This window comes from Mycolicibacterium sp. lyk4-40-TYG-92, from assembly GCF_030209435.1.
GTDB lineage: Bacteria > Actinomycetota > Actinomycetes > Mycobacteriales > Mycobacteriaceae > Mycobacterium.
This window is the reverse complement of the sequence record NZ_JARVRX010000010.1, coordinates 1-56724: the sequence shown is the minus strand read 5'-3', so window position 1 is coordinate 56724 and position 56724 is coordinate 1. Positions and strand designations below refer to the sequence as shown.

Sequence of the window (56724 nt, the reverse complement as noted above, 5' to 3'; positions counted from 1 at the left end):
GCCGACGAAGGTGCGGAACGAGGGACGGCCGCCGTGCACCTGCAGCTCGTAGAGGCACCCGACGACGTAGAAGAAGCCCATGGTGAAGAGGACGGCGGGTATCGCGTAGGCGAGCGCTGAGCCGGCGTCGGACACCAGCTCATTCGCGTAGTCGATCTCGTCCTGCGACATCGGCTGGCCTTTGCGCACCTTGGCCAGTACCGCTTTGTGGGCACCCACCTGTTCGCCCAACGGAGCGGGTGGGCGCCGCTCCAACCCGCGGACGTACACGAAGACACATCCGACGAAGGTCAGTGCCAGCAGCCCGGCCAGGATGGTCAGACCGCCCCACAGCTCCATGTCCGTCATGCGTCTCCTCCATGGCTTCGCGAGCCGGCACCCGATGAACTGACCGCGGGATCGCCGTCCTCCCACAGCAGCAGTTGCCGCACGGCCTGACGCGAGCCGTAGGGCTGCAGCATCTGGCTGGCAGGGCGCGGCCGCACCTTGAGCGGCCACCAGAACCAGCGTCCGAGCAGCGCCGCGATGGCCGGTGTCATGAACGACCGCACGATCAACGTGTCGAACAGCAGACCGAGGGCGATGGTCGTGCCGATCTGACCGAGCACCCGAAGGTCGGCGAACACGAAGGAAGCCATGGTCGCGGCGAACACCAGCCCCGCCGAGGTCACCACCGCGCCGGACCCGGCCATCGCCCGGATGATGCCGGTGTTGATGCCGGCGTGGATCTCCTCCTTGAACCGGGAGACCAGTAGCAGGTTGTAGTCCGACCCCACCGCCAACAGCAGAATGACGGCCAGCGCCAACACGATCCAGTACAGCTCGATGCCGAAGATGTCCTGCCAGATCAACACCGAGAGCCCGAACGAGGCGCCCAACGACAGGGCCACGGTACCGACGATGATGAAGGCAGCGACGATGCTTCTGGTGATGAACATCATCACCAGCAGGATCAGACTCAGCGCGGCGATGCCCGCGATCATGAGGTCGTATTTGGCGCCGTCCTGAATGTCCTTGTAGGTGGCCGCAGTTCCGGCGAGATAAATCTTCGACCCGCCCAACGGCGTGCCCTTGACGGCCTGTTGGGCGGCATGCCGGATGGCGGCGATGTGCGAAATGCCTTCCGGCGTCGCGGGATCGCCGTCGTGCGTGATGATCATCCGGGCGGCCTTGCCGTCCGGCGACATGAACAACTTCATGCCGCGCTGGAACTCGGGGTTGGTGAACGCCTCCGGCGGAAGATAGAAGGAGTCATCGGTTTTCGACGCGTCGTACGCCTGGCCCAGCGCGGTGGCGTTCTGCAGCGATGCGGCAGCCTGGTCGTTGAGACCTTTGTTCGTGGCGTAATTCGTCATCGTCAGTTCGCGGTTGGTCTCCTGGCTGGTGATCTGCGGCGGGATCAGCGCGAGCAACTTCGGCTGCAGCGCATCGAGTTTGGCGATGCTCCCCGCGACGTCGTTCAGCTGATCGGTCAGGTCGTCGATGCCGTCGAGGGCGTCGAATATGGACCGCAAGGCAGCGCAGACCGGGATGTCGTAGCAGTGCGGCTCCCAGTAGAAGTAATTGCGCAGCGGGCGGAAGAAGTCGTCGAAATTGGCGATCTTGTCGCGCAGATCCTGGGCGGTCGCGACCGTCTGCTGAAATGCCGTGGCCTGCTCGTGGGTGATACCGCTCGACTGCTGTTGCAGCGAATACTGTTGCCGCAGAATGTCGATGGACTTGTTGATCACCTCGACCTGCTTGAGCAGGTCAGCGCTGCGAGCCTGCTGGAACGGCAGGTTGTTGATCTGGCCGGCATTGCCGGCGCTGATCAGGAACGGTATCGACGAGTGGTCGAGCGGCGTCCCCAGCGGCCGGGTGATCGACTGCACCTGCGCGATGCCGTCGGTGTGGAAAACCGCTTTCGCGACGCGCTCGAGCAGGATCATGTCGGTGGAGTTCCGCAGATCGTGGTCGGCTTGGATCATCAGCAGTTCGGGATTGAGCCGGGCCTGGGAGAAGTGCCGTTCGGCGGCGGCGTAGCCGATGTTGGCGGGCGCGTTGGCAGGCATGTAGGGGCGGGTGTCGTAACTCGTCTTGTACCCAGGCAAGGCGATCAGTCCGATGAGAGCCACGGCGACGGTTACCGCCAGGATGGGGCCGGGCCAGCGCACGATGGCCGTACCGACTCGCCGCCAGCCTTGCGTCTGCAGCTGGCGCACCGGTTCGAAGAGGCCGAAGTGCCGGCCGATGCACAGAAGCGCGGGCGCGAGCGTCAACGCGGCGACCACGGCGACGAGAACGCCTGTGCCGGCCGGGATTCCGAGACTCTCGAAGTACGGCAACCGGGTGAACGTCAAGCAGAACACTGCGCCCGCGATGGTCAGACCCGAACCCAGGATGATGTGCGAGGTGCCGTGATACATCGTGTTGTAGGCAGAGATCCGGTCCTCCCCCGCATAGCGGGCCTCGTGGAAGCGGCCGAGGAGGAAGATCGCGTAGTCCGTGCCGGCGGCAATGACCAGGAGCGTCAGCAGGTTCGTCGAATATGTCGACAGCTCGATGATGCCCGCGTTGGCGAGCGAGGCGACGACGCCGCGGGACGCCGTCAGCTCCATCATCACCGTGAAGATCACCATGATCACCGTGGTGAACCGGCGGTAGAGCGAGAACAACATCACCATGATGACGCCGATGGTGATCAGCGTGGTCTTGAGCGTCCCGTGGCGGCCCACCTCGAACTGGTCCGTGATGAGCGGCGCCGCGCCGGTGAGATACACCTTCAAACCTGTTGGCGGCGGGGTGGTTTCGATGATCTTGCGGACGGAATCGACGGACTCGTTGGCCAGCGATTCACCCTGATTGCCGGCGAGATACACCTGCACCAGCGCGGCCTTGCCGTCGGCGCTCTGCGAACCGGCCGCCGTCAGCGGGTCACCCCAGAAGTTCTGTACGTGCTGGACGTGTTTGGTGTCGGCGGTGAGCTTGTCGATCAGGCCGTCGTAGTAGTGATGCGCAGCGGCGCCCAACGGCTGGTCGCCCTCGAGGACGATCATCGCCGAACTGTCGGAATCGAACTCGTGGAACACCTTGCCGATTTGCTTCGCCGCCTGCAGCGACGGTGCGTCCGTCGGGCTCAGTGACACGTTGTGCGATTCGGCCACAGTTTCCAGCTGCGGCACAAAGACATTCGTGACGACGGCCAGGGCCAACCAGAAGAATGCGATCAGCACCGAGTATCGGCGGATGAAGTCGGGAACCCGGTTGGCGCTCATCCTGATTTGTCCAGACAGTACGTGAAGGCGTGCACGGTGTTCACCGTTCTCTCGTCCTTGACGGCGTCGTCGATCGTGATGCGGCAGCCGATCGAGTCGCTGTCGCCCTGCGCCTGGAGGTTGACGAACACCGCGGGCTGGGTGGTGGTCGTGTCGTAGGTCCACGGCAACGTCACGGCGTCGGCGCGCTGCGGCTGGGCATTGACGTCCAGGTAGGTGACGGTGGCGACGGCGCCCGGCGGTCCGTAGACCTCCATCACCACATGCTTGGGGTTGAAGGGCACGATATCGTTCACCGCGCCGCTCGGGGTCGATGTGACGTCATGCGAGGCGAAGACGCCGTGCAGTCGGTACACCGCGAAACCGGCGACCACGACCACCACCGCGGCCACCACGTACATCCAGTGGCGACTCAGCTGGCGTCTGATCGAAAACCGCTGCATCCGTTACCCTTTCGCACCGGCATGCGTCGACTGCGCGGGACATCTCTCTCACGTGGCTAATCAAGAAGGTTGACGGTATGACATTAAACCCGGCGGGGCTATAATTCAACACGTAAAGAATTCTGTGAATCAGGGAGTCGAATGGCGCAGCGACCCACCCGCGGTGGCCGCCGTCCGGGACCCAACGGGACCCGTGAGGCGATCGAGCAGACCGCACGAAAGCTGTTCGCGGAGTTGGGGTACGAGCGGACGTCGCTGCGGCAGGTCGCATTGCAGGCCGGTGTCGACCCGGCGCTGGTCAGCCACTTCTACGGCAAGAAGTGGGACCTGTTCCTCGCGGTGGTCGAACTACCGGTCGAACCCGCTGTGGTCATCGGCCGGGTACTCGACGGCGACAAAGACGGGGCCGGCCTTCGACTGGCGACGTTCATTCTCAACGCCTTGGAGGATGAAGTCAGCAGGCGACCCATGATCGGCATGGTGCGCGCCGCAACCTCCGAACCCGAGGCGGCAAAGCTGGTCCGGGATTTTCTGGCGCGCAAGATCATTGCGCCCATCGCCGAGGGACTCGGCTCGGCCGATGCCGAGTACCGCGCCGCACTGGTCATGTCACAGGTCAACGGTTTCGCGCTGGCGCGCTACGTCTTCGGACTTGAACCACTGGTCCGCCGCTCGAACGAGCAACTCGCCACCGACCTCGGCATCACGCTGCAGCGATACCTGCTCGGTGATCTCGCTGTCAATTAGCGGATCCGGCGGTTTCGCGCCCAGATCGGTAGTTGGCGCGGTACCGGTGCGGTGGCATGCCCACTGTTCGGGCAAAGTGATAGCGCAACAGCGCATGCGACCCCAGCCCGGATTCTTCCGCCACGCGGGCCATCGGCAGCTCGGTTGTTTCCAGCAGGGTGCGAGCCAGGTCGATGCGAATCTGGAGCAGCAACTGCATCGGCGTGGTGTCGAACTGAATCCTGAACTGGCGGTTGAGACTACGTGCGCTCATGGACGCTTGCCGGGCGATCGTGTTGAGGTCCAGCGGTTCCTCGGCGTGCGACTTCATCCATTCGATCGTCGCCTGCAGTGGTTGTTCGGGGCGCGCCGGAGGGAGATGTTCGATGTGCGGCGCCTGACCTTCGTCACGCCATGCCGGAATGACAAGTCGGCGCGCTGTTTTCGCGGCGAGTTCGGCTCCGCCGTCCTGGCGGATCAGATGCAGGCACAGGTCCAGCCCCGACGCGATACCGCCCGCAGTCAGCACGTGACCTTCATCGATGAACAACGCCGAGTCATCGACCCGGACGTCCGGGTACCGGCGCGCGAGCTCACCGGACCAGCGCCAATGGGTGGTAGCGCGGCGCCCGGCCAGTAGGCCTGCGGCTGCGAGCGTGAACGCCCCGACGCACACCGAGGCAACCCGAGCTCCGCGGTCGACAGCAGCACACAACTGGTCGGCAACGACGGCATGGTTGTAGGTCAGAAAGTCGGCGGTGCCCGGCACGACGATGACATCCGCCTCCGCCAGTGCGTCCATTCCGTGCGAGGCAATGATTTTCACCTCGCCCATCTCGGACATCGTTGTGACAGTCCGAGTCAACGCACATATCCGAACGTCGTAACGCGGCGGGCCGCCCTCCTCGGCGAGGGCCACATTCGCCATCCCGAATACCTGTCCGGGGGTGAGCAGTTCAAAGCCCATGACGCGGGGCAGGCCGAGTACGGCAACAATCATCGACTCTGCCTTCCATCGTCCATGTGGCGAGATATTTGCACTATATGGCTATCCAGCCACTATCGCCAGCAGTTCGCACGCGCGACACTGGCTACTCATCCACCGACGGAGAGGACGCCGATGCCGTATCCGCAGCCAACCCAGGCCGAGACGTTCAGCCTGCCCGATTCCGATATCGCCATGGCCGCAACGGAACTCACTTTCCGAGTCACCCCGGCATTCATCTACAACCACAGCGTGCGCAGCTACCTGTTCGCCCGCGAGGTTGCCGCAGCCCAAGGCATCCACGCCGGAGTGGACTATGACGATGAACTGCTCTATCTCAGCTGCATCCTGCACGACCTGGGCGCGACCGACCACGCGAACGGCGACCAACGATTCGAGGTTGACGGCGCCGACGCGGCGGCGGCGTTCCTGCGCGCGCACGACATCGACGACGACCAGGTCACCACCGTATGGACTGCCATCGCCCTGCACACCAGTCCGGGGTTGGCGCATCGGTTCGGAACCGTGCCGGCGGTGGCTCAGCTGGGCATCGGCACCGACATCATCGGGTTGGGAAAAGGACTGCTGCCCGACGGGTTCGCCGACCGGGTGCACCAGGCATGGCCCCGCCACAACCTTGGCTTTCAGCTCGCCGAGGCCATCGCACACCAAGTTCACGACAACCCCGCGAAGGGCGACCCGCTCAGTTTTCCCGGCCACCTCCACCAGGTGATCTACCCCGAGACTCCAGCCATCACGTGGTTCGACGTCATCGAGGCCGCTGGCTGGGGCGACCAGGGCGGACGCGGACGGCAGCAATGACATCGACGACGGTGACGCCGATATCAGTCATAGCTCATGGCATGTCGAATGCCTTCCTGGTCAAGGGCGACAAGGTGGTACTGGTGGATACCGGAATTCCCGGCGCCGGACCGAAGATCGAAGCCGCGCTCGCCGAGGAGGGCGTCAGCCCCACCGACGTCTCGGCGATTGTGGTCACCCACGCACACATCGACCACATGGGAAACGCGTCGCACCTACGAAAGAGGCTGGGCGCGCCGATCATTGCCCATCGCGCCGATCTTCCCGCGTACTCGTCCGGCCGCGCCATCGTCGAACACATGCGGCCGACGGGACCCTTCGGGTGGCTGTTCGGCAAAGTGCCGATGGTTCGCGAGAGCACCGAGCCGTTCGAACCCGACGTCTTCGTCGAGTCAGCTCTGCCGCTGCATGACTACGGCGTTGATGCGCGAATCTTGTTCACACCCGGCCACACTCCCGGATCGCTTTCGGTGCTGACCGGCCCCGGCGAGCTGATTGCCGCAGACCTGATCGCCGGCCCGCTGCTGGGCGCAATCCACTCCTGGCCGGCCAACCCGCCGTTTCACTACGACCGAGTTCAGAATCTCGCCAGCCTCGAAGCCATACTCGCGCTCGACCCCACGATCGTGTACGTCGGCCACGGTGGCCCGCTGGACCCGTCGCGGGTGCGCCGTTGGGCCCAGCGGGAACGTCGCAAGCTTGCCCGCCACTCGCAGTCGGCGGTGCGACCGCGGTTGCCGTGATGCGAACTGTCAGACGTGGCTGTGCGCCGCGGTCCACGCCGGCAGGGGATCTGCGTAACGTAGCCACGCACTCGTGCCGGCCGCCATTTCGTCATCGGTGAGCAGCGCCGAGTCGAGAAGTGCTCGTACCGAGGTGGTTTCGAGGCGAATACCGATGAAGACGATCTCCTGACCCGGCTCGATATCGGTACTCGTCCAATACTGCGCGGGTTCGATGACGAGGTTGGGTCCGGCCTGCGACCAGATGGCGGCGATGTTCGGCCGGGTGGCGATCCAGCAGAAGCCCTTGCTCCGCAGCAGACCACGCACCTGGTCGAGAGCATCGGCGAGCCGCCGCGGATGGAACGGACGATCGGCGCGGAACGTCATGCTGCTGATGCCATATTCGTCGGTTTCCGGGGTGTGCCCATTGGCGATCTCCTCGTCCCACCCGGGCGCCTCCGCGGCAAGTTCCGGATCGAACAAGCCGGTGTTCAGAACGGTCGCCAGCGGCACGATCCCGTGCTCGGTGCGTTCGATCCGCGCGTGGGGGTTGAGGCGCCGCGCGACAGCCTCCACGGTAGCAACGGTTTTGGCGCTGACGAGGTCGGTCTTGTTGACGAGGATGACGTCGGCGAATTCGACCTGATCGACCAGCAGGTCGGCGATGTTGCGCCCGTCGCCGTCGGCCACCGCCAGGTTCCGCTCGGCGAGCGCCTCCCCGCGCGCCAACTCCGGCAGGAAGGTGCACGCATCGATGACGGTGACCATGGTGTCGAGGCGGGCCAGTTCGGACAGGACGAAGCCGTCCTCGAACTCCCAACTGAAGGTCGCCGCCACGGGCATCGGCTCCGAGATTCCGGTTGACTCGATCACGATCTGATCGAAACGCTTCTGCCGGGCCAGATCCGCGACCGCGGTGATGAGGTCTTCCCGCAGGGTGCAGCAGATGCAACCGTTGGTGAGTTCGACGAGCTTCTCTTCGGTCCGGTCGAGGTGACCCTGTCCCGCGATGAGCGCCGCGTCGATGTTGACCTCGCTCATGTCGTTGACGATCACCGCAACCCGGCGGCCCTCCCGGTTGGCGAGGATGTGGTTGAGCAGCGTGGTCTTGCCGGCTCCCAGGAAGCCCGAAAGCACGGTCACCGGAATGAGTTCAGCTGAGGTCGAGGACATGGCCTTAACGATAATCATTTTCATTAAGGATTGCGAGTCGATGCCGCGGAATAATCCGGACTATGGTCCGGTTGCGCAGTGGAGAGTCCGGACGAGCCGGTGCTCACACGAGAGACAAAGGACAGGCACATGACCACCGCAACCGCACCCCTCGGCGTCGGCACCTGGGCCATCGACACCGCCCACTCCACCGTGGAGTTCTCGGTACGCCACTTGATGGTCAGCAAGGTCCGCGGGAAGTTCGAGAACTTCAGTGGCACCATCACCGTCGACGCGGACGGCACCCCGTCGGTCACCGCCGAGATCGACGTGACGTCCCTGAACACCGGCAACGAGCAGCGCGACGGCCACGTGAAGTCGGCCGACTTCTTCGACGCCGAGAATCACCCCGTCGCGACCTTCGTTTCGACCGCAGTGCGGCCCAATGGATCGTCGTACCTTCTCGACGGCAACCTGACCATCAAGGGCAACACCCGCCCGGTCACCCTGAACCTGGAATGGGGCGGCGTGAGCCCCGGCATGGGCCAGGGCGAGGTCTCCGGCTACGAGGCGTCAGTTGTCATCAACCGCAAGGACTTCGGCGTCGACCTCGATCTGCCCATGGAGACCGGTGGCGCCGTCGTCGGCGACAAGGTCACCATCACCCTCGACATCGAGGCCGTCAAGCAGGCCTGACCTGAGGTGACGTCGGGCCGGGTTCCCCGCCACCTGTCGCCCGGCCCGGCGTCGTCCTCCCCGCCGGGCGTGCTCATTCCGGCCAGGCGTTGCCCTGAATGAGGTCAACCAGATTCGTCCGTTCGAATGACGGATCGAAGTGTGCGAGCACGTCGTCGTTCATCGTCCCGAACGTGGTGCCGGGGCGATCGGCCATGCCGTCGTTGAACGCCCGCAGGATGCGGTTCTTGAAGTCGGGACGCGGATGGGCGGCAACCACTTCGGCCCGCTGGTACTCGCTGATCTCTTCGAGACCCAGGCCGATGACATCGGTTTCGACACCCAGAATCACCACCGCGACCTCAGGCGGCAGGTGATGCGGGACCTCCGGTGTGGTGTGCAGCGCGATCGCCAGCCACACATTCGTCGCTTCCTGCTCGCTACGACCGAAGTCCAGCAACAGTTTTCGAGCGAGGTCAGCCCCGTCGATCTCGAACCGCTGATGCGTGGTGCCATACTCTTTCGTCAGGCCCAGATCGTGGAACATGCCGCCCACGTAGGCGAGTTCCGGATCGACATCGAGGCCTCGCGCGGCCGCCTTCAACGACCCCCACAGGAACACCCGGCGGGAGTGGTTGAACAAGGTGTCGTCGGTCGCCTTCCGGACGATCGACGTGGCCTCCCGGACCAATTCGGTGTCCGGAATAGTCACTCCTGCAATAACTTCGGTCATGATCGCCACCCTTCCATCGGACTAAATTGGATACATTCCATTTTGTCCGCGGATCGACGAGACCTACAGGGCACACAATGCCACGCATCCCACAGATCAGGACACGGTCAGACGTACTTCTCGTGCACGTAGCACCACCGCCAGTTCTCCCCCGGCTCGAAGGACTGCACGATCTCGTGCCCCGGCTTCTGCGCGTGCGCACTGGCATGCTTCATCGGCGAAGAGTCGCAGCAGCCGACGTGCCCGCACGTGAGACACAACCTCAGATGCACCCAGCGGGTGCCGGCCGCGATGCAGTCCTGGCAGCCCTTGGTTGTCTGCGGGGTGACCAGGCGGACGTTCTTCAAGTGCGAGTCGCCGAAGATGGATGCCACGGTGTCCACGGTAACCCCGCACGGCGGGATTACCGGGATGCGCCGGACCGAACGTCGGCCAGGAGCATCTCGGCCAATTTCGCGCTCGCCGGTCCGATCTGTGATTGCTCTGCCGACGCCAGATAAATCTGCCACACGATCGCGGGCCGGATCTCTATGGCGCGCAGGTCCGGAAAGTTCGCGGCTTCGCTGCCAGGCATGATGATGGTGCCCAACCCATGCTGAACCAGCCTGGCCGCGATCGAATACTCGAGCGCCACCTCGTGCGGGGTACGTGCCGACACGCCGGCGGCCGAAAATGCCGATTCCACAAGTCTTCTCAGCCCGAACTCGGGAGGGAAACCGATGAGGTCCTCGTCGCATAGCGACGTAAGGTCCACGTGGTGACGCCGCGCCAGGCGGTGGTCGGCCCGGCAGACGAAAACCATCGGCTCTTCGCACATCAACTGCATCTGGACCCGCGGCGGAAACCGGTCGGGTGCGGACACCAGCGCGAGGTCGAGTGCACCTTCTGCGATCGCGGAAAGGTAAGCGGCAGAGCCTGTTTGACTCTGCCGCAGTCTGATCTGGACAAAAGGATAGGTCCGGTGGAACTCCCCCAGCACCTTCGGCAGGTCCAAGGTGCCGAAGGAGATGAGCGAACCGAGATCGACGGTTCCGGACAACTCCCCACGGAAGTCACTGAGGGAATCCTTGGCCAACCGCGCCGTCTGGATGACGCGCCGCGCATGTTCGCGAAACAACTCACCGGCCGGCGTCATCTTGATCTGCTGCTTGGTCCGGTCGAACAGTTCGACGCCGAGCTCCTTCTCCAACTTCCCTATCGACATCGACAGTGCGGACTGCACGACATGGGCCTGCTCCGCCGCACGCGAGAAGTTCATCGCGCTTGCCACTGCGAGAAAGTGTTCGAGCTGACGCAGTTCCATGGGAACAACCTATCAATGATGCTGATCGAAAAGATCAACTCTCGTCATTGGACTTGATGGGTTTCGGTTGCTCTGATGGAGATGAACCGAAGGAAGGAAACGTCATGCAAGCCATGGCCGTGAGCGATCGTGATGCCGGCATCAAGGGCATGTCCCTGACGGAACTGCCGTACCCGCACGCCGCCGAGAACGACGTCGTCGTCCGGGTACATGCCGCCGGCTTCACGCCCGGGGAGCTGGACTGGCCCGGCACCTGGACCGACCGCGCGGGACGCGACCGGACTCCGAGCGTGCCCGGCCACGAGCTCTCAGGGGTTGTCGTTGAGTTGGGCTACGGCACAACCGGATTGACCGTAGGGCAGCGGGTATTCGGGCTCGCCGACTGGACGCGCAACGGATCGCTCGCGGAATACGCCGCCGTCGAGGCCCGCAACCTCGCGCCACTACCGGCCGACATCGACCACGTCGTCGCCGCCGCACTTCCCATCTCGGGATTGACGGCCTGGCAGGGACTGTTCACACACGGTCATCTCACCACCGGCCAGGTGGTCCTGATTCACGGCGCGGCGGGCGGCGTCGGCTCGATCGCGGTGCAGCTGGCCCACGGGGCGGGCGCCTTCGTCGTCGGAACCGGCCGAACCGCTGACCGCGATCAGGCACTCGCACTCGGCGCGGACGCCTTCGTCGACCTCGACACCGAAAAGCTGGAAGACACTGGTGAAGTCGACGTCGTGTTCGACGTGATCGGCGGCGACATCCTCGCTCGTTCGGCCGCGCTCGTGCGGGAGGGCGGAACCCTCGTGTCCATCGCGGCGCCGCCCGAGGTACTTCCCCGCAACGGCCGCGCGCTGTTCTTCGTCGTCGAACCCGACCGCTCGCAGCTGACCGAGCTCGCCACCCGCGTGCGCGACGGACGCCTCAAGCCCGTCGTCGGCGCCGTGCGGCCACTTGCCGAAGCAGTAGCAGCGTTCGCGCCGGACAAGCGCATCCCGGGAAAGACGATCATCCAGGTCGCCGAAGGGACGCAGCCGTGATCGGAAAACGCTACGCGACAGGACTTCTGGCCGTTGCGGTGTTCGCCGGGTGCGCTGGGGGTGCGTCGTCGACCGCAGATACCGGTTCGCCGCCTCCGGTCGAGACACTGACCCCACTTGTCGAGCAGGCGCTCCCCAACGTGCCGGGTAAGACGTTCACGTCAGCGGTGGTCGAGTTCCCACCCGGTGCGCGCGCCGCACCGCACCGGCACGGCGACGCGTTCATCTACGCCTACGTCCTCGACGGGACCGTGCGCAGCCAGGTCGACGACGCACCGGTACGCGCCTATCACCGCGGCGAGAATTGGGTGGAGCAGCCGGGCGCCCACCATGTCCTCACGGAGAACACGAGTCCGACGGAATCAGCCAGGCTCCTCGTCGTCTTCGTCTCGAACACCGGGGACGCACTGAAAGTCGACGACCCGCACGGGTAAGTTGTTCGCCTGGCGGCTCCACGCGAAAGCTGGTGGACTGGAGCTACTTCGGGGATGAACGGGGCGGACACGGTGACACAGCGCTATGACGTCGTCGTCGCCGGTGGTGGCCCGTCGGGCGCCGCGGCGGCATGGCAGGCGGCGCAGGTGGGCGCCAAGGTGCTGGTCGTGGACAAGGCAGAGTTTCCCCGCGAGAAGCCATGTGGCGACGGATTGACCGCCCGTGCCGTCAGCTACCTGCAGAAGATGGGCCTGGCCGACGAAGTCGCCACCTTCCACCGGGTCAACCGCGTCACGGTGTTCAGCCCGAGTCGCTGGGAGATGTCCTTCCCACGGCGCCCCGGCATGCCCGATCACGGACATACCGTCAGCCGTACGCATTTGGACACGGTGTTGCTCAGGCACGCCGAGAAGGCCGGCGCCGAAGTACGCGAGGGCGCCGAAGTGGCAGGACCCGATCTCGATGCCGACGGTCGGGTGGTCGGCGTGGTCCTCAAGACCGGGGAGAAGATTTCGGCGGACGCCGTCATCGCCGCCGACGGCGCGTACTCGCCTGTCAAGCGCGCACTGCACATCGATTCGGAGTACAACGGCTACTCGGCCATCGCGATCCGCGCGGAGATGCCCGCCAACCGGCCGGACACCGATTCGCTCGACATCTACCTGCAACTGCAGTTCCAGGGCGACCAGCTACCCGGCTACGGCTGGGTGTTCCCGATGGGCGGCGGCTTGCTCAACATCGGCGTGGGCTATGTCAACTGCTACCGGAATTGGCAGGCGATCAACGCCACCCACTTGCTCGGCGAATTTCTGGGGTCCCTGCCGCGGGACTGGGAGCTGCCGTCGATCGCGGAATTGAAGAGGAGCAGGAGCGTGCGGGCGTGGCGGCTGCCGATGGGTTTCACCGCGTGGCCGCCGTGGCGTCCGGGCGTGGTTTTCACCGGCGACGCGCTCGGCGCGGCCAAACCGGTTTCCGGCGCGGGCATTTCGAAGGCGCTCGAGGCCGGCCTGATCGCGGGCGAATGCGTCATCGCGGCACTGCAGAACGGTGGCCCCGGCGACTTCACCAACTACACCCAGCGCCTGGAGGCAGCCTGGGGCCGGGAGTACCGCATGGGCCGCTTCGGCCACAAGCTCGCTGGTATCCCGGCCATCCCGAACACCGGCATCAAGCTCCTCGACAAGGGACTCGTCCGCGACTGCGCACTCAGGGTGATGTACGGAAAAACGCACGGTCCCCTGCACACGTACTGACGTCCCCTACCGCGGTGTCCCGCCGCCGTCGACGATGACGACCTGTCCGGTGATGTAACTGCCTGCGCCCGAACACAACAGCAGCGCTGTGCCCACCATTTCGTCGGGGTTGGCCAGCCGCTTCAGCAGGGTGTTGGAGGCCATGCCGTCGATGATCGCTTGCGGGTTGTTGCGCACCATGTCGGTGTCGACCGGACCGGGCGCGATGGCGTTGACCCGGATGCCGTCGGCCGCATAGGCGGCGGCCATCGAGCGGGTGAACGACAGCAGCGCGGCCTTGCCCGCGGCGTACATCGAGACGAACGGCGCGAACTGGAAGGCGCCGACCGACGACATGTTCAGGACCGCGGCCGCCGGGCTGGTCTTCAAGTGCGGCAACGCTTTCTGGACCAGGAACACCGGGCCACGCAGGTTGGCGTCGTACGACTTGGCCCACGCCTCGGGCGTCATCTCCCCCAACGGCTGGGCGAGTGCGTTGGCGGCGTTGTTCACGAGAACGTCGATCCCGCCGAACTCCGCGACGGTGGCGTCCACCAGTCGGTCGAGGTCGTCGAGGTTGCCCATGTTCGTCGGCACACCGATCGCCTTGCCACCCAGACCCCGCAGGTGTTCGGCCGCGGCCTCGCACGCGTCGGGCTTACGGCTGGCGACCACCAGATTGGCACCGGCGAGCACGAATCCCTCGGCCATGGCGAGGCCGATACCGCGCGTCCCGCCGGTCACGATGACGGTGCGGTCGGTCATGTCGAACAGGCGGTCAAACGTGGTGCGGTCCATGGCTAGCAGTAGAACACAGGGGCTAATCGAGCTCGCGCGCGCTGACGAACTCCCGCTGCTCCCCGGTCACCGGGTCGGCAAAGGCCAGCCGCTGCGCCAACAACCGCAGCGGCGTCGAGAAATCGCCGGCAGGAACATCCAGCACCGTGGGGTACAACGGATCCCCGTCGATGGGGAGCCCGAGCGAGTTCATGTGCACCCGCAACTGGTGGGTCCGGCCGGTGGCGGGCGTCAGCTGGAACAAGCCGGAGCCCAACGGCTCGACCACCGTCACCGCGTTCACCTCGCCGGGCTCGATGACGGCCTGTAACGACCCGCGCCGCTTCACAATTCGATTCCGTAGTTCGACGGGCCCGTCCAACGTCCCGGCCGACGACCGCGCCAGATACGTCTTGGCCGCCCCGCCCGAGGCGAACATCGTCTGATACGCCCCACGGACCTCGCGCCGTGCGGTGAACACCAGGACGCCGGCCGTCAGCCGGTCCAGCCGATGTGCCGGTGACAGCTCCCACAACCCCAACTCCCGTCGCAGCCGCACCAGGGCCGTCTGCACCACGTGCCCGCCGCGGGGCGTGGTGGCCAGGAAGTGCGGCTTGTCGACCACGACGATGTTCTCGTCGCGGTACAGCACCGGCACGTCGAACGGAACGACGACCTCGTCGGGCAGGTCGCGGTACCAGTAGATGAAGGCACCGGCCGGCAGCTCCGTCACATCCGAGACGACCGACCCGTCAGCGCAAAGCACCTCGCCGGCAAGGACTTTCGCGGCGGCGTCGGCACCGAACCGGGACCGCAGCTCAGCCAGCACCGGCCCGCCGTGCACCCGTAGCCGGGCAGGCCCGATCCCCTCGTATCCGGGACGGACGGGCAGGCTCAATCGAGCGGCACCGGCTCGAGGATCTCGGACCGAGCCTCGGGAGCTGCCGCGCGCAACGCATCTGCCGATTCGTCGTCGGGCTGGGTCTGTGACAGCACCTCGGCTTCGACGCGGGCCAGGTACGTCGCAACCTCGCGGTCGATGTCCTCGGCGCTCCAACCCAGCACGGGCGCAACAACTTCCGCGACCTCGCGCGCGCAGTCGACGCCGCGGTGCTGGTACTCGATGGAGATCCGCATGCGGCGGGCCAGGATGTCCTCGAGGTGCAGGGCGCCCTCCGCGGCGGCCGCGTACCAGGCCTCGACCTTCAGGTACACCGGCGCCTCGGTGATGGGTTCCAGCAGTTCGGGCCGGTCGGCGGCCATGTCCAGCACCTCGCCGATCAGCGAGCCGTAGCGGTCCAGCAGGTGCCGCACCCGGTAGGGATGCAGACCGTAGTGCTGACCGACATGTTCGGTCTGGTTGATCAGCGCGAAGTAGCCGTCGGCGCCGAGCAGCGGCACCTTCTCGGTGATCGACGGCGCCACCCGGGTCGGCACGAACTCGCTGGCCGCGTCGATGGCGTCCTCACCCATGACCCGGTAGGTCGTGTACTTGCCACCGGCGATGGCCACCAGGCCCGGGGCCGGCACCGCGACCGCGTGCTCGCGGGACAGCTTGGACGTTTCCTCGCTCTCACCGGCCAGCAGCGGACGCAGGCCCGCGTAGACGCCGTCGATGTCGTCATGGTTGAGGGGCGTGGCCAGCACCTTGTTGACGTGCCCGAGGATGTAGTCGATGTCGGCCTTGGTCGCCGCCGGGTGCGCCAGGTCCAGGTTCCAGTCGGTGTCGGTGGTGCCGATGATCCAGTGTGTGCCCCACGGAATGACGAAAAGCACCGACTTCTCGGTGCGCAGGATGATCGCCACCTCGCTGACGATGCGGTCCCGCGGGACGACGATGTGCACGCCTTTGGAGGCGCGGACCCGGAACCGGCCGCGCTGCTTCGACAGGGCCTGAATCTCGTCGGTCCAGACCCCGGTCGCGTTGACCACCACGTGGCCGCAGACCTCGGTCACCGCACCGGTTTCCGAATCGCGGACCCGCACGCCGGTGACCCGGTCGCCTTCGCGGAGCAGTGCCACGACCTGCGTCGAGGTGCGGACGACGGCGCCGTAATGCGCCGCGGTGCGGGCGACGGTCATGGTGTGCCGGGCGTCGTCGACGACGGTGTCGTAGTAGCGGATCGCACCGATCAGCGAACTGCGCTTGAGCCCGGGGGCCAGGCGCAGCGCCCCGGCCTTGAGCAGGTGCTTCTGCGCGGGCACCGACTTCGCTCCACCCAGCTGGTCGTACAGGAAGATGCCTGCGGCGATGTAGGGGCGCTCCCAGACCCGCTTGGTCAGCGGGAACAGGAACGGCAACGGCTTCACGAGGTGCGGCGCCAGTGTCGTCAGCGACAGTTCGCGTTCGTACAGCGCCTCCCGGACGAGGCCGAACTCGAGCTGCTCGAGGTAGCGCAGGCCACCGTGGAACATCTTGCTGCTGCGGCTCGAGGTGCCGGAGGCGAAGTCACGCGCCTCGACCAGGGCGACCTTCAAACCGCGCGTCGCCGCGTCGAGCGCCGCACCGGCACCGACGACACCGCCGCCGATCACGATGACGTCGAACTGCTCGGCGCCCAGCCGGTTCCACGCGGTATCGCGCTGCGCGCGGTTCAGTAGGGTCTGCCCATTGCCCGGACCGGGAATCGGGTCACTCACGGCGGAACTCCTCGTGGTTACTCGTCGGTAGGCGTTGCGAACCCGAGCCTACGTGGTCGGCCCTGTTCGTGTGTCAGTCCAGATCGTCGTGCGCCATGAGCCGGCGGGCCGCCTCGACGATCGAACCCGAGAACGACGGATACACCGACAGCGTCTGGGCGAGGTCCGTCACCGAGATCCGGTTCTGCACCGCGAGCGCGATCGGCAGGATCAGCTCGGAGGCGATCGGCGCGACCACGACGCCGCCGATCACCACGCCCGTCGCCGGTCGACAGAAGATCTTGACAAAACCGCGCCGCACCAACGACATCTTCGCGCGCGCATTGGTGGTCAGCGGCAGCATCAGGGTGCGGGCCGGGACGGTGCCGGCATCGATCGCCGACTGCGGCACCCCGACCGCGGCAATCTCGGGGCGGGTGAACACCGCGGCCGCGACGGTCCGCAGCTTGATCGGCGAAACCCCTTCACCGAGAGCGTGATACATCGCGATGCGGCCCTGCATGGCGGCCACTGAGGCCAGCGGCAGCAGGCCTGTACAGTCGCCGGCCGCGTAGATGCCCGGCGCCTTGGTGCGCGACACGCGGTCGACCGTCAAGTAGTTGCCGGGACCGAGCTCGATGCCGGCCTTCTCCAGCCCCAGGCCCGAGGTGTTGGGTACCGACCCGATACTCATCAACGCGTGGCTGCCCTCCACGACGCGGCCGTCGGCGAGGCTCACCTTGATGCCGGTTTCGGTGCGGACCACCGAATCGGCGCGGGCGTTCTTGACCAACGTCACACCGCGCTCGGAGAACACCTCCTCGAGCACCGCGGCGGCGTCGGAGTCTTCATGCGGCAGGATCTGGTCGCGGCTGGCCACGACCGTGACCTTGACGCCGAGTTCGGTGTAGGCGTTGCAGAACTCGGCGCCGGTGACACCGGAGCCCACGATGACCAGGTGCTCGGGCAGGTCGTTCAGGTCGTACAGCTGACGCCAGTTCAGGATGCGTTCACCGTCGGGTTTCGCGTTGGGCAGCACCCGGGGGCTGGCGCCGGTGGCGATCAGCACGACGTCGGCCTTGAGAACGCCGGTTCGGCCGTCGGGCGTCGTGACCTTCACGCGGTGGTGCGCCATGCCGGGGATGCTGTCGACGAGCTCGCCACAGCCGGCCACCACGTTGACACCGGCGCGCAGCAACTGACCGCCGATGTCGACCGACTGGCTCCGAGCCAGCGTCTTGACCCGGTTGTTGATCTGCGGCAACGAGATCTTGGCGTCCTCGATCTTGATGTCGAAGCCCAGCCCGTCGGCCCTGCGCAACTCGGTGCGCACGCCGCTCGAAGCGATGAACGTCTTGGACGGCACGCAGTCCCAGAGCACGCAGGCACCACCGATACCGTCCCGGTCGACGACGGTGACCTCAGTTGCCTCAGGGCCGTAACCGGCGGCAACCAGGGCTGCCTCATACCCGGCGGGACCGCCGCCGATGATCACGATGCGGGTAGCCACGGCTACATCTAACCCTGAGTTGGGTGTTGGTCGCCGGACAACAAGCCGTAGGCTTGCCGAGTGCCGCTCTACGCCGCTTACGGATCGAACATGCATCCGGAGCAGATGCTTCAGCGGGCCCCTCATTCTCCGATGGCGGCCACGGGGTGGCTGCACGGCTGGCGACTGACGTTCGCCGGCGCCGACATCGGCTGGGAGGGCGCGCTGGCGACGCTGGTCGAGGATCCGCTGTCGAAGGTCTTCGTCGTGCTCTACGACATGACCCGCGAGGACGAGGAACGCCTGGACCGCTGGGAAGGCTCCGAACTCGGCATCCACAAGAAGATCCGCTGCCGGGTGCACCGGGTGTCCTCGGACACCTCGACCGACCCGGTGCTCGCCTGGATGTACGTCGTCGACGCCTGGGAGGGCGGGCTGCCCTCAGCCCGATACCTCGGAGTGATGGCCGAGGCGGCCGAGATCGCCGGTGCCCCCGCCGACTACGTCCACCACCTCCGCACCCGCCCCTCCCGCAACATCGGGCCCTAGTTTTTTTCCCGCGAGCGGCCGTGTTTGTACAGCGACACACCGTGTTTCGTGTGCAATTCGGGGCCCCTCACGCGGCGCGAGCGTGACCAAACCGCCCATTGATACGGGCGACGAGGTCATCCGGGCGGTAACGGACGTCCTCGAAGACCATCGAAATCGCGGTCCATCCCACATCCATCAGCGCCGAAGCTCGCTCCCTGTCGGCCAACATCGCGTCTGCTCCGCTGTGCCAATCCACACCGTCGTACTCGGCAGCCACGTGGTACCGCGGCCACGCGAAATCCAGCCGACGTAGCTTCCCGCGGCCATCGACGACCTCGTACTGCAGTTCGGGCATCGGCAAGCCGCCGTCGATCATCACGAGCCGCGCCTCGCTCTCCATCGGTGACTCTGCGCGCGGGTCTGCGATGGGCAACAACTCCCTCACGGCGACGATGCCGCGCCGTCCGGCCTGTTTGGTCACCGCCCGGGACAACTCCACTCGGTCGCAGGTACCTGAACGCAGTGCAGCATCGAGCGTTGCCAGCGCACGTGGCCGTCGCACCGAGCGCGCTACCTCGATCGCGGTCCACGCCGGCGCGGTCGCGGGCCGACCCTGGGCGATTGCCATCGGCGCACCGTCACGCCGGTGAATCACCAGCCCGTCGGCATGCCGCAGGTGAGAACCCTCGGGATTGAGCACATGGAGGTCCTCCGGCTCCTCGGTATCGAATCCGTAGAGCGCCGCCGCCGTACCCAGGCATACGGGCACCGGTTTGCCCGCTGCGAGATCGAGTCCTCGGAGACGAGTCCAGTCGTCGGGCTCACCACGCGAGTAGATACCTTGCCAAATACGTTCCAGCGCACCCGTTCTCAGGTGTGCCTCAAAGGTTCTGCGCGACAGCGTCTGCAGAATCTGAGCGCTGGTTGCGACCCCACCCTGGCGGTCGAGCAATGCTTCGAGGTCGGCGTTCATGACACCGATGGTCGGCGGCCACGGCAGGCGCCGAAAGGCGCTTCAGGCGATCTGTGGATCAATCACGAACTGTGGAATTTCGCGGAGCGTGAAGCGGCACATGGATCAGTGCACAGTTCACGGCCACTCGCCGGCCGCGAGCGGCCCCTGAATGCGCACGAAATACGGCGTGTTGGCGTACAAACACGGCCGCTCGCGGGAGGTGGTTCCTAGGCCGCGGGCTCGGCGGATTACGACGGGTCAGAAGGCGGCGGCCTGCTCGATGATGTTGACCAGCACCCGGACGCCGACGCCGAGGGCGCGTTCGTCGAGGTCGAAGTTTGGCTGGTGGAGGTCGAGTTGCGGGCCGACGCCAGGCCAGACGCCGAGGCGGGCCATGGCGCCCGGCACCTCTTCGAGATACCACGAGAAGTCTTCGCCACCACCGGATTGCTTGGTGTCGGCCAGGGCGTCCGGGCCCAGCGCCTCGATGGCGTGGGTCATGATCCGCGTCGACAGTTCTTCGTTGACCACCGGCGGAACACCGCGCCGGTACAGCACCGTGTGATCGACATTGAGGGGCGCCAGCAGCGACGAAACGATCTCGCGAACAATCGATTCCATCTCCACCCAGGCATCTCGGCTGGCGGTGCGGATGGTGCCGGCAAGGGTTCCCGCCTGCGGAATGGCGTTCGAGGCGAACCCGGCGTTGACCGCGCCCCACACCATGACGGTGCTGTGCCGCGGGTCCACGCGCCGCGACAAGATGCCGGGCACCCCCGTGATCAGCGAGCCGAGCGCATAGACCAGATCACCCGTCAGGTGCGGGCGGGACGTGTGCCCACCCGGCGAGTGCAGGGCGATCTCGATCTGATCGGCGGCCGAGGTGATGGGTCCCGGAATGGTGGCAACCTTGCCGACCTCGAGACGCGGATCACAGTGCAGCGCAAAGATTCTCGACACACCCGCCAGCGCACCCGCGGAGATCGCGTCCAGTGCGCCACCGGGCATCAGCTCCTCGGCGGCCTGGAAGACCAGACGCACGCCGACGGGCAGCGTCGGCGCGGACGCGAGCGCCAAACCGGTGCCCAGCAGCACCGCGGTGTGGCCGTCGTGCCCGCACGCATGCGCCACGTTGGGGACGGTCGAGGCGAACGGCAGGCCGGTGCGTTCGTCCATCGGCAGCGCGTCCATGTCGGCCCGCAGCGCGATCCGCGGCCGGTCCTCGGGACCGAAATCACAGGTCAGACCGGTGCCACCGGGCAGAATCTTCGGGTTCAACCCGGCCTCGGCCAGCCGCGTCGCGACAAACCTGGTGGTCTCGAACTCCTGCCGGCCCAACTCCGGGTTGGCGTGCAGATGCCGCCGCCACCCGACCAGGTCACCGTAGTTCGTGGCCAGCCAGCGCTCGGCGTGGTCCGAGAGGGTCATCCGCGCCCTGCCTTCACTTGTTGCTGAACCGCTGCCCGGTCCGCCATCTTCTGCAAAACCCGGGCCCGTTCGTCCGGCGCCTGCGCCAACGCAACCACCGTGCGCGCCAACATGATTGCGCCCTCGGTCACAGCCTTGTCCGCACTCGGCCCCGCCGCGGCGGCGGTGAACTCCGGCTGGTGGATCGACGCCCCGTTGGCCTCGATCCCGACCACCGGATGGATACCCGGCATCACCTGCGTGACGTTACCCATGTCGGTACTCCCCAGGGGCACAGACACTTCCAGATCCATCGGCAGCGGAGTACGGCCGAGGCGCTCCATCTCGGCACGGAACACCGTGGTCAACCACGGGTCCGGTGTCAGCGCGTCGTAGCGCGGTGACACCTCCGTCACCTCGTGCGTGCAGCCCGCCGCCAGTGCGCCGGCCGCGAAGCACGAGAACATCCGCACCTCAAGCTCGTCCAGCGACGCCGAGTCCGTGGCGCGCATGGTGTACAGCAATTCCGCATGCGCCGGAATGACATTCGGCGCCTGACCACCGTCGGTGACGATGCCGTGCATCATCTGACCGGGCGTCAACTGCTGACGCAGCAGCCCGATCGCCACCTGCGCGACCGTCACCGCATCGGCGGCATTGATGCCCAAGTACGGCGCGACGGCGGCGTGCGACTCGCGTCCGCGGTAGGCCACCGACACCTCGGACAGCGCCAGGGACCGCGCTCCCGCGATGTCCACCGGACCGGGGTGCAGCATCACCGACGCCGCGACGTCGTCGAACAGGCCGGCGTTCAACAGCAACGCTTTTCCGCCGCCGGCTTCCTCGGCGGGCGTGCCGATCAACGCCACGGTGATGCCGATCTCGTCGGCGACCTCGGCCAGCGCCAGTGCCGTACCGACCGCCGACGCGGCAATGATGTTGTGTCCGCACGCATGTCCGATGCCGGGCAGCGCGTCGTACTCGGCGCAGATGCCGATCACCAGGTCACCGCTGCCGTAGTCGGCGCGGAAGGCAGTGTCCAGGCCACCGGCGGCCGGGGTGACGTGGAAGCCGCGCTCGGCCACGAGCGCCTGGGTCTTGGCGCAGCTGCGATGCTCCGCGAAAGCCAGTTCCGGCTCGGCGTGGATCGAGTGCGACAGTTCGATCAGATCGGCGCGGTGACGCGCAACGGCATCGGTGACCGTCTGCAGTGCGTCTCCCGTCAGCATCATGGAAGTATCGCACCGGCCCGTTCGGCCCCGGCTGGCAACTGTCGGGGCGAGCGAAGCGACGGGGTGGACCTAAGGTGGACGCCGTGACCGATCCGCAGGCCACCCCTGACCTCGCCGCCGCTGCGGCCGCCGCCGCCATCCGTGACCGCACCGGAATCACCGACTTCGAGGTGGCTGTCGTCCTCGGTTCCGGCTGGGCCCCGGCGGCCGCTGTACTGGGCGAGCCGGTAGCCACCATCACCATGGGTGACCTGCCCGGATTCACGCCGCCGACGGCATCGGGCCACGGTGGCCAGGTGCTCGCGCTGCAGATCGGCGGCCGCAACGTTTTGGTGCTGCTGGGACGCATCCACGCCTATGAGGGCCATGACCTGCGGCACGTCGTGCACCCCGTGCGCACCGCCATCGCGGCCGGCGCGAACACCGTGGTGCTCACCAACGCCGCCGGCGGCCTGCGTGACGAGTACTCGGTGGGCCAGCCCGTACTGATCAGTGACCACCTGAACCTGACGGCCCGCTCACCCCTGGTCGGTGCGCAGTTCGTCGATCTGGTCGACGCCTATTCGCCGCGACTGCGGGCACTGGCCCGTGCGGTCGACCCCACGCTGGCCGAAGGCGTGTACGCCGGCCTGCCCGGCCCGCACTACGAGACACCGGCCGAGATCCGGATGCTGCGCACCCTCGGTGCCGATCTGGTCGGCATGTCGACGGTGCACGAGACCATCGCGGCCCGTGCCGGTGGCGCCCAGGTCCTCGGCATCTCGATGGTGACCAACCTGGCGGCCGGGATGACCGGCGAGCCGCTCAGCCACGCCGAGGTCCTGGAGGCGGGGCGCCAGTCCGCGACCCGGATGGGGACGCTGTTGGCCGAGGTGTTGGCGCGATTGTGAGACGGCGACACCAAGCTTTGACGGAGGCAACGCCCAGCGAAACCGATTCAGGCGTTTCGCGGCTTCTATGAGCCTTCGTAACAACCCAACTGATAGATGAGAGTTTCATCGACTGCAATCGGCTGATCCGCATACGCCGCCAGTGATCGAACCGCATCGAGGTTCGGAATATCGAAGTCAAAGGGCTCCACAGGAATCTCATCGTCGACGCGCAGGATTTCGCGAATCGCAGCCACCGTCAGACGGGTCAGATGCGTCTCCTGCACTAGTCGCTCCGTCGTGCGGTCAAAGCCCTGAAGCCACCACGTAAGCACTACGGCTCCACCTTCCTTCCGGGATCTGCCGGCTTTGTCTGCGCACCCGTGTCCGGATCGAATTCGCCTTGATGAACGCCACGTTTGTTGTAGACCTCAACCTTGCCGTGCTGGCTGTCCCACTCGTAGATAGTCCCGTCGTCATCTTTCCAACGTCGCCGCATACGTCCGCCCGACATCCCCGTCTTTCGGGTCGCAGTCTTTGCGTTTGGGAACGCCCTGAGTTCCTTGGGAGCAGGGTAGAAGCTCCCCCCGGGCCCACTCACCATCCCACCGCCCTCGGCGTTGTAGATGGAAGCGTTCGCCTGCAGCAGCGGCTGCAGGTCTCTGGTGACGCCTGCGATTGCTACGCCGGCACCCGCCACCCCGGCGGCAACGGCGCCGGTCGCCAATCCTGCCGCGGCATCTAACGCAATTAGTATCGGCCGAATCCGAGCCGCGGCGGCCGCCGCATCCACCGACGCCGCCGCAGCGGCTCCACCAACGGTGCCCTCTGGGCCGATCAGGCTACCGACAAGGCCACCAACAATCCCGGCTGCGATTGCCCAACCGATAGTGTCCCGAATGATGTGACGAATCTCGGTATGCGCATCATCAATTTTCTCTGCCCAATCCAGGCACGCCTTGCCAAGCTGTTCATATTCAGTGGCCAGTTTCTCGACATCATTTGCCACTAAATCCATCTGTGCCATGGCCTTGCCCAGATCGGGAGACGACTGGTCTTCTACTGACTGCCAAGCGGGTCCGGCAAGGTTGTTTGCAGCGCGCAGCCCCTTTGCGGCGTCATTCCAGGCATTCCCGAGCTTTCGGAGTTTATCGGGGTCGCCGTTGGGCCATAAGTGGCCCTCCAGCCAACGGCTGATAAAACCCCATCCGAATGGCGCATCCGTATCTCCGCCATAGGCGCCCTTGAATGTTCCTACAGTGTTCCAAGCAGCAAGCGCGGGTGCGCCCAAGGGCGGTTCGGGTGGTGATTTCGCCGCTCGTTCGGCATTGGCGTGATTGATGCCGCTGCACGCAAGCAAATCATGTAGCTTCGCGTAGGCATTGACGACGTCTCCGCCAGCTTTGACCGCGTCGAACGCCGCAGGGTCGTAACTCGTCGACCATGCCTGCCCTGCGTTGTCAGTTCCGGCAGATCCGCCGCCGTCATTCAACGCAACGACCAGCGTCTTCATCACTTCGGCCGCGGACCCGCGCGCTTTGTCATACAGCCCCGCGGCCTCGGACAGTACTTTTGGGTCGACGGATATGGGCGCCACTAGGCCGGCCCCCAGCGGTCAATCAACAACGCGCCACTCGTCACGGCCACATCGCTGAATTGTGGCCTACTGCGCCCGAATAGCTCCCGTGCGCAACTTCCGCTTTTGCCTTCAGCTCGCCCAGCGCGTGTCGCATGTGCTCTGCTGCAGCGGTCCAGCGCGCGTGATAATCCTGATGTGCGTCGGCAGCATCGCCACGCCACGTCGTCTTGAGCTGCGCGACGTGCCGGTCCACCTCACTCGATACCGCTTCTACTCGGCTATCGAACGCTGCTACACGATCAATGAAACGCAGCAACTTATCGAGATCAACGGTGTATCCGTTCACCACAGCGGCCCAACGTCGACCGACGAGATGTTTCGCCCGGAGTCGTGGTCTTGCTCGGCATAAGCGCGTGCCGCCGTCTGCAACAAGTCTGAAGATTCATGCAGCACGCGAACCACTTCGTCGGCGCCCGTCGTCCACTCGGACCATATCTTCCCGTAGGACGCCGACGCGTCACCTCGCCATTCGCCTGACAAGTGATCCCACTCACGTCCGATGGCGTCCAACTCAGCTCGCAACTCCGCAGCCTGCGTCGCTAAACCCATGGCCGCCTTAACCATGTCGTCCCAGCTTGTTTCCAGCGTGCCAGCCACGCGAACCCCCATTGTATTCGTCCTACACCCCAGTGCCCAGAATAGAGGCAGTGGCGCAGTGTGCCCCGCACCAAAACCCACTGCGAGCACAATGGCCACCGTGACCACCACACCCCTGACCTTCGGCACCGCCGGCCTCCGCGGCCCCATGCGTGAGGGCCTCGACGCCATGAACGTCACCACCGTCAGTAGGGCGACGTGGGCCGTCGCGCAGGTGCTCAAAGACCGTTGTCTGGGCGGGTCGGCGGTCGTCGTCGGTCGAGACGCGCGGCACCACTCCGATGAGTTCGCCACCGCGACAGCGGAAATCCTTGCCGCCGAGGGGTTTTCCGTCATTCTCCTTCCTCGCCCGGCGCCGACCCCGGCCGTGGCGTATGCGGTGCGCCAACTCAACGCCGCTGCCGGCGTACAGATCACCGCGTCACACAATCCGCCGGCCGACAACGGCTACAAGGTGTACTTCGACGGCGGCATCCAGATCGTCCCGCCCACCGACCGCGACATCGAAACGGCAATGCGCCATGCGCCGACGGATATCGCCCGGCAGCCCGTCACGCCCACCGACGAAACCCTCATCGAGCAGTACGCCCGCCAGGCCGGGTCACTCCGCAAGACCGAAGGCGACCTCCGGGTGGCCCTGACCGCCATGCACGGCGTCGGCGGCGCACTGGCGATCGACGTGTTGAACCGCGCCGGCATCACCGATGTCCACACGGTGGCAACACAATTCGAACCCGACCCCGACTTCCCCACCGTCGCGTTTCCCAACCCCGAGGAACCAGGCGCCACCGACCTGCTGCTTGCGCTTGCCGCCGAGAGCGACGCCGAGGTCGCCATCGCCCTCGATCCCGACGCGGACCGCTGCGCCGTCGGGATACGCACCGCAAGTGGTTGGCGCATGCTGTCGGGCAACGAAACCGGTTGGCTTCTCGGCGATTACCTGCTGTCGACCCTGAGCCCCGACGAAGCCCAGAAGACCGTCGTGGCCAGCTCGCTCGTCTCGTCGCAACTGCTCGCGACGATCGCCGCCAGTTACGGAGCTCACCACGTCGAGACCCTGACCGGCTTCAAATGGCTGGCCCGCGCCGACCAGGACATTCCGGGCGCCACGTTGCGGTATGCCTACGAAGAGGCCATCGGCCACTGTGTCGATCCCGATGCCGTGCGCGACAAAGACGGCATCAGCGCTGCGGTGGTGTTCTGCGATCTGGTTGTGGCACTGCGGAATCAAGGAATGACGGTCGAGGATCGCCTGAACTGGCTCGCCGCGAAATACGGCGTCCACCTCACCGGCGCGGTCTCGGTGCACACCGACGCGGACGCGGTGATGGCCCGGCTACGTGCCGACCCGCCGGCCCAGATCGCGGGTATCACTGTCAGGACCGACGATCTCGCCCAGCTGCGCGGGCAACGTCGCACCGACGCCCTGATCTTCACGGGCGACGGCGTGCGGATCGCGGTGCGCCCGTCGGGCACCGAGCCGAAAGTCAAGGGATACCTGGAGATCAGCAGCCCGCCTGCCGCGGATGTGGCTGCCAGCCGAGTTGCCGCCGAGGCGCAACTGGCGGAAATCCGCGCCGCCGCGGCCGGCCTCCTGGCCCCCGCCTGAGGGGTCTCTGACGCGTGCGCGCCGGAACTTGTCAGCATGCGCTGACATAGTCAACATATGCTGACGGCTCCAGATCGCAAGCCTTGCAGGAGAAGCCGATACGCCGGCAGAAACGACACGCCCACCATCACGTTCAGCGCGGACCGAACTGCCGATCCCCCGCGTCACCCAGGCCCGGCACGATGTACGCGTCGTCGTTCAGCCCGGCATCGATGGTGGCGGTGAACAACTTCAGCGACGGAACCGCCTTCTCCACCAACGCAATTCCCTCCGGGGCACACACCACGCACACCGCGGTGATGTCGTCGGCACCGCGGTCGACCAGCAGTTGCAGGGTGTACGCCAACGACCCACCGGTGGCCAGCATCGGGTCGAGCACCATCACCGGCCGGCCACTCAGATCCGCCGGCAGAGATTCCAGGTACGGCGTCGGTTGGTGCGTCGCCTCGTCGCGGGCCATGCCGACAAAGCCGACCTGAGCCTCGGGAATCAGCGCGTGGGCCTGGTCGACCATGCCGAGACCGGCCCGCAGCACCGGCACCAGCAGTGGCGGGTTCGACAGCCTTGAGCCGGCACACGCGGCGACCGGGGTCTGCACCGGCAGCTCTTCGCTCGCCAACGAGCGAGTGGCTTCGTAGACGAGCATCAGCGTCAGGTCGCGCAACGCTGCCCGAAACCCGGCATTGTCGGTGCGCTCGTCACGCAGCGTGGTCAGCCGCGCCGCGGCCAGTGGATGATCGACGACCCGGACGTCCATGGGCGCCAACATTAATGGAACCGAACGGGCACGACGGCCGTCTTATCCACATGATCCGAAATCTGACCGTGGACCCGTCAGCCCTGCACAGCCTGTCCGAGGACTACCGCGGCCGCAGCACCGAACTGGCCGCGCACGCCGCGGACCTGACCGCCATCGCCGGGCAGTTCAACGTATTCGGCCCCGTGGGCGAAGCCTTCGCCACAGCGCTCGCACGGGCGACGCACCATCAGGCCCAGGTGGCGTACCGCCTCAGCGCACATCTCGACACCGGCGCCACCACCGCCGTCGCCACGGCGAGCACCTTCGTCGACGCCGACCACGCCGTCGGCGGCCGGATCGGAACCTGGTGGTGACGGGCTCACTGACAGCTGCGCTGGCCGCGCCGATCCGAGACGTGCAGGCGCTCGTGGGCCCCGGATTCTCGGACGCTGATCCGGCCGAAGCCCTACGCGCGGTGCAGTCCGGGCTCGACGGCGTCGCGGCCGGCGCCGACAGCGCGTGGCAGCAGGCCCGCGGCCAGTGGACCGGCACGGCGGCGGGCGGTGCCGGCCAGTTCGCGAACGCGGCGGTTACCGCGATCGTGGCGATGGCTATGACAGCCGGGCAACTGAGCACGCACACCGAACGGGCCGCCGCCGCGGTGGCGCATGCCCGCGAACGCCTCCAAACGATCCTGCAGAACTTCGAGGCCCGGGCCACTGAACTGGAGGCCGCTCTCGAATCACCCGCCGACGCCGCCACGCTCATCGACGAAGCGAGCCGGGCCCTGGATGAGGCCATCGCCGTCGTCGATGAGCTGCACACTGAACTCGCCGCGCAGGCCGAGCAGATCACGGCAACGGCAAGTGCTCCTGCAACACCGAGCCAGGGATCACCTTGGGAGGCAAGCGGATCAGGTTCGGGTGCGGGCATGAGCCCCAGCCTGGGCACGTCCGGTGGTCAGGGCGCAAACTGGGCCGGCGGACTCGGCGCGCTCGCCACTCCCGCAGCCCACACCGCCCAGGCCGCGCTCAGCGTGCGCAACCACCGCCGACCACCCGACCCTGGGAAATTCGGCGCCGGCGAGGCCGTCACGCTTCCCGACGGCAGCACCGCCACCGCGCCGAACAAGGTCGCGGCCGACGCGGTACGGCACGCTCTCACCCAGCTCGGCGTGCCGTACGTATGGGGTGGCACGACGCCCGGCGTGGGGCTTGACTGCAGCGGACTGACCCAGTGGGCGTATCGCGAGGCCGGGCTCGACCTGCCGCGGCTGGCGCAGGAGCAGGACGTCGGCGCCGCCGTCGACCGTGGCTCGCTGCGTCCGGGCGACCTGGCGGTCTGGGATGGCCACGTGGCGATGATCGTGGGGAACGGCCTCATGGTGGAAGCGGGCGATCCCGTCCAGCTGTCCCCGATCCGAACCACCAACCTGAATCAGGGTTTCCACGGCTTCTTCCGCCCGACGGCATGACCGCTAGGCAATACGACGACACGATGGCCCGGGCCCGCGCGGCGCTCGCGGTACTGAAGCGCACCGCCGCGGAACTGTCGACGCCGGGCCACGACCCCGAAGCCGCCGGCGCCGTTCTGCACAACCTGCGCGACGATCTCCTCCAACACGGCCCGCCCACCACCCGACGACAAGATGCCCCCAGCGTGGCCCGACCCGCGCGTCGATAGGCTGTGCCGCATGGCTGCTGACATCGTGCCGGTTCGGCTCGGGTTGACCAATGGCGATCTGTACACCCTGTGGGCGCCGCTATGGCGTGACGCCGACGACGAGTGGGAAGCGTTCCTCGGCCACGAGGAAGACCTCTACGCGTTCGAATCCGTCGCGGACCTGGCCGCTTTCGTGCGGACCAACACCGACAACGACCTCGCCGACCACCCGAAGTGGAAGGCGCTCGGCGAGGCCAACGCCCACCGCCTGAACCCCGATGAGAGCCACCTGCACGACCTGGTCGGCGTGCCCGAGCTGGTCGCCGAGAAGCCCACCGAGGAGTCCGTGACTTCGCTGCGACGGACCCTCCAGGTCGTCGGCGCCCTCGGCTCGGTCTGCGACCTGATCGCGGTCGCGAAGTTCTTCAACGGCAACCCCGTGCTGTCGACGCTCGGCGGCGGCGCCGAGGCCTACTCGGGCCGGGCCGGCCGCAAGCGCTGGGCCGACATCGAAGCCGCCGTCGGCCGCAGCTGGGACCACGTGCTCGACGCCATCGATGCGCTCGTCACCACCCCCGAGGTCGACGCCAAGGCCGCCGAGAAGGCCCAGGCCGAGCTAGACGCGCCCGCACCCGAGCCCGAAGAAGACGAACTCGACGAGGTCGACGAGACCGACGTCGACGACGTCGTGATCGAGGACGAGGTGGACACCGACTCCGAGGAGGCCGCCCTCACCGCGCAGGCCGAGCGTCAACTGCTCGGCAGCGACGAGGACTTCTGGGAGCGCGTCGGCATCGACCCGATCCGGATCATGACCAACGGCGGCACTCTCTACACGCTGCGCTGCTACTACAACGACCAGCCGCGCTTCCTCGGCCGCAACGGCCGCATCAGCGTGTTCGGCTCGGAGCGCGCCCTGGCCCGCTACCTGGCCGACGAGCACGAGAGCGACCTGTCGAGCTTCGAGGCATACAGCGACATCCGCACCGCGGCCACCGACGGCTCGCTGCAGATTCGCGTCACCGAGGACAACGTCTACGTGCTCAGCGGTCTGTCCGACGACATCGCCGACGGCCCCGACGCCGTCGACCGCGAGCAGCTGGACCTGGCCGTCGAGTTCGTCCGTGACGTCTGCGACTACGCCGAGGACGGCACCGCCGACAAGTACCTGACGACCAGCCAGCCGCTCGGCAAGTTCGTCGGTCACGTGCTGGAGCCCGAGACCGTCGGCGCCCCGTCGAAGCCGTACGCCGAAGCCGTCGCCCAGTGGGAGACGCTCGAGCGCTTCGTCGAGTCGCGCCTGCGCCAGGAATAACCGCCTGGGAAAAGACGGGCGATGAGTTCCGGGTGCCCTGCCGGTCTGCACTGACATGACCCAGACCAGCGCCCAACCCGTCGTCCGAAGCCTCGCCGTCTCCGGAGCCACCCTGCATTACGAGGTGCGCGGCAACGGGCCGGTGGTCGCTGTCATCGGTTCGCCCATGACGGCCTCCGAGTTCGCCGCGGTGGCCGACGCCCTGGCCGTCGACCACACCGTCGTGACCTACGACCCTCGCGGGCTGGGCGCCAGCCCCATCGAGGACCCCGCGCAGGACTCCACGCCAGAACTGCGGGCCGACGACGTCGCCGCGATCCTCGACGACCTGGGCGCCGGCCCGGCCGACGTGTTCGGCTCCAGCGGCGGCGCGGTGACGGGCCTCGCGCTGGCCGCCAGATACCCGGGCTTGGTGCGGACACTGGTGGCGCATGAGCCGCCCCTGCTGGAGCTACTGCCCGCATCGGAAGCAGCCAAGCAGCGCGCCGCGACGCGGGACATCATCGACACCTTCCACAGCGACGGCCCGGGCGCGGCCATGGCGAAGTTCATGGCGACGGCGGGCTTCGACCAGTCCGATGGCGACGCTCCCGCGCCGCCGGGACCGCCGCCCGCATCCGCCGAGATGGCCAGGCAACTCGCCGACCTGTCCCGGTTCTTCAGTCATGAATTGCTCTGCACCACAACGTATGTGCCCGACCTCGACGCGCTGCGCGCGAGCCGGGTGATCGTCGGCATCGGCGCCGACTCCGAGCCCCTCATCACCCACGGCACCTCGCTGGCGCTGTGCCGGCTGCTGGGCGTCGAACCCGTCATCTTCCCCGGCGATCACGGCGGGTTCATGAGCGCACCCGGAGAATTTGCCGACGCGCTGCGGGCCGTCCTGTCCAACTGAGACCCCGTTCACCTGCGATAACCCGCCCCCGGTTCCAACACCTAAGAAATCGCGTTGCAAAATTAGTTAGCAAGGCGTAAGAATTTCCCAAGAATCCGCTGAGTAAGCGGAGCCGCCTGCCGGGGCAGGCGATGGCAGCAGCTTGATCGTCGGGGTTCGGTCAGCGGGTTGAGCGGAAGGTGGTCGGGTGCGGTCAGAGTCGACTGGGCGACAAACGAAGCAGAGGTCGATGGGCCTACTGAAGAAGGTCTGGATACCGCTTCTCCTGGTGCTCGTACTGGCGGTGTCGGGCCTGGTGGTGTCCCGCCTGCACGCGAAGTTCGGGTCGGAGAACCTCAACGCCCATGCCGGCGCGGGCATCGAGATCGTCCAGTTCAACCCCAAGGTCCTCGTGTACGAGGTCTACGGACCGCCCGGAAGCTCGGCCGAGATCAGCTATTTCGATCCCGACGCCAACGTGCACTCGGTCAGCGCCCCGCTGCCCTGGTCCGTCACGCTGTCCACCACACTGCCGACCGTCAGCGCGAACCTGATGGCGCGCAGCGACAGTGAGCGCAGCAGCGACCACATCGGCTGCCGCGTCACCGTCAACGGCACCGTCCGAGAAGAGCAATCCGCCGATGGCGTCAACGCCCAGACCTACTGCCTGGTGAAGTCCGCATGACCGAAACACTTGAGACACCGCACAACACGACCGAAAAGCGGCCGAAGTTCGCGCACGCGCTGCGCATCCTGTCGGTGCCGATCATCCTGTTCTGGGTTGCCATCGCCGTCCTGGTCAACGTGATCGCCCCGCCACTGGAAGTCGTCGGTGAACTGCACGCTGCACCGATGGCGCCCGAGGACGCGCCGTCGATGCACGCCATGAAGCTGATGGGCGCCAACTTCAAGGAGTTCAACTCCAACAGCACCATCATGGTTGTCGTCGAGGGCAAGGAACCGCTCGGCCCGGATGCCCACCGCTACTACGACGAGATCATCCGCAAGCTGCAGCAGGACCCCGAGCACATCCAGCACATCCAGGACTTCTGGGGCGACACGCTGACCGCGGCCGGCGCGCAGAGCGCCGACGGCAAGGCGTCGTACGTGATGCTCAACCTCGCCGGTGAGCAGGGCATGACGCTTGCCAACGAAGGCGTCGATGCCGTCCGCAAGGTCATCGAGGAGACCAAGGCGCCGCCGGGTGTGCAGGCGTACGTCGCCGGGCCCGCCGCGCTGACCGACGATCTGCACGTCATCGGCAACGCGAGCTTGGTGATGATCACCCTGATCACGCTGGCCGCGATCGCGGGCATGCTGCTGGTGGTCTACCGCTCGGTCCGGACCACGCTCGTCCAGCTGTTCCTGACGTTCCTGGCGCTGCTGACCGCGCGCGGCGTGGTGTCGGTGCTCGCCACCCACGACGTGTTCGGGCTGACGACATTCGCGGGCAACATCCTGACCATGCTGGCCATCGCCGCGGCCACCGACTACGGCATCTTCATCTTCGGCCGGTACCGCGAAGACCGCGGCATGGGCCTCGACCGGGACGACTCTTACTACGCGACGTTCAAGTCGGTTGCGCCCGTCATCGTGGGTTCCGGTCTGACGATCGCCGGCGCGACGTACTGCCTGAGCTTCTGCCGCCTCCCCTACTTCACCACCATGGGCGCCCCGGTCGCGATCGGCATGATCGTGGTGGTCGCGATCTCGGTCACGGTGGGGCCGGCCGTCCTGTACCTCGGTAGCCGGGTCGGGATGTACGAGTCCAAGCGACCGCCGCAGAGCCGCTTCTGGCGCCGCATCGGCACGTCTGTGGTGCGTTGGCCCGCACCGATTCTGGTGGCGAGCCTGTTCGTCGTCCTGATCGGGATCGTGGCCATCCCCGGCTACAAGCCCGCCTACAACGACCGCTACTACCTACCCGCGGACGCCAAGGTCAATGTCGGCTTCGCGGCCGCCGACCGGCACTTCACGCAGGCCCGCATGAATCCCGACATCCTGATGGTCGAGTCCGGCCACGACATGCGCAATCCCGCAGACATGCTGGTGCTGAACAAGATCGCGAGCAACGTGATGCACACTGAGGGCATCGCGATGGTGCAGAGCATCACCCGGCCGCTGGGGATCCCCATCCAGCACAGCTCGATTCCGTTCCAGACGAGCATCTCGGGCCAGACCAGCAACATGAACCTGCCGTTCCAGCGCAAGCAACTGGAAGACCAGCTCCGGATGATCGACGCGACCAACGTCTCGATCGACATCCTGGAAAAGCAGTACGCGCTCTCGCTCGAGCAGACCAGGCTGACCCAGGACTCCGACCGCAAGTCCCAGGAGTTGCTCAAGGTGACCGAGCAGATGCGCGACAACATCGCGAACTTCGACGACCAGTTCCGGCCCATGCGCAACTACTTCTATTGGGAGCCGCACTGCTTCGACATCCCGATGTGCGCCGCTATCAGGTCCGTGTTCGACTCCCTGGACGGCATCGACGAGTTGACCGACCGGACCAGCGACGTGCAGGTCAACACCGATAAACTGGCCGACCTGGCACCGAAACTGACGGCTCTGCTCCCCCAGACCATCGCGTCGATGAAGACCAGCCGGGACCTGTCGCTGGCGTCGTACAACTCGCAGAAGGCGCTCATCGACCAGATGCAGGCCATGAACGACACCGCACTGGCCATGGGTTCGGCATTCGACGGCGCCAAGAACGACGACCTGTTCTACCTGCCGCCCGAGGCGTTCACCAACCCGGACTTCGAGCGCGGGCTGAAGATGTTCATGTCGCCCGACGGCAAGTCCGCGCGCATGTTCATCACCCACCAGAGCGACCCGGCGACCGTCGACGGCATCGCCCGGGTGGAGTCCGAACGCAAGGCCGCGCAGGAGGCCTTGAAGATGTCGTCGCTGTCGGACGCCAAGATCTATCTCGGCGGCGTCGCGGCGACCTACAAGGACATGGCCGACGGTGCCCGCTACGACCTGATGATCGCCGTGGTCTCGTCACTGACGCTGATCTTCATGATCATGCTCATCCTGACGCGCAGCGCGGTCGCGGCCCTGACCATCGTCGGCACGGCGGGCAGCTCCATCGCCGCGTCGTTCGGCATCTCGGTGCTGCTGTGGCAGGACCTGTTCGGTGTCCAGGTGCAGTGGCTGGTCATGCTGATGTCGGTCATCATCCTGTTGGCGGTCGGCTCGGACTACAACCTGCTGCTGGTCTCCCGGTTCCAGGACGAGATCCACGCCGGGCTGAAGACCGGCATCATCCGGTCCATGGCCGGCACCGGCGGTGTCGTCACCTCCGCGGGCCTGGTGTTCGCGGCCACCATGGCCGGCATGATGGCGAGCAAGCTGATCGTGCTGGCGCAGATGGGTTCGACCATCGCGATCGGTCTGCTGATCGACACCTTCATCGTGCGGTCGCTGCTGATGCCGTCGATCGCGGTGCTGCTCGGCCGCTGGTTCTGGTGGCCGCAGGTCGTGCACCCGCGCGGCAGGTACAACACCGAGAAGTTCGTGCCGAAGGCGTTCCAGCAGCCACGGCAGGAGCCGGTGTCGGCGGGCGCCGCCGGGCGCTCCGGCTTCGTCGACGACGCCCCGACCGACAGCTATCCGACCAGCACGGCGTAGCGCGGTTTGATGATGTCGTCGATGATCGCCAGCCGCTCGTCGAACGGGATGAAGGCCGACTTCATGGCGTTGATGGTGAACCGCTGCAGGTCGGTCCAGCCGTAGCCGAACTCGTTCACCAGGTGCGCCATCTCCTGCGTCATGGTGGTGTCGCTCATCAGGCGGTTGTCGGTGTTGACGGTGACGCGGAACCGGAGCCGCGCCAGCTGGTCGAACGGGTGCGCGGCGATGCTGGCCGCGGCACCGGTCTGCACGTTGCTGCTCGGGCACATCTCCAGCGGAATTCGCTTGTCCCGCACGATGTTCGCCACCCGGCCGAGCCGGAAGGTGCCGTCGGGCCCCTCCTCGATGTCGTCGACGATGCGCACGCCGTGCCCCAGCCGATCGGCGCCGCAGAACGCGATGGCCTCGTGGATGGACGGCAGACCGAAGGCCTCGCCGGCATGAATGGTGAAGCGCGCGTTGTTGCCCCGCATGTACTCGAAGGCGTCGAGATGGCGGGTCGGGGGGTGCCCGGCCTCGGCGCCGGCGATGTCGAACCCGACCACACCGCGGTCGCGGAAGCGGATGGCCAACTCGGCGATCTCACGGGACCGGGCGGCATGCCGCATGGCGGTGACCAGACACCGGACCGTCGTCGTCTGCCCGGCCGCGGCCGCCGCCTTCTCCCCGTCGGCGAATCCGGCCAACACCGCGTCGACGACCTCGTCCAGCACCAGACCGCCGGCGATGTGCAGCTCGGGCGCGAACCGCACCTCGGCATAGACGACGTTGTCGGCGGCCAGATCCTGGACACATTCGTACGCGACGCGGTACAGCGCGTCGGTGGTCTGCATGACACCGACGGTGTGCGCGAACGGCTCCAGATACCGGACGAGCGATCCGCTGTGGGCCTGGGTGCGGAACCACATCGCGAGCTCGCCGACATCCATGGTGGGGAGGTCGCCGTAGCCGCTCTGTTCGGCCAACTCCACCACCGTGGCGGGCCGCAGGCCGCCGTCCAGGTGATCGTGCAACAGCGCTTTGGGTGCCTGCTTGATCTGATCCAGCGTCAGGGTGGTCATGGGTCCATCTTGCGCCGGATGGCGGCTTTTAGCCCGCCGGCTCGTCCGCCAGCAGCAGCCGTGTCCGGAACAGGTCGAGAACCTGATCCAGTGCGGCCCGGGTGGGCTGGCCCGGCTCGTCGATCAGGTGCTCGGTGACCACCGAGTGCGGTGGGAGCCGGGCATCCGGGTTGGCGTCCGCGTCCTCGAGTTCGACGGCGATGAAGGCATCGCCCAGCTGCTCGCGCAGGAAGTCGAAACGCTCCGCCGGCACCAGCTTGTCACCCTTGAACCGCATACCGAGGACGTTGAGCCCGCGGGCGCACCGGCCCTTGACGACCTCCAGGTCCGCCGGCGAGATGTCGATGTTGTGGCGCTGCTTGGCGGTCAGGCCCACCGGCATCGACGGCTGGGACAGCACCGGGGCGAGGATGACGTCGTCGGTGGCCATCGCCAGGGCGTAGCCGCCGGTGAAGCACATCCCGATGGCGCCGACGCCGGGGCCGCCACAGCGCTCGTGTTCGGCGCGGGCCAAGGCCCGTAACCAGTCGACGACCGGCGACGTCTTGCCGGTCGCGAGGATCGTGAATTCCTTGCTGATGCACGACGGGACGACGGACGCCATGCCCTTGAGCGCCGCCAGGTTACTGGCGTTGGGGTCCAGACCCGGGATGCCGAACAGGTGCGGCAGGACGGCGGTACAACCCAGGTCCGCGACCTTGCGGGCGAAGGCGAGAACCTTCGGCGTGATGCCGGGTATCTCGGCGATCACGATGACGGCCGGACCGGTCCCGCGGCGGAACACGGTGCGGGTCGTGCCATCGTGGGTGAACTCGGTGCGCTCGAAGTCGCGGAGGTCGTCGTCAGCCATGCGGACGACCCTAGCCGCGGGCGGGGTCACCGGCCAGCGTTGGTTTCGCGGCTATTCGATGCGGTCGAGCACCACGGGTCGCTGCGGCGGCGCCACGTCGTCCACCGACCATCCGCCGTCGAGTTCTGCCAGCGCCGACGGCAGCCGCTCGGGGGTCTCGGTGTACAGCGTGAACAGGGTCTCGCCGGCGGCGACGGGCTCGCCGCTGCGCCGGTGGAGGTACAGCCCCGCCCCGGCCTGCACGGGGTCTCCGGGTTGGGCCCGCCCCGCGCCGAGCCGCCAGACTGCCATGGCGACCGACATCGCATCGATGTCACCCATCACCCCGCTGCGCGACGCCACGACCGTCTCGGTGTGCGTCCCGATCGGCAGGGGCGCCGCGGGGTCGCCGCCCTGCGCGGCGATCAATTGCCGGAACCGGTCCATCGCGGTCCCGTCGGTCAGGGTCTGGGCGGGGTCGACGCCGTCGATGCCGGCCACGTCGAGCATCTCGCGCGCCAGCGCGACGGTCAGGTCGACGACGTCATCCGGGCCGCCGCCCGCCAGGACCTCCAGCGACTCGGCAACCTCGACCGCGTTGCCGACCGCGCGGCCCAGCGGCCGGTCCATGTCGGTGAGCAGCGCCCGCGTCGGGACGCCGTAGGCGACGCCGAGATCGACCATGGTGCGCGCCAGCTCACGTGACTCGGCCTCGGTCTTGAGGAACGCGCCGCGGCCGACCTTGACGTCCAGCACCAAGGAGTGGGCGCCCTCGGCCAGTTTCTTGCTCATGATCGAGCTGGCGATGAGCGGCAACGATTCCGTCGTGCCCGTGACGTCGCGCAGGGCGTAGATCTTGCGGTCGGCCGGCGCCAGGTCACCGGCCGCGAAGATCGCCGCACCGATATCGGAAAGCTGTTGACGGATACGGTCTTTCGATAGTTCGGCGGTGAAGCCGGGGATCGCCTCCAGCTTGTCCAAGGTGCCACCGGTGTGCCCGAGTCCGCGGCCGGCGGCCTGCGGGACGGCGCCGCCGCAGGCCAGGATCACGGGCACCAGCGGGATGGTGATCTTGTCGCCGACGCCGCCGGTGGAGTGCTTGTCCACCAGCGCGAGCGGCCTGCCGTCGCGCCGCAGGTCGGTGAAATCGAATCGCTCCCCCGAGTGGACCATGGCCGCGGTCCAGCGGGCGATCTCGGCCGGCGTCATGCCGCGCAGGAAGATGGCCATCAGCAACGCCGACATCTGCGCATCGGCTACGTGCCCCCGGGTATAGCCGTCGATCACCCAGTCGATCTCGGCGTCGGACAGCACGCCGCCGTCGCGTTTGGTGCGAATGACCGTCGGCGCATCGAGATGCGACCCGTGATGTAGTGCATCGAACGCCACACCGGAATGCTAGCCAAGTTACCCGCGAGTAACCGCCAAGCCACCCAGAAGCGTTGCCCCGCTTGGCGTTACCGGCGGTTCAGGTCATCCGGCCCGAAGGCATCCGGCAGCAGTTCGGCCAGCGGCCGCGGACCCGATGCATGGTCGATCAGCATGGCCGGCCCACCGTGCTCGAGCAGCACCTGTCGACAGCGGCCACACGGCATCAGCACCGCCCCCGAACCGTCCACGCACGCCAGCGCGAGCAGCCGTCCACCGCCGCTGGAATGTAGGGCGCAGACCACAGCACACTCCGCGCAGAGGCCAAGGCCATATGAGACATTTTCCACATTGCAGCCCACCACGATTCGGTCGTCGTCGACCAGCGCGGCAGCTCCCACCGGGAAGTTCGAGTACGGCGCATAGGCACCCCGGGAAGCATCTATCGCCTTGTCCCGCAACAGTTTCCAGTCAATTTCCGGCATCACAGACACCCCGTTCCCGGCACCCGGGTACCGCCTCGAGACGCGACCCGACCAACAAGTAAGTTAATGTAGGCAAACCTAATTTCCGGCGCGGGTTCACCATTCTCCCCACACGCTAGTTCTGACTGTGCGCAAATTGGGATTAGAGTCGCCCCGAGGTTTGGGCTCGGCACGCGAAAAAGTTGCTGCCGGGTCACGCGTCCACCGACGGCGTTGGAGGTCGAAATGAGTACAGCGGCAGCCGCGGAATCCGCCATACCCGCGCCGCGTTCATCCCAGAAGCGACGGAGCCTGTATCGCGGAGATCCGGGCATGTGGTCCTGGGTGCTTCACCGCATCACCGGCGCCACCATCTTCTTCTTCTTGCTGGTCCACGTTCTGGACACGGCGCTGGTCCGGGTCAGCCCCGAGGCCTACAACGAGGTGATCAACACCTACAAGACGCCGATCATCGGGCTCATGGAGATGGGCCTGGTCGCGGCGGTGCTCTACCACGCTCTCAACGGCGTGCGAGTCATTCTGATCGACTTCTGGCAGCAGGGCCCCAAGTACCAGCGGGTCATGCTGTGGACCATCCTGGCCATCTGGATCGCGGTCGTCATCGCCGCAGTTGGGGTAGAGGGCATGCACATGGTTGAGCACTACGGGTGGCTCAAGTGACCACGCACACCGATTCCGGCGCCGCCGAGGCGCGCCGCGGGGGCCGTCCGGCCCCGGTCATGGAGCGCGAGCACGACCGTCCCGCCGCCCTCGATCACCCCCGCGCCCCCCGGCGCGCCCGTGGCATCCCGTACTTCGAGAAGTACGCCTGGCTGTTCATGCGCTTCTCCGGCGCCGCCCTGGTGCTGCTCGCTCTCGGTCACCTGTTCATCGGGCTGATCTGGCAGAACGGCGTCTACCGCATCGACTTCAACTACGTCGCAGAGCGCTGGGCCTCGCCGTTCTGGCAGATCTGGGACATGGCGCTGCTGTGGCTGGCGCTGGTGCACGGCGCCAACGGCATGCGCACCATCATCGGTGACTACGCCCGCAAGAACACCACCAAGTTCTGGCTGAACTCGATTCTGCTGCTGGCCACCGGATTCACCCTGGTGCTGGGCAGCTACGTGTTGGTCACCTTCGACGCGAACATCAAGTAGGGACGCAGATGATTCAGGAACATCGCTACGACGTCGTCATCGTCGGTGCCGGTGGCGCAGGTATGCGCGCGGCTGTGGAAGCCGGCCCGCGCGTGCGCACCGCCGTGCTGACCAAGCTGTACCCGACGCGTTCGCACACCGGTGCCGCGCAGGGCGGCATGTGCGCCGCACTCGCCAACGTCGAGGACGACAACTGGGAGTGGCACACGTTCGACACCGTCAAGGGCGGCGACTACCTCGCTGACCAGGACGCCGTCGAGATCATGTGCAAGGAAGCCATCGACGCGGTGCTGGACCTCGAGAAGATGGGCATGCCGTTCAACCGGACGCCCGAGGGCCGCATCGACCAGCGTCGCTTCGGCGGTCACACCCGTGACCACGGCAAGGCCCCGGTCCGCCGCGCCTGCTACGCCGCCGACCGCACCGGCCACATGATCCTGCAGACGCTGTACCAAAACTGCGTCAAGCACGACGTCCAGTTCTTCAACGAGTTCTACGCCCTCGACGTGGTCCTCACCGAGACCCCCGGCGGCCCCGTCGCCACCGGCGTCATCGCCTACGAGCTGGCCACCGGCGACATCCACATCTTCCACGCCAAGGCGATCGTCTTCGCCACGGGCGGCTCGGGCCGGATGTACAAGACCACCTCCAACGCCCACACCCTCACCGGTGACGGCCTGGGCATCATCTTCCGCAAGGGACTTCCCTTGGAGGACATGGAGTTCCACCAGTTCCACCCGACAGGCCTGGCCGGCCTGGGCATCCTGATCTCGGAAGCCGTCCGTGGTGAAGGTGGCCGTCTGCTCAATGCCGAAGGCGAGCGCTTCATGGAGCGCTACGCCCCCACCATCGTCGACCTGGCGCCCCGCGACATCGTCGCCCGCTCGATGGTGCTCGAGGTCCTCGAGGGCCGCGGCGCCGGACCCAACAAGGACTACGTCTACATCGACGTGCGTCACCTCGGCGAAGAGGTGCTGGAGGCCAAGCTTCCCGACATCACCGAATTCGCCCGCACCTACCTGGGCGTCGACCCCGTCACCGAACTGGTGCCGGTGTACCCGACCTGCCACTACGTCATGGGCGGCATCCCGACCACGATCAACGGCCAGGTGCTGCGCGACAACGTCAACATCGTGCCGGGTCTGTACGCCGCCGGGGAATGCGCCTGCGTCTCGGTGCACGGCGCCAACCGCCTGGGCACCAACTCGCTGCTCGACATCAACGTGTTCGGCCGTCGTGCCGGCATCGCGGCCGCCGAGTACGCGCAGAACCACAACTACGTGGAGCTGCCGGACAACCCGGCCGACATGGTCGTGGGCTGGGTCGGCGACATCCTGTCCGAACACGGCAACGAGCGCGTCGCCGACATCCGCACCGCGCTGCAGCAGTCGATGGACAACAACGCCGCCGTGTTCCGCACCGAGGAGACCCTCAAGCAGGCGCTGACGGACATCCACGCGCTGAAGGAGCGGTACAGCCGAATCACGGTGCACGACAAGGGCAAGCGCTACAACAGCGACCTGCTCGAGGCCATCGAGCTGGGCTTCCTGCTCGAGCTCGCCGAGGTCACCGTCGTCGGTGCGCTCAACCGCAAGGAATCGCGCGGCGGCCACGCCCGCGAGGACTACCCGGACCGCGACGACACCAACTACATGCGCCACACCATGGCCTACAAGCAGGGCGCCGATCTGCTGTCCGACATCCGGCTGGACTACAAGCCCGTCGTCCAGACCCGGTACGAGCCGATGGAACGGAAGTACTGACATGACTGCTGTTCTCGACAAGCCCGAAGCCGGCGACCCGCCGCTGCCTCCGGTGCCGGACGGCGCCGTCATGGTCACGCTGAAGATCGCGCGGTTCAACCCGGAGAACCCGGACGCCGCCGGCTTCCAGAGCTTCCGCGTCCCGTGCCTGCCCAGCGACCGGTTGCTGAACCTGCTCCTGTACGTGAAGGGCTACCTGGACGGCACGCTGACGTTCCGCCGCTCCTGCGCCCATGGCGTGTGTGGGTCGGACGCCATGCGGATCAACGGTGTGAACCGGCTGGCCTGCAAGGTCCTCATGCGCGACCTGCTGCCGAAGAAGCCCGGCAAGGACCTCACCATCACCATCGAGCCCATCCGCGGCCTGCCCGTGGAGAAGGACCTCGTGGTGGACATGGAGCCGTTCTTCGACGCCTACCGCGCCGTGAAGCCGTTCCTCATCACGTCGGGCAACCCCCCGACCCGTGAGCGCATCCAGTCGCAGACCGACCGCGCCCGCTTCGACGACACCACCAAGTGCATCCTGTGCGCCTGCTGCACCACCTCGTGCCCGGTGTACTGGAGCGAGGGTTCGTACTTCGGCCCCGCCGCCATCGTCAACGCGCACCGGTTCATCTTCGACTCGCGCGACGAGGCCGCCGCCGAGCGACTGGACATCCTCAACGAGGTCGACGGTGTGTGGCGCTGCCGCACCACCTTCAACTGCACCGAGGCCTGCCCCCGCGGCATCCAGGTGACCAAGGCGATCCAGGAAGTCAAGCGCGCCTTGATGTTTGCCCGATAGGCGCCTTACCTTCGAGTGTTGGCTTGTGTTCGAGATTCGCTGAAATTCTCGAACACAAGCCAACTTTCGTTTCAGTAGGGCGCACCGGCTGCCCGCAGCTCGGCCCGCGTCCGCGCGATGATGATGTCGTGGCGGGTGCGCATGAGGTCAGCGCCGACGTGGACCAACCGCCAGCCCAATTCGCGGTACTCGGCATTCTGGTCGATGTCCCGGGTGCGCCGGCTGGGGGCACCTCCCGCTTGCGGGGGAGGGTCTTCCCAGTGCTGGATGCCGTCGTACTGCACACCTACTTTCCACTCCGGCCAGCCCATATCGATGCGGCCCACCTGGTATCTGCCGTCGAATACTTCGATCTGCGTGTGCGACGGCCGCATGCCGTGCTCGGTGAACAGCAGTCGTAGCCGCGTCTCTTGGGGCGATTCGCCGCCGTAATCGGCGAGATCAAGCACCTGCTCCAATTGCCTCAGTCCCCGGACCCCGGGATGCCGCTCGGCAAGTGCGCGCACCTCAGGGAGTTTCAATTGTGTGGCCTGGAGCAGCGCATCCACCCGAATGACCGCGGCCGTGAGTCCTTTCCGTCGGCCGAGGTCGAAAGCCGTCCTCGCTGGCGTCGTTGCGTTGATGCCGCGCACACGGCATATTTCGTCGTCGACGAGCGCATCGCTGTGAATCAGGATGCCAGGAGGCCGCGTCCTACTCCCTTGGTTGAGTTCAGCGGGTTGTGTCGAACCGATCCACAACGAGCCATGCAGCGCAGCGGCGGACAACCCAACTGCGGTTGCCCTGCGTCCGGACCACAGCCAGGCCGCGACAGCTTTGTCCACAGCGGTGAGTTCGTGACCGCGACGGACGTAGACGTTGCGATACAGCGCGTCATAACGAGTCCGCAGCTGATACCTGTTGACCGTGCCCGCAGCCAGGGCCTCGGTGCCGAGAAATGGCATGTGGATATGACGGCTGTGACACCAGCCCGGTTCCATCTGCATCGAGTGTCGGCTTGTGGTCGAGAAATGCGCGAAATGTCGCACACAACCCAACACTCGCAGATTTGTCGTCAGGTATTTACTGAGACTCCCGTTCCCGGTAAATTGGAGACATGACTAAGGCAATGGAGCCCGGTTACCAGAACCTGCTGGACGTGTTGTCCGAAGGCTCGGTGCGACGCCGGTTTGATCCGTACCTCGACATCGCCTGGGGTTCGCCGGACATGGCGATCGACCTGCAGGACCCGCGATGGGTGCTGTCCCCCACCATCGACCCGCTGGGTGCCACCGAGTGGTACCAGAGCCAGCCGCTGGAACGGCAGATCGAGATCGGCCGCTGGCGGACGCTCAACACCGTCAAGGTGGGCGCGGCATTCGAGAGCATCCTGATCCGCGGGCTGATGGCGTTCATCATGAAGCTGCCCAACAACTCCCCCGAGTTCCGGTACGCGCTCCACGAGATGACCGAAGAGTGCAACCACATCCAGATGTTCCAGGAGCTGGTCAACCGCTCCGGGACCGATGTCCCGGGCATGCGGAAGCTGTTCTTCAAGCTGTCGCCGTACATCGGCCTGGTCGGCCAGTACTCGCCGACGGCGTTCATGGCCGGCATCCTCGCCGGCGAAGAGCCCATCGACCACTTCCAGAAGGGCATGATCCGCGACGGCGCCAACCTGCCGCCGGCAGTGCTGCGCACCATGCAGATCCACATCGCCGAGGAAGCCCGCCACATCTCGTGGGCCAACGAATTCCTCAAGACTCACATGCCCGAGCGGTCGTGGCGCTTCAAGGCCTTCGCCACCGTGGCCTTCCCGCTGACGCTGCGCTGGCTGGCGCACGAGATCATGGGGTCGTCGAAATCGTTCGGCAAGCAGTTCGACATCCCGGAAGACGTCATGCGGCAGGCCTTCTGGCGCAGCCCGCAGTCGCGCAAGATCATGGCGAGCTTCTTCGACGAGACCCGCGCGCTCGCCGAGGAGATCGGTCTGATGAACCGTGTGGGCCGCTGGATGTGGAAACGCTGCGGCATCGCCGGTGAAGCGGCGCGCTACCGCAGTGCCCCCAACCGCGAGGCACAGTTGATCGCCTGATGCCCCACGTCATCACGCAGTCCTGCTGCAGCGACGCGTCCTGCGTCTACGCCTGTCCGGTCAACTGCATTCACCCCACGCCCGACGAGCCCGACTTCCACACCGCGGAGATGCTGTACATCGATCCGGTGGAGTGCGTCGACTGCGGCGCGTGCGTGACGGCCTGTCCCGTCGACGCCATCAAGCACGACGGTTCGCTGGAGCCGATGGAAAAGGTGTTCCTCGAGCTCAACGCCGATTTCTACAAGGAGCCCCGGCCCCGCGCGCTGCTGGCGCCGGTGGTTCCGCCGCTGCAGGTGCGGGCTCCCGGGGCCGTGCGCGTCGCCATCGTCGGATCCGGCCCGGCCGCCATGTACGCCGCCGACGAAGTGCTGACCATCCCGGCTGCGCGCGTCCGGATGTACGAGCGGCTCCCCCAGTCGGGTGGCCTCGCCCGCTTCGGCGTCGCACCCGATCACCGCCGTACCCGCGGCGTGTCCCGGCAGTTCGACACCATCTGCGCCGACCCGCGGCTCGAGCTGCTGACCGGCGTCGAGATCGGCACCGACATCACGCACCAGCAGTTGCTCGCCGAGCACGACGCCGTCATCTACGCGGTCGGCGCGTCCGCGGACCGTCCACTCGACGTACCCGGCGCCGATCTTCCGGGCGTCAGCTCGGCGACCCGGTTCGTGGCTTGGTACAACGGCCATCCCGACTTGGCCGGCGCGACCTTCGACCTGTCGCAGCCGCGCGCCGTCGTGGTCGGCAACGGCAACGTCGCGCTCGACGTCGCCCGGATCCTCACCACCGATCCCGACCGGCTGGCCGCCACCGACATCGCGCCGCACGCGCTGAAAGCCTTGCGGGAGAGCCAGATTGAAGAAGTCGTCGTGGTCGGGCGACGTGGGCTCGCGCAGTCGGCGTTCACGGTGCCGGAGCTGGTCGGCCTGACGTCGATGCCCGACGTCGACGTCGTCGTCTCCTCGCAGGATCTGGCGTCGCTGCCGAAAAGCGACCCGCGTGCCCGCATCCTCGCCGACCTCCCGCGGAGGCCGGGCAACCGCCGGATCGTGCTGGAGTACCTGCAGTCGCCGAGCGCCATTGCGCGCACCGCGGGCGGACTGGAAATCGAATTCGCCCGCAACGAACTGGTGGCGGCGACCGACGGCACGGCGAAGGTCAAGCCGACCGGCGACCTGCACACCGTCACTGCCGGGCTCGTGCTCGCATCGATCGGCTACCGCGGCCGGCCGGTGGCCGACCTGCCGTTCGACGACGCGCGCGGCACCGTGCCCAACGACAAGGGCCGGGTCGACGGCGTCGCCGCGACCTACGTGACCGGCTGGATCAAGCGCGGCCCGACGGGATTCATCGGCACCAACAAGTCCTGCGCGCAGGAGACCGTGCGCGCCCTGGTGGCCGATTACAACTCGGGGTTGCTTGCCTGAGCGGCCAGCGCGGCGACCACGGCGACGAGCGGTTCATCGGGGCTGACCTCGAATCCGATGGCCCGCGCGGCGCCGTCGATGACGTACCAGGTGAAGTCGGCCAGGTGCGCGATCATCTCGTCGCGGGTGTGCGTCGGCGCCGGGCTGCGGACCCACGCGAACAGCGTCTCCTCGACCATGGTGACGATGGCCAGCGGGACCAGTTTGAACGCGCTGTCCTCCACGCCGATGGCCAACTGGATGGCGGCGATGATGCCGTCGGCGCGTTCGATGATGCGCAGTTTCAGCTCGCCGACGGCGTCGAGCGTCTCATCGCCCTCGAACGACGGGCCGCTGCGCGCGAACTCGTTGAGCCGCGGGTGGTCGATCATCCAGTCCGCGACGGCCTCGATGGTGCGGGTCAGAATCTCCCGCAGCGAGCCTTCGGTGATGTCGAGCTTGCCGACCAGGACTGACCCGAAGTCGTCGATGAGGTACGACCGCACCCGCCGCTCGAGTTCCTCCTTGCCGGAGGTCTGCCGGTAGATGACCGACTTGGCGACGCCGGCGCGCTTGGCGATGGCCGCGACGGAGATGTCGGCGCCCGGCGGGCTCTCTTCGAGCAGTTCGATCATCGCCAGCAGGATCTGGGACCGGCGCTCGGCGTTGTGCTGCTCCCACCGCGCCTCGTAACCACTCACCGAGGCGGAGTTCGGGGCCACAGACATGTGTCTCACGGTAGCCGCTGCACCATCAGGTGACGCCCGCCACACCCCTGTCACACCTCACTGGTCTGTCTCGTCCAACCGGTATGACGACAACACCACGCATCGCGCCCCTGCCCCCACAACGTGCCGGCCTGCTGACCCGGCTCATGTACCGCTATGCCAAGCGTGAGTTCGGTGAGGTGCCCGAGCCGTTCGCCGTCGCCGCGCACCACCCACGACTGCTGGTCGCCAATGCCGTGCACGAGGGTCTACTCAAGAGCGGCTCCAAGACCCTGCCCGACTCCGTCCGAGACCTCGCCGTGTTCTGGACCGCGCGGACCGTGGGGTGCTCGTGGTGCGTCGACTTCGGCACCATGCTGATGCGACTGGAGAGCCTGGACACCGAGCGGCTCAAGCACATCGACGAATACGCCACCTCACCGCTGTTCACCGACGACGAACGCGCCGCCATCGCCTACGCCGACGCGATGACCACCGATCCGCACACCGTGACCGACGAACAGGTCGACGATCTCAAGCGTCGGTTCGGCGATACCGGGGTCATCGAGCTGACGTATCAGATCGGCGTGGAGAACATGCGCTCCCGGATGTACGCGGCGCTCGGGATCACCGAGCAGGGCTTCAGCTCGGGCGACGCGTGCCGGGTGCCTTGGGAGAGCCAGGCCGAGTGATCATGGACTCGCGGGCAACGTTTTGCGGTCGCCCGGCCAGAAGTCGTGCATCGCCCACGTCACCGTAGCGCCGGTGGCGATCGGACTCAGTGGGCGATCGAGACCGCCCCACCGGATACCACGATGCCGCCGGTGTCGGGCACCGTGACCGTCAGCAGACTGGGGCGACCGACGTGCTCCCCCTGCCGGATACGGACCGTTCGGGCGCCGGCAAAGCCGAGGACCTCGCGCAGGTACGCACCTGTGGCCGCGGCCGCGGACCCAGTCGCGGGATCCTCGTTGATCCGGCCAACCGGGAACAGGTTCCGAGCGAGGAACTCGTCAGACGCTGTCCGGTGCAGCACCGTCACCGTGCCGGTCCAGCCGTGCTTGTCCATCAGGGCGGCCAATGGTGCAGGCGCGAAACGGAATTGGTGAAATACCTCGCGGTCGGCGAGCGAGATGATCGGGTGCCAGTTACCGGCGAACGATTCGCGGACCGGCAGGGCTGGATCCAGGTCGCCTGGCACCAGCCCGAGCAACTCGAGGACTGCGTCAAGTGCGGTGGCATCGATGTCGCGCACCTGTGGTGGCACGCTGGTGAAGGCGACTATCACCTCGCCGTTGGACTCTGTCGATGTCATGTCGACCTCCCCCGCTGCTGTCGCGAAGGTGAACGTGCCCGGCCCGCGTCGTTCCGTGAGTGCGACCGCCGTGGCGACGGTGGCGTGACCGCAGAACGGCACCTCGGCCGCCGGCGAGAAGTACCGCACCCGATAGTGCCCGAACTCAGCACCCGCACTGTCGACGATGAACGCGGTCTCCGCATACCCGACCTCGGCGGCGATCTCCTGCATGCGTTGCGCGGTGAGTGCGGATGCGTCGAGCACCACTCCCGCCGGGTTACCGCCGCCAGGGGTCGCCGCAAACGCGCTGTATCGCAGAATCTCCGTCACGCCCACCAGTGTGCCGTGGGATTGGTCCGACGCCTGAGTATTCACACGACTCCCGCGTGACGTGCCGTGGGCAGGCGCGTTCGTCAGGGTGTCGTCGCAGCGCCGGTAAGGCGCGCGCAAGGGTTGACGTCTCCGCCGGCTCACCCGGGGCGCGGGACGCTGGCTTCACGTCCCATCCAAGTGGTAGAACACGTTACAGAAATAGCGGCCCCGGCCGCTGAAACCGCCTGTTCAGCGAGGAACGCCCATGCACTGGTACACCGGCAACACGTTCTATGACACGGTGCTGACGGCTGCTTTCGCGTTCGCCGCCTTCGTGATCATCGGCGGTTTCTTCGCGCAGAGTTCCTACGGACGGTTCTCGACGACGAAGCTCGGCCTGAATCTCAACCCGAAGCTCGGCTGGTGGCTGATGGAGATCCCGGCGACGGTCGTGTTCCTCATCAGCTACCTGGCCGGGCCACACCGCTTCGAGCCGACATCGCTGGTGCTGGCCGGGATCTGGCTGCTGCACTACGCCAACCGGGGCTGGTTCTTCCCACTGGCCATCCGCCAGGCGCCCGGCAAGCGCGGCACCTTCAACGTGTCGGTGATCGTGATGGGCATGCTGGTCACGTCGATGCACGGCTACCTCAACGGGACCCTGTTCAGCCACGACTTCTTCGGGCAGTACACCACCGCGTGGCTGACCGACCCCCGATTCCTGGTCGGGTTGGCGATCTACCTGTGCGGTTTCGCGCTGCTGGTGAGCTCCGAATCGATCGTGCGGAACTTGCGCGACAAGAACAATCCCGGCGGTGCGGAGTACCGGATTCCGTTCGGTGGCGGCTTCCGGTTCGTCACCAGCCCGGCATACCTGGGCGAGCTCATCGCCTGGTCCGGCTTCGCGCTGCTGACGTGGGCGCTGCCCGGCGTCGCCATCCTGCTGATCACCGCGGGCAACCTGATTCCCCGGGCGCTGGGCACGCACACCTGGTACCAGGAGAAGTTTCCCGAGTACCCGAGCGACCGCAAGGCGTTGATTCCGTACGTCCTGTAAGAAACCTCGCCAGACTTCAGCGGTGACGCCGTGAACTTGTCCGGGTTCGCGATGTCCCACAGCGCGACGACCTTGCCGTCCCGCACGGCCAGCGCGGTGACGCGGGGCAGCATCTCGGGATGCTCGCCGTCGGCCGGCAGGCCAGGATTGTATGCACCGAGCTCGCCGTTGATGAGCGCCAACTGCGAAGTCGAAAGCCACTGCGGCCCATAACGTCTCGCCAGCCCGAACAGGAACCGCGCCACCTTGTCCGCGCCGACGATGGTGCGGGGCGCCGTGGGTGCCCGCCGATTGGAGTCGCCGGTGAACGTGGCATCGGGATGCAGCAGTTCGACGACCGCGGCCATGTCCCCACTGGCGAGCGCGGCCATCAACTTGCCGACGACCTCGTTGTGGCCGGCGTCGGGCGGCGGCGCCGGGGCCTCGGCGACCGCACGCCGGGCGCGGGATGCGAGCTGCCGCGCACTCGCGTCCGTCACGCCGAGAACCGAGGCGATCTCGGAGAACGGCACCGCGAAGCCGTCGTGCAGCACGAAGGCCACGCGCTGATCAGGTGTCAGCCGCTCCAGCACCACCATCGCGGCGAAGCGGGCGTCCTCCCCCGCGACCACCGCGGCCAACGGGTCGGCGGCGTCGAATCCCGTCACCACCGGTTCGGGCAGCCACTCGCCGAAATACGCCTCGCGGCGGTGCGCGGCGGACCGCAGTCGGTCCAGGCCGAGTCGGCTGACCACAGTCGTCAGCCAGGCGCGGGGCTCTTCGATGGCGTCGACATCCGCACTGTGCCAACGCAACCAGGCGTCCTGCACGATGTCTTCGGCGTCGGCGTACACACCGGTCAGCCGGTAGGCGACGGACAGCAGGTGCGGGCGCAGCCGCTCGAATTCGTCGGTGTCCTGCGCAGTGGTCACCCCACCAACCTACGACTCGTCGCTTCGAGGCGGCGAACCGTAGCATCTTCTGGTCAATCGCCAGGAGTGAGCAGGGAGCAGATGACTACGACCGCGCCAGACATCGTCGCCCGGGACAAAGGCCTCAAACGGGGTGCCCTCGGTCTGGTGTCCAGCGTGGTGGTCGGGCTGGCGTCCACCGCACCGGCATACAGCCTCGCAGCGACACTCGGGCTGGTCATCGCCGCCGGCGGTACGCTGCTCGCCGGGGTCAAAGCACCTGCGATCATGCTTATTTCGTTCGTGCCGATGTACCTCATCGCCGTCGCCTACCAGGAACTGAACAAGGCCGAGCCCGACTGCGGCACCACGTTCACCTGGGCGGCCCGCGCCTTCGGTCCCGTCGTCGGCTGGCTGGGCGGCTGGGGCATCATCGCTTCCGACGTCATCGTGATGGCCAATCTCGCGCAGATCGCCGGGTCGTATTCGTTCACGTTCGTCGGTGACCTGGGCTGGCATTCGGCCGCCGGTCTGGCGAACAGCACGCTGTGGTCGACGGTGGCGGGCGTCATCTGGATCATCCTGATGACGTACATCTGCTACCGCGGCATCGAGGTGTCGGCGCGGCTGCAGTACGTGCTGTTGACGGTCGAGGTCGTCGTGCTCATCGTGGTGTCGGTCGTGGCACTGGTGAAGGTCTACACGAACCACGGGCATGCCTACTCGATCATGCCGTCCTGGTCCTGGTTCTGGCCTGGCGGAATGGATTTCGGCACGGTGATCGCGCCGGCGGTGCTGGCGACCATCTTCATCTACTGGGGCTGGGACACCGCCGTGGCGTGCAACGAGGAGTCCGACGATCCGGGCCGCACCCCCGGCCGCGCCGCCGTCATCTCGACGTTCCTGCTGCTGGCCACCTATGCACTGGTGACCGTCTCGACCATCGCGTTCGCGGGCGTGGGCACCGAAGGCATCGGGCTGGGCAACCAGGAGAACGCCAAGGACGTGTTCACCGCTATCGGGCCATCGTTGTTCGGCGACAGCGTGATTGGGAAGATCGGGATGCTGCTGCTGTCGGCGTCGATCCTGACCTCGGCGGCAGCCTCGACACAGACCACCATCATGCCGACCGCGCGCACCACCCTGTCCATGGGCGTATACCGCGCACTGCCGCAGAGTTTCGCGAAGATTCACCGCCAGTATCTGACGCCCACCACCTCCACCATCGTGATGGGCTTGGCGTCGGTGCTGTGCTACGTCCTGTTCACCGCGATCAGCGCCGATCTGCTGACAGCACTGATCGGTTCGGTCGGTTTGATGATCGCGTTCTACTACGCGCTGACCGGCTTCGCCTGCGCGTGGTTCTACCGAAAGACCTTGACCCGCAATATTCGTGACTTCGTGATGCGTGGCCTGTTGCCGCTGCTCGGTGGCATCACGCTGTCGGTGGTGTTCGGCTACGGCCTGATCCAATACAGCAAGCCGGACTGGCTGAAGGACGAAAACCACCACGACGTCACGATTTTCGGTTTCGGTGCGGTGGGTGTGGTCGGCGTCGTCGGGCTGCTGCTCGGCGTGGTGCTGATGTTTGCCTGGCGCGTCGCACGCCCGGAGTACTTCCGCGGACTGACGCTGCCGCGGCGCCACGACCTGGTACTGGATTCGCCGGCCTCCGCTCGTTCCGGACCGCCCCATTTCGGACTGCCGGACTCCGGTGACATGCCGACAGTCATCGCGCCCGACCTGTCGAACCTGCCGCCCGGCGAGACCGCGGTGGATACGGCCACCGGCGAGGAAGTCCGCCGAGACTGACGGTTCTCCCACGAGGCAGGCCCGATACCGCTACCCGGAGATCGCGAAAACCCCTGATTTGATGGGAAATTGGGGGTTTTCACGTCTGCCGACGAGTAACAGGCGTTACCGTCTACACGTGTCGAACAAGCCGCCCATCAACCCGGTGCGCTGGACCCCACCGCCGGTCGACGCCCTGCCCGATTTCCCGCCCGCAGAACTCACCATCGTGCCGATGCCGGGCGATGCCCCGGAGGACGTGGTTGTCGGCGCCGACGGCGCGTTGTGGACGGGCCTGGTCGACGGACGGATCGTGCGGATCGCCCCGGACGGCAGCATCGATGTCGTGGGCGACACCGGAGGCCGACCGCTGGGGCTGCACGTCGCCCGCGACGGACGGCTGCTGGTCTGCGACAGCTATCGCGGGCTGATGTCCCTGGACCCCGGCACCGGCGCACTTGAGGTGCTGGTGCCCGATATCGACGGCCGGCCGCTGCGGTTCTGTTCGAACGTGACCGAAACCGAGGACGGCACAATCTATTTCACCGAGTCGACCAGCTCGTTCCACTACGAGCATTTCCGCGCGGCGATCCTCGAGGCCCGCGGTGACGGCGGCCTGTACAAGCTGGCGACCGACGGCACGGTGAGCACGCTGCGCGACGGCTTGTACTTCGCCAACGGCGTCACCGTCACCGCCGACGGCACCGCGCTGGTGTTCGCCGAGACGCAGGGACGCCGGCTGTCGAAGTACTGGCTGTCCGGACCGCAGGCCGGGACCATCACGCCGCTCGCGGTCAACCTGCCGGGCATGCCCGACAACATCTCGACGGGCGCCGACGGCCGGATCTGGGTCGCGCTCGTCACCCCGATCAACGCCGCCGCGGAATGGCTGGCCCCGCGGCCGACGATCCTGCGCCAGCTGGTGTGGCGGTTGCCGGAGGCGCTGCAGCCGCAGATGCCGCTGGAGGTGTGGGTCGTCGCCTTCGACCCCGACAGCGGCGCCGCGGTCGCGGGCGTGCGCATGCGGCACCGTCAGTTCGGACAGGTGACCGGACTCGTCGAGCACGACGGGCGGCTGTGGATGAGCTCCATCGGGGTGCCGGCGCTGGCGCACTGCGCGATCCCCGAGCGTCGCCAGGCTTCGGTCAGCTAATTCACATTCGTAACTTCAACCTCAATTGTCACAGCGCGGCAACCAGGGATCCGGTGGTCCGTCGCCTAATCTGACGACACCATGGCGACCACCCGATCAACGTCACAACGCGCTGCGGCCCTGGCAGCAGCGTTTTTCCTGGCGGCCGCGCCGGCGTTGGCCTATGCCGATCCCGAGCCACCGGCCGCCGACCCGTGCCCGTACCGGGTGAATACGCCGCCCGCGGTCGACCAGTCCGAGGTGCCGAAGGCGGGCGACCCGCCGGCCCCGATCCCCGTGCCGGCCACGCCGCTCGGCGGGGATCTGATGGGCAGCTGCGGCGTCGTCGCCGCACCGGACATGCCGCCACTGCCCGGCGACGTCTCCGCTGACGCCTGGATCCTGGCCGACCTGGACAACGGCGACATCATCGCCGCCAAGGACCCGCACGGCCGGCACCGGCCGGCCAGCATCATCAAGGTCCTGATCGCGACGCAGGCGCTGCGTGAACTGCCCATCAACAAACGCGTCACCGGCACCCCGGAGGACGCTGCCGCCGAGGGCACCCGCGTCGGCGTCGACGACGGTGGCGTCTACACCGTCAACGACCTGCTGCACGGCCTGCTCATGCACTCGGGCAACGACGCGGCGCACGCCCTGGCGATGCAGGTCGGTGGCATGGATACCGCCATCGGCAAGATCAACGACCTGGCCTCCAAGCTGGGCGGCCGCGACACCCGGGCGGCCACCCCGTCCGGACTCGACGGCCCGGGCATGAGTACCTCGGCCTACGACATGGGCCTGTTCTACCGCTACGCCTGGCAGAACCCGACGTTCGCCTCGATCGTCGCGACGCAGAAGTACAACTTCCCCGGCCACCCGGCCAAGCCCGGCGAGCCCGGCGACCACCCAGGCTACGAGCTGGAGAACGACAACAAGCTGCTCTACAACTACCCGGGCGCGCTCGGCGGCAAGACCGGTTACACCGACGACGCCGGCCAGACGTTCGTCGGCGCCGCCGATCGCGGCGGACGTCGTCTGGTCGCGATTCTGCTGCACGGCACCCGGGTTCCGATCGCGCCATGGGAGCAGGCCGCACGCCTGCTGGACTACGGCTTCGCGACCCCGCCCGGCACCAAGGTCGGCACCCTGATCGAACCGGACCCGTCACTCACCCAGCGCAAGCCCGACGCCAAGCATCCCGTGGCCGCCCCCGCCTTCGACGGCCTGCCGTCGGTCGATGCGGTGCCGATCCGCGTCGGCGTCGGCGTGGTCGGGGCCGCGGTGGTGCTCTCGCTGATGATGGCTGCCCGTTCGATCAATCGGCGCCCACAGCACGCCGACCGGTAGAGACTGACGGGCGATGACGCTCATCTCGGCCGGGACCGTTGTTTTGGGAGGCTCAGCGCTCGACGCTGTGTCGCGGCCCGGGTGGCTGGAGATCGATGGTGACCGCATCGTGGCGTGCGGCAGTGGCGCTCCACCCCGCGGCGTCGATCTCGACTACCCGGACGGTGTCGTGGTGCCCGGTTTCGTGGACATGCATGTGCATGGTGGCGGCGGCTTCTCCTACAGCACCGGCGATCCCGACGAGGTAGCGCGGGCAGCCGCATTTCATCGTGCCCACGGGACCACCACGACCCTGGCCAGCCTGGTGACGGCGGCGCCGGATGTCCTGCTGACACAGGTGCAGAACCTGGCCGACGCGGTGCGCGCCGGAGTCGTCGCGGGGATCCATCTCGAGGGTCCGTGGCTCAGTTCCGCGCGCTGCGGTGCGCACGACGTGACGCAGCTGCGGGATCCCGACCCCGCCGAGATCGATTCCATCCTCGCCGCCGGCGACGGCGCCATCCGCATGGTGACCATCGCCCCGGAGCTGCCCGGCGCCGATGTCGCGATCGAACGCTTCGTCGACGCGGGAGTCATTGTGGCCGTGGGCCACACCGACGCCAGCTACGAGGAAACCAAGCGGGCGCTGCAACTGGGCGCCACAGTGGGCACCCATGTGTTCAACGGCATGCGTCCGCTGCACCACCGCGACCCCGGCCCGGCGCTGGCCCTACTGGAGGACTCCCGGGTCACGGTGGAGCTCATCGCCGACGGCGTGCATCTCCACCCCGCACTCGTTCACCAGGTGGCCGTCACCGCGGGCTCGGATCGCGTCGCGCTGATCACCGATGCGATGGCGGCCGCGGGCATGCCCGACGGGATATACCAACTGGGCGGGCTCGACGTCGAGGTCAGCGGCTCGGTGGCGCGGCTGCGCGAGCGGTCCACCATCGCGGGCGGCACCGCCACCATGGACATGTTGTTCCGTACGGCGGCAACGGGTTTGGAAGCAGCCTCCGAGTCGGCGCTGCGGCACGCGGTGGCGATGACGGCGACGACGCCGGCGCGCACACTGGGTCTCGACGATGTCGGCGCGTTGGCGCCCGGGACGTCTGCCGACCTCGTCGTGCTGGACCGCAAGCTCGAGGTGCGCGCGGTGGTGCGGCGCGGGGCCTGGGCGGCGCGCGTCAGTCACTGAGCGCCAATCTGACCACTGTGTAGAGGCGTACAGCGGCCGAATCCCGGCGCGCACCGAACATGCATACGCCCCGAAGCACTACGTCGAATGTGCAGTTTCGGTGCGGGATCTGCGGGCGGATTCAAGGTTCCAGTGCAACAGCGGGTGAACTGAACGGATTGCACAGTAGTTCATCGAGGCACTGAGCTGGTGTTTTCCAGTCGAGGGTTTTGCGTGGTCGGTTGTTGAGTTTGGCGGCGACGTAGTCGAGGTAGTCCTCGGGGAATATCGATAGGTCGGTGCCTTTGGGGAACCATTGGCGCAGAAGACCGTTGGTGTTTTCGTTGGTGCCGCGCTGCCACGGCGAATGTGGATCGCAGAAGTAGATGTCCAGATCGATTGCTTCGGTGATCTTGGCGTGATTAGCCATTTCCTTGCCCTGATCCCAGGTCAAGGTTTGGCGCAGCATCGCCGGCAACCGGGGCATCTTGGCCACGATCGCGTTCTGCACCGCCTCGGCGGTGTGATGATCAGGCAGGTGCAGCAGCATCACGTACCTGGTGGACCGCTCCACCAGGGTGCCGATCGCCGAGCCGGATTCGGTACTGCCCAGGATCAGGTCACCTTCCCAATGCCCGGCCACAGCCC

57 protein-coding genes and 1 pseudogene (1 of these 58 only partly in view) are annotated in these 56724 nt (G+C 66.8%); 29 read left to right on the top strand and 29 right to left on the bottom strand.

Annotated elements, in window-relative coordinates; all coding sequences use genetic code 11:
- The 3 genes in view from QRN63_RS15075 to QRN63_RS15065 are tightly spaced (each overlapping or abutting the next) and all read right to left on the bottom strand, a layout consistent with a single transcriptional unit that may run on beyond the window.
- On the bottom strand, nt 1-348 hold the 5' portion of the coding sequence (locus QRN63_RS15075) for a hypothetical protein (RefSeq protein ID WP_285031519.1). It extends 99 nt beyond the left edge of the window; only the first 348 of its 447 coding nucleotides appear in the window; it begins with the start codon at nt 346-348; its stop codon lies beyond the left edge, outside the window.
- Complete coding sequence (locus QRN63_RS15070; protein ID WP_285031518.1) at nt 345-3254, bottom strand: MMPL/RND family transporter; 2910 nt, start codon at nt 3252-3254, stop codon at nt 345-347. Before QRN63_RS15070 ends, QRN63_RS15075 begins: the two co-directional genes overlap by 4 nt.
- A complete protein-coding gene (locus QRN63_RS15065) occupies nt 3251-3697 on the bottom strand; it encodes an MmpS family transport accessory protein (protein ID WP_267318198.1) in 447 nt (148 codons plus the stop codon). The genes QRN63_RS15070 and QRN63_RS15065 overlap by 4 nt, the downstream gene beginning before the upstream one ends.
- Before the next feature lie 141 nt (nt 3698-3838).
- On the opposite strand from QRN63_RS15065, the gene QRN63_RS15060 reads away from it, so the two are divergent.
- Nucleotides 3839-4444: a TetR/AcrR family transcriptional regulator gene (locus QRN63_RS15060; protein ID WP_285031517.1), complete on the top strand. Its 606-nt coding sequence runs from the start codon at nt 3839-3841 to the stop codon at nt 4442-4444.
- Here the strand turns inward: QRN63_RS15060 and QRN63_RS15055 are convergent.
- Nucleotides 4437-5423 (bottom strand): GlxA family transcriptional regulator, encoded by a 987-nt coding sequence (locus QRN63_RS15055; RefSeq protein WP_267318200.1) that lies wholly within the window; start codon nt 5421-5423, stop codon nt 4437-4439. The two genes, QRN63_RS15060 and QRN63_RS15055, sit on opposite strands and share 8 nt — an antisense overlap.
- A 120-nt stretch (nt 5424-5543) precedes the next feature.
- On the opposite strand from QRN63_RS15055, the gene QRN63_RS15050 reads away from it, so the two are divergent.
- On the top strand, nt 5544-6230 hold the full coding sequence (locus QRN63_RS15050; RefSeq protein ID WP_267318201.1) for an HD domain-containing protein: 687 nt from the start codon (nt 5544-5546) through the stop codon (nt 6228-6230).
- A gap of 41 nt (nt 6231-6271) precedes the next feature.
- Nucleotides 6272-6973, top strand: a complete 702-nt coding sequence (locus QRN63_RS15045) for an MBL fold metallo-hydrolase (RefSeq protein ID WP_267318202.1) — start codon at nt 6272-6274, stop codon at nt 6971-6973.
- Nucleotides 6974-6982: 9 nt separating this feature from the next.
- Here the strand turns inward: QRN63_RS15045 and QRN63_RS15040 are convergent, their stop codons facing one another.
- A complete protein-coding gene (locus QRN63_RS15040; protein WP_267318203.1) occupies nt 6983-8128 on the bottom strand; it encodes a GTP-binding protein in 1146 nt (381 codons plus the stop codon).
- Between the two features lie 129 nt (nt 8129-8257).
- On the opposite strand from QRN63_RS15040, the gene QRN63_RS15035 reads away from it, so the two are divergent.
- Nucleotides 8258-8803 carry a YceI family protein gene (locus tag QRN63_RS15035; protein ID WP_267318204.1) on the top strand — a complete coding sequence of 182 codons (546 nt, stop codon included), beginning with the start codon at nt 8258-8260 and terminating at the stop codon, nt 8801-8803.
- A gap of 73 nt (nt 8804-8876) precedes the next feature.
- On the opposite strand, the gene QRN63_RS15030 is transcribed toward QRN63_RS15035, so the two are convergent.
- From QRN63_RS15030 to QRN63_RS15020, 3 genes are all read right to left on the bottom strand, one after another.
- The gene (locus QRN63_RS15030; protein ID WP_285031516.1) at nt 8877-9515 is read right to left on the bottom strand and encodes an HD domain-containing protein; all 639 of its coding nucleotides are present in this window, start codon (nt 9513-9515) and stop codon (nt 8877-8879) included.
- 107 nt (nt 9516-9622) lie between these two features.
- Nucleotides 9623-9889: a UBP-type zinc finger domain-containing protein gene (locus tag QRN63_RS15025; protein WP_267318206.1), complete on the bottom strand. Its 267-nt coding sequence runs from the start codon at nt 9887-9889 to the stop codon at nt 9623-9625.
- Nucleotides 9890-9918: 29 nt separating this feature from the next.
- Nucleotides 9919-10818 carry a LysR substrate-binding domain-containing protein gene (locus QRN63_RS15020; RefSeq protein ID WP_267318207.1) on the bottom strand — a complete coding sequence of 300 codons (900 nt, stop codon included), beginning with the start codon at nt 10816-10818 and terminating at the stop codon, nt 9919-9921.
- Nucleotides 10819-10922: 104 nt separating this feature from the next.
- Between QRN63_RS15020 and QRN63_RS15015 the strand changes: the two genes are divergently transcribed.
- The 3 genes from QRN63_RS15015 (at nt 10923) to QRN63_RS15005 (ending at nt 13540) form a co-directional block, all read left to right on the top strand.
- On the top strand, nt 10923-11852 hold the full coding sequence (locus QRN63_RS15015; protein WP_285031515.1) for an NADP-dependent oxidoreductase: 930 nt from the start codon (nt 10923-10925) through the stop codon (nt 11850-11852).
- Nucleotides 11849-12286: a cupin domain-containing protein gene (locus QRN63_RS15010; RefSeq protein ID WP_285031514.1), complete on the top strand. Its 438-nt coding sequence runs from the start codon at nt 11849-11851 to the stop codon at nt 12284-12286. Before QRN63_RS15015 ends, QRN63_RS15010 begins: the two co-directional genes overlap by 4 nt.
- A 72-nt stretch (nt 12287-12358) precedes the next feature.
- Nucleotides 12359-13540 carry an NAD(P)/FAD-dependent oxidoreductase gene (locus QRN63_RS15005; RefSeq protein ID WP_285031513.1) on the top strand — a complete coding sequence of 394 codons (1182 nt, stop codon included), beginning with the start codon at nt 12359-12361 and terminating at the stop codon, nt 13538-13540.
- Nucleotides 13541-13546: 6 nt separating this feature from the next.
- On the opposite strand, the gene QRN63_RS15000 is transcribed toward QRN63_RS15005, so the two are convergent.
- From QRN63_RS15000 to QRN63_RS14985, 4 genes are all read right to left on the bottom strand, one after another.
- Nucleotides 13547-14317, bottom strand: a complete 771-nt coding sequence (locus tag QRN63_RS15000) for an SDR family NAD(P)-dependent oxidoreductase (RefSeq protein WP_285031512.1) — start codon at nt 14315-14317, stop codon at nt 13547-13549.
- A gap of 22 nt (nt 14318-14339) precedes the next feature.
- Nucleotides 14340-15194: a pseudouridine synthase gene (locus QRN63_RS14995; protein ID WP_285031511.1), complete on the bottom strand. Its 855-nt coding sequence runs from the start codon at nt 15192-15194 to the stop codon at nt 14340-14342.
- Complete coding sequence (locus QRN63_RS14990) at nt 15191-16936, bottom strand: glycerol-3-phosphate dehydrogenase/oxidase (RefSeq protein ID WP_285031510.1); 1746 nt, start codon at nt 16934-16936, stop codon at nt 15191-15193. Before QRN63_RS14990 ends, QRN63_RS14995 begins: the two co-directional genes overlap by 4 nt.
- 73 nt (nt 16937-17009) lie before the next feature.
- A complete protein-coding gene (locus QRN63_RS14985; protein WP_267318213.1) occupies nt 17010-18425 on the bottom strand; it encodes an NAD(P)H-quinone dehydrogenase in 1416 nt (471 codons plus the stop codon).
- Between the two features lie 60 nt (nt 18426-18485).
- Here QRN63_RS14985 and QRN63_RS14980 point away from each other — a divergent pair, with 60 nt between their 5' ends.
- Entirely contained in the window at nt 18486-18953 is a 468-nt protein-coding gene (locus tag QRN63_RS14980) for a gamma-glutamylcyclotransferase family protein (RefSeq protein WP_267318214.1), read from the top strand.
- Between the two features lie 67 nt (nt 18954-19020).
- Here the strand turns inward: QRN63_RS14980 and QRN63_RS14975 are convergent, their stop codons facing one another.
- From QRN63_RS14975 to QRN63_RS14965, 3 genes are all read right to left on the bottom strand, one after another.
- The gene (locus QRN63_RS14975; RefSeq protein ID WP_285031509.1) at nt 19021-19908 is read right to left on the bottom strand and encodes a type IV toxin-antitoxin system AbiEi family antitoxin; all 888 of its coding nucleotides are present in this window, start codon (nt 19906-19908) and stop codon (nt 19021-19023) included.
- A 240-nt stretch (nt 19909-20148) separates the two neighbouring features.
- Complete coding sequence (locus QRN63_RS14970; RefSeq protein ID WP_285031508.1) at nt 20149-21318, bottom strand: M20 family metallopeptidase; 1170 nt, start codon at nt 21316-21318, stop codon at nt 20149-20151.
- Nucleotides 21315-22526, bottom strand: coding sequence for a M20 family metallopeptidase (locus QRN63_RS14965; protein WP_285031836.1), 1212 nt, complete (start codon nt 22524-22526; stop codon nt 21315-21317). Before QRN63_RS14965 ends, QRN63_RS14970 begins: the two co-directional genes overlap by 4 nt.
- An 86-nt stretch (nt 22527-22612) precedes the next feature.
- Between QRN63_RS14965 and QRN63_RS14960 the strand changes: the two genes are divergently transcribed.
- Entirely contained in the window at nt 22613-23419 is an 807-nt protein-coding gene (locus QRN63_RS14960; protein WP_285031507.1) for a purine-nucleoside phosphorylase, read from the top strand.
- A gap of 65 nt (nt 23420-23484) precedes the next feature.
- Here QRN63_RS14960 and QRN63_RS14955 read toward each other — a convergent pair whose 3' ends face one another.
- From QRN63_RS14955 to QRN63_RS14940, 4 genes are all read right to left on the bottom strand, one after another.
- Nucleotides 23485-23733 (bottom strand): DUF7683 domain-containing protein, encoded by a 249-nt coding sequence (locus QRN63_RS14955; RefSeq protein WP_502888137.1) that lies wholly within the window; start codon nt 23731-23733, stop codon nt 23485-23487.
- Nucleotides 23733-24911 (bottom strand): colicin E3/pyocin S6 family cytotoxin, encoded by a 1179-nt coding sequence (locus QRN63_RS14950; RefSeq protein ID WP_285031505.1) that lies wholly within the window; start codon nt 24909-24911, stop codon nt 23733-23735. Before QRN63_RS14950 ends, QRN63_RS14955 begins: the two co-directional genes overlap by 1 nt.
- 124 nt (nt 24912-25035) lie before the next feature.
- Complete coding sequence (locus QRN63_RS14945) at nt 25036-25323, bottom strand: WXG100 family type VII secretion target (RefSeq protein ID WP_285031504.1); 288 nt, start codon at nt 25321-25323, stop codon at nt 25036-25038.
- Nucleotides 25320-25634 (bottom strand): WXG100 family type VII secretion target, encoded by a 315-nt coding sequence (locus QRN63_RS14940; RefSeq protein WP_285031503.1) that lies wholly within the window; start codon nt 25632-25634, stop codon nt 25320-25322. Before QRN63_RS14940 ends, QRN63_RS14945 begins: the two co-directional genes overlap by 4 nt.
- Between QRN63_RS14940 and QRN63_RS14935 the strand changes: the two genes are divergently transcribed.
- The gene (locus QRN63_RS14935) at nt 25600-27243 is read left to right on the top strand and encodes a phospho-sugar mutase (protein WP_285031502.1); all 1644 of its coding nucleotides are present in this window, start codon (nt 25600-25602) and stop codon (nt 27241-27243) included. The two genes, QRN63_RS14940 and QRN63_RS14935, sit on opposite strands and share 35 nt — an antisense overlap.
- Nucleotides 27244-27376: 133 nt before the next feature.
- Here the strand turns inward: QRN63_RS14935 and upp are convergent, their stop codons facing one another.
- Entirely contained in the window at nt 27377-28000 is a 624-nt protein-coding gene (gene upp, locus QRN63_RS14930) for a uracil phosphoribosyltransferase (protein ID WP_267318218.1), read from the bottom strand.
- 50 nt (nt 28001-28050) lie between these two features.
- Between upp and QRN63_RS14925 the strand changes: the two genes are divergently transcribed.
- From QRN63_RS14925 to QRN63_RS14895, 7 genes are all read left to right on the top strand, one after another.
- Nucleotides 28051-28356 carry a type VII secretion target gene (locus QRN63_RS14925; protein WP_285031501.1) on the top strand — a complete coding sequence of 102 codons (306 nt, stop codon included), beginning with the start codon at nt 28051-28053 and terminating at the stop codon, nt 28354-28356.
- Nucleotides 28353-29456, top strand: a complete 1104-nt coding sequence (locus tag QRN63_RS14920) for a C40 family peptidase (RefSeq protein WP_285031500.1) — start codon at nt 28353-28355, stop codon at nt 29454-29456. Before QRN63_RS14925 ends, QRN63_RS14920 begins: the two co-directional genes overlap by 4 nt.
- Complete coding sequence (locus QRN63_RS14915) at nt 29453-29665, top strand: hypothetical protein (RefSeq protein WP_285031499.1); 213 nt, start codon at nt 29453-29455, stop codon at nt 29663-29665. Before QRN63_RS14920 ends, QRN63_RS14915 begins: the two co-directional genes overlap by 4 nt.
- A 10-nt stretch (nt 29666-29675) precedes the next feature.
- Nucleotides 29676-30959 (top strand): protein export chaperone SatS, encoded by a 1284-nt coding sequence (gene satS, locus QRN63_RS14910; protein WP_285031498.1) that lies wholly within the window; start codon nt 29676-29678, stop codon nt 30957-30959.
- 55 nt (nt 30960-31014) lie between these two features.
- The gene (locus QRN63_RS14905) at nt 31015-31854 is read left to right on the top strand and encodes an alpha/beta fold hydrolase (RefSeq protein WP_285031497.1); all 840 of its coding nucleotides are present in this window, start codon (nt 31015-31017) and stop codon (nt 31852-31854) included.
- Between the two features lie 229 nt (nt 31855-32083).
- A complete protein-coding gene (locus tag QRN63_RS14900; RefSeq protein WP_267318224.1) occupies nt 32084-32518 on the top strand; it encodes an MmpS family transport accessory protein in 435 nt (144 codons plus the stop codon).
- Entirely contained in the window at nt 32515-35469 is a 2955-nt protein-coding gene (locus tag QRN63_RS14895) for an MMPL/RND family transporter (protein WP_267318225.1), read from the top strand. Before QRN63_RS14900 ends, QRN63_RS14895 begins: the two co-directional genes overlap by 4 nt.
- On the opposite strand, the gene QRN63_RS14890 is transcribed toward QRN63_RS14895, so the two are convergent.
- The 4 genes from QRN63_RS14890 to QRN63_RS14875 form a co-directional block, all read right to left on the bottom strand.
- The gene (locus QRN63_RS14890; protein ID WP_285031496.1) at nt 35448-36533 is read right to left on the bottom strand and encodes an adenosine deaminase; all 1086 of its coding nucleotides are present in this window, start codon (nt 36531-36533) and stop codon (nt 35448-35450) included. The two genes, QRN63_RS14895 and QRN63_RS14890, sit on opposite strands and share 22 nt — an antisense overlap.
- 28 nt (nt 36534-36561) lie before the next feature.
- Nucleotides 36562-37383, bottom strand: a complete 822-nt coding sequence (locus QRN63_RS14885) for a dienelactone hydrolase family protein (RefSeq protein ID WP_267318227.1) — start codon at nt 37381-37383, stop codon at nt 36562-36564.
- A gap of 51 nt (nt 37384-37434) precedes the next feature.
- Nucleotides 37435-38751 carry a thymidine phosphorylase gene (locus QRN63_RS14880; RefSeq protein WP_285031495.1) on the bottom strand — a complete coding sequence of 439 codons (1317 nt, stop codon included), beginning with the start codon at nt 38749-38751 and terminating at the stop codon, nt 37435-37437.
- A 68-nt stretch (nt 38752-38819) separates the two neighbouring features.
- Nucleotides 38820-39215, bottom strand: coding sequence for a cytidine deaminase (locus QRN63_RS14875; RefSeq protein ID WP_285031494.1), 396 nt, complete (start codon nt 39213-39215; stop codon nt 38820-38822).
- A gap of 225 nt (nt 39216-39440) precedes the next feature.
- Between QRN63_RS14875 and sdhC the strand changes: the two genes are divergently transcribed.
- From sdhC to QRN63_RS14855, 4 genes are read left to right on the top strand one after another with little or no spacing between them, the layout of a single operon-like run.
- The gene (gene sdhC / locus QRN63_RS14870; RefSeq protein WP_081633487.1) at nt 39441-39875 is read left to right on the top strand and encodes a succinate dehydrogenase, cytochrome b556 subunit; all 435 of its coding nucleotides are present in this window, start codon (nt 39441-39443) and stop codon (nt 39873-39875) included.
- A 59-nt stretch (nt 39876-39934) separates the two neighbouring features.
- A complete protein-coding gene (locus QRN63_RS14865) occupies nt 39935-40354 on the top strand; it encodes a succinate dehydrogenase hydrophobic membrane anchor subunit (protein ID WP_051128559.1) in 420 nt (139 codons plus the stop codon).
- A gap of 8 nt (nt 40355-40362) precedes the next feature.
- The gene (gene sdhA, locus QRN63_RS14860) at nt 40363-42117 is read left to right on the top strand and encodes a succinate dehydrogenase flavoprotein subunit (RefSeq protein ID WP_285031493.1); all 1755 of its coding nucleotides are present in this window, start codon (nt 40363-40365) and stop codon (nt 42115-42117) included.
- A gap of 1 nt (nt 42118) precedes the next feature.
- On the top strand, nt 42119-42901 hold the full coding sequence (locus QRN63_RS14855; protein WP_073693518.1) for a succinate dehydrogenase iron-sulfur subunit: 783 nt from the start codon (nt 42119-42121) through the stop codon (nt 42899-42901).
- Nucleotides 42902-42972: 71 nt separating this feature from the next.
- Here QRN63_RS14855 and QRN63_RS14850 read toward each other — a convergent pair whose 3' ends face one another.
- A complete protein-coding gene (locus QRN63_RS14850) occupies nt 42973-43845 on the bottom strand; it encodes a putative endonuclease domain-containing protein (RefSeq protein ID WP_285031492.1) in 873 nt (290 codons plus the stop codon).
- A gap of 152 nt (nt 43846-43997) precedes the next feature.
- Here QRN63_RS14850 and QRN63_RS14845 point away from each other — a divergent pair, with 152 nt between their 5' ends.
- Both QRN63_RS14845 and QRN63_RS14840 read left to right on the top strand, forming a co-directional pair.
- Nucleotides 43998-44975, top strand: coding sequence for an AurF N-oxygenase family protein (locus tag QRN63_RS14845; protein ID WP_285031491.1), 978 nt, complete (start codon nt 43998-44000; stop codon nt 44973-44975).
- Entirely contained in the window at nt 44975-46405 is a 1431-nt protein-coding gene (locus QRN63_RS14840; RefSeq protein ID WP_285031490.1) for an FAD-dependent oxidoreductase, read from the top strand. The genes QRN63_RS14845 and QRN63_RS14840 overlap by 1 nt, the downstream gene beginning before the upstream one ends.
- Here QRN63_RS14840 and QRN63_RS14835 read toward each other — a convergent pair.
- Nucleotides 46381-47112: a TetR/AcrR family transcriptional regulator gene (locus tag QRN63_RS14835; protein ID WP_267318233.1), complete on the bottom strand. Its 732-nt coding sequence runs from the start codon at nt 47110-47112 to the stop codon at nt 46381-46383. The two genes, QRN63_RS14840 and QRN63_RS14835, sit on opposite strands and share 25 nt — an antisense overlap.
- Nucleotides 47113-47195: 83 nt before the next feature.
- Here QRN63_RS14835 and QRN63_RS14830 point away from each other — a divergent pair, with 83 nt between their 5' ends.
- Nucleotides 47196-47783 (top strand): carboxymuconolactone decarboxylase family protein, encoded by a 588-nt coding sequence (locus tag QRN63_RS14830; protein ID WP_285031489.1) that lies wholly within the window; start codon nt 47196-47198, stop codon nt 47781-47783.
- Nucleotides 47784-47869: 86 nt separating this feature from the next.
- Here the strand turns inward: QRN63_RS14830 and QRN63_RS14825 are convergent, their stop codons facing one another.
- A complete protein-coding gene (locus tag QRN63_RS14825) occupies nt 47870-48718 on the bottom strand; it encodes a PhzF family protein (RefSeq protein WP_285031488.1) in 849 nt (282 codons plus the stop codon).
- A gap of 247 nt (nt 48719-48965) precedes the next feature.
- On the opposite strand from QRN63_RS14825, the gene QRN63_RS14820 reads away from it, so the two are divergent.
- Nucleotides 48966-49757 (top strand): phosphatidylethanolamine N-methyltransferase family domain-containing protein, encoded by a 792-nt coding sequence (locus QRN63_RS14820; protein ID WP_285031487.1) that lies wholly within the window; start codon nt 48966-48968, stop codon nt 49755-49757.
- Between the two features lie 14 nt (nt 49758-49771).
- Here the strand turns inward: QRN63_RS14820 and QRN63_RS14815 are convergent.
- A pseudogene (locus QRN63_RS14815) lies at nt 49772-50668 on the bottom strand (sigma-70 family RNA polymerase sigma factor); the annotation flags it as partial.
- Nucleotides 50669-50749: 81 nt separating this feature from the next.
- Between QRN63_RS14815 and QRN63_RS14810 the strand changes: the two are divergent.
- From QRN63_RS14810 to nagA, 4 genes are all read left to right on the top strand, one after another.
- Complete coding sequence (locus tag QRN63_RS14810) at nt 50750-52459, top strand: APC family permease (RefSeq protein WP_285031486.1); 1710 nt, start codon at nt 50750-50752, stop codon at nt 52457-52459.
- Nucleotides 52460-52577: 118 nt separating this feature from the next.
- A complete protein-coding gene (locus QRN63_RS14805) occupies nt 52578-53591 on the top strand; it encodes an SMP-30/gluconolactonase/LRE family protein (RefSeq protein ID WP_285031485.1) in 1014 nt (337 codons plus the stop codon).
- A gap of 81 nt (nt 53592-53672) precedes the next feature.
- Nucleotides 53673-54920, top strand: a complete 1248-nt coding sequence (locus tag QRN63_RS14800; protein WP_267318240.1) for a D-alanyl-D-alanine carboxypeptidase family protein — start codon at nt 53673-53675, stop codon at nt 54918-54920.
- A 13-nt stretch (nt 54921-54933) separates the two neighbouring features.
- On the top strand, nt 54934-56097 hold the full coding sequence (gene nagA / locus QRN63_RS14795) for an N-acetylglucosamine-6-phosphate deacetylase (RefSeq protein ID WP_267318241.1): 1164 nt from the start codon (nt 54934-54936) through the stop codon (nt 56095-56097).
- A 121-nt stretch (nt 56098-56218) separates the two neighbouring features.
- Here the strand turns inward: nagA and QRN63_RS14790 are convergent.
- Nucleotides 56219-56724 (bottom strand): IS30 family transposase (locus QRN63_RS14790; protein ID WP_285031484.1); only part of this gene is annotated, 506 nt, incomplete at its 5' end.

Coding starts and splice junctions, on each gene's coding strand:
- QRN63_RS15040 (WP_267318203.1), bottom strand. CDS start 8,128: ATGTCCTCGACCTCAGCTGAACTCATTCCGGTGACCGTGCTTTCGGGC.
- satS (WP_285031498.1), top strand. CDS start 29,676: ATGGCTGCTGACATCGTGCCGGTTCGGCTCGGGTTGACCAATGGCGAT.
- QRN63_RS14830 (WP_285031489.1), top strand. CDS start 47,196: ATGACGACAACACCACGCATCGCGCCCCTGCCCCCACAACGTGCCGGC.
- QRN63_RS14970 (WP_285031508.1), bottom strand. CDS start 21,318: ATGACCCTCTCGGACCACGCCGAGCGCTGGCTGGCCACGAACTACGGT.
- QRN63_RS14950 (WP_285031505.1), bottom strand. CDS start 24,911: ATGAAGACGCTGGTCGTTGCGTTGAATGACGGCGGCGGATCTGCCGGA.
- QRN63_RS14835 (WP_267318233.1), bottom strand. CDS start 47,112: ATGTCTGTGGCCCCGAACTCCGCCTCGGTGAGTGGTTACGAGGCGCGG.
- QRN63_RS14975 (WP_285031509.1), bottom strand. CDS start 19,908: ATGAACGCCGACCTCGAAGCATTGCTCGACCGCCAGGGTGGGGTCGCA.
- QRN63_RS15070 (WP_285031518.1), bottom strand. CDS start 3,254: ATGAGCGCCAACCGGGTTCCCGACTTCATCCGCCGATACTCGGTGCTG.
- QRN63_RS14935 (WP_285031502.1), top strand. CDS start 25,600: ATGTCGTCCCAGCTTGTTTCCAGCGTGCCAGCCACGCGAACCCCCATT.
- QRN63_RS14850 (WP_285031492.1), bottom strand. CDS start 43,845: ATGCCATTTCTCGGCACCGAGGCCCTGGCTGCGGGCACGGTCAACAGG.
- QRN63_RS14885 (WP_267318227.1), bottom strand. CDS start 37,383: ATGGCTGACGACGACCTCCGCGACTTCGAGCGCACCGAGTTCACCCAC.
- QRN63_RS15030 (WP_285031516.1), bottom strand. CDS start 9,515: ATGACCGAAGTTATTGCAGGAGTGACTATTCCGGACACCGAATTGGTC.
- QRN63_RS14820 (WP_285031487.1), top strand. CDS start 48,966: ATGCACTGGTACACCGGCAACACGTTCTATGACACGGTGCTGACGGCT.
- QRN63_RS14855 (WP_073693518.1), top strand. CDS start 42,119: ATGACTGCTGTTCTCGACAAGCCCGAAGCCGGCGACCCGCCGCTGCCT.
- QRN63_RS15060 (WP_285031517.1), top strand. CDS start 3,839: ATGGCGCAGCGACCCACCCGCGGTGGCCGCCGTCCGGGACCCAACGGG.
- QRN63_RS15055 (WP_267318200.1), bottom strand. CDS start 5,423: ATGATTGTTGCCGTACTCGGCCTGCCCCGCGTCATGGGCTTTGAACTG.
- QRN63_RS15035 (WP_267318204.1), top strand. CDS start 8,258: ATGACCACCGCAACCGCACCCCTCGGCGTCGGCACCTGGGCCATCGAC.
- QRN63_RS14810 (WP_285031486.1), top strand. CDS start 50,750: ATGACTACGACCGCGCCAGACATCGTCGCCCGGGACAAAGGCCTCAAA.
- QRN63_RS14925 (WP_285031501.1), top strand. CDS start 28,051: ATGATCCGAAATCTGACCGTGGACCCGTCAGCCCTGCACAGCCTGTCC.
- QRN63_RS14900 (WP_267318224.1), top strand. CDS start 32,084: ATGGGCCTACTGAAGAAGGTCTGGATACCGCTTCTCCTGGTGCTCGTA.
- QRN63_RS15020 (WP_267318207.1), bottom strand. CDS start 10,818: ATGGAACTGCGTCAGCTCGAACACTTTCTCGCAGTGGCAAGCGCGATG.
- QRN63_RS15000 (WP_285031512.1), bottom strand. CDS start 14,317: ATGGACCGCACCACGTTTGACCGCCTGTTCGACATGACCGACCGCACC.
- QRN63_RS14895 (WP_267318225.1), top strand. CDS start 32,515: ATGACCGAAACACTTGAGACACCGCACAACACGACCGAAAAGCGGCCG.
- QRN63_RS14915 (WP_285031499.1), top strand. CDS start 29,453: ATGACCGCTAGGCAATACGACGACACGATGGCCCGGGCCCGCGCGGCG.
- QRN63_RS15045 (WP_267318202.1), top strand. CDS start 6,272: ATGTCGAATGCCTTCCTGGTCAAGGGCGACAAGGTGGTACTGGTGGAT.
- sdhC (WP_081633487.1), top strand. CDS start 39,441: ATGAGTACAGCGGCAGCCGCGGAATCCGCCATACCCGCGCCGCGTTCA.
- QRN63_RS15015 (WP_285031515.1), top strand. CDS start 10,923: ATGCAAGCCATGGCCGTGAGCGATCGTGATGCCGGCATCAAGGGCATG.
- QRN63_RS14865 (WP_051128559.1), top strand. CDS start 39,935: ATGGAGCGCGAGCACGACCGTCCCGCCGCCCTCGATCACCCCCGCGCC.
- upp (WP_267318218.1), bottom strand. CDS start 28,000: ATGGACGTCCGGGTCGTCGATCATCCACTGGCCGCGGCGCGGCTGACC.
- QRN63_RS14875 (WP_285031494.1), bottom strand. CDS start 39,215: ATGCCGGAAATTGACTGGAAACTGTTGCGGGACAAGGCGATAGATGCT.
- QRN63_RS14800 (WP_267318240.1), top strand. CDS start 53,673: ATGGCGACCACCCGATCAACGTCACAACGCGCTGCGGCCCTGGCAGCA.
- QRN63_RS14840 (WP_285031490.1), top strand. CDS start 44,975: ATGCCCCACGTCATCACGCAGTCCTGCTGCAGCGACGCGTCCTGCGTC.
- nagA (WP_267318241.1), top strand. CDS start 54,934: ATGACGCTCATCTCGGCCGGGACCGTTGTTTTGGGAGGCTCAGCGCTC.
- QRN63_RS14965 (WP_285031836.1), bottom strand. CDS start 22,526: ATGCTGACGGGAGACGCACTGCAGACGGTCACCGATGCCGTTGCGCGT.
- QRN63_RS14890 (WP_285031496.1), bottom strand. CDS start 36,533: ATGACCACCCTGACGCTGGATCAGATCAAGCAGGCACCCAAAGCGCTG.
- QRN63_RS15050 (WP_267318201.1), top strand. CDS start 5,544: ATGCCGTATCCGCAGCCAACCCAGGCCGAGACGTTCAGCCTGCCCGAT.
- QRN63_RS14845 (WP_285031491.1), top strand. CDS start 43,998: ATGACTAAGGCAATGGAGCCCGGTTACCAGAACCTGCTGGACGTGTTG.
- sdhA (WP_285031493.1), top strand. CDS start 40,363: ATGATTCAGGAACATCGCTACGACGTCGTCATCGTCGGTGCCGGTGGC.
- QRN63_RS14905 (WP_285031497.1), top strand. CDS start 31,015: ATGACCCAGACCAGCGCCCAACCCGTCGTCCGAAGCCTCGCCGTCTCC.
- QRN63_RS15065 (WP_267318198.1), bottom strand. CDS start 3,697: ATGCAGCGGTTTTCGATCAGACGCCAGCTGAGTCGCCACTGGATGTAC.